The organism is Erwinia mallotivora (assembly GCF_000590885.1).
Lineage (GTDB): Bacteria > Pseudomonadota > Gammaproteobacteria > Enterobacterales > Enterobacteriaceae > Erwinia > Erwinia mallotivora.
In genome coordinates this window covers 1-41,989 of sequence record NZ_JFHN01000057.1, presented here as the reverse complement: position 1 = coordinate 41,989, position 41,989 = coordinate 1, and the positions used below count along the sequence as shown (strand labels likewise).

Here is a 41,989-nt window from a genome sequence, read left to right as displayed (position 1 = left end):
GGCAGCAGCCGCTGATTCGTCGCACGCGGATACTTAGCCTGATCCCCGGCTCTCTGGCGGCGGTGCTCTGGGGAAGCCTGATGATGATAGCGGGCGATCTGTTTTATCCTCATCTGTCTGACACGGTGGAGCGTATCCGACTCCCTGAGCTGGACTCAGCAACGGAGCTGGCAGCGCAATTCGTTCACCCCGATTTTCTGCAAGGCTGGAACAACCCCGCAGTCTATACGATTGCGCTAACGCTGGCGCTGGTCGCCAGCCTGGAGACGTTGCTCAGCCAGCAGGCTTTACAAAAAATCAGGCCGCAGTATCCCCAGCCCTCGCCCGATGCGGAACTTCGTGCGCAGGGGCTGGGCAATACGCTGAGCGGCCTGTTGGGCGGACTGCCGATCACCGCTGTTATTGTGCGCAGCTCGGTTAATGTCAGTGCCGGAGCAACCTCCAGATTGTCTGTAATCTGGCATGGCATCCTGCTGTTGCTGTGTGGTGTTTTTTTCGAAAGCCTGCTGAACACCATCCCGCTTGCCACCCTTGCCGCCGTGCTGATTTTTACCGGCGGGAAACTCGCCTCACCCGCACAATGGCTTGTCCAGTGGCGCAAGGGTTGGTCACAGTTTATTCCGTTTGCGACCACCGTTTGCGTCATTATCAGTGCGGGGATGCTGAGCGGCCTGGCCGCCGGGCTGGTGGCACAGCTGTTGTTAAGTAGCTGGGCCAGCCATCAGAGCGCCATTCAGCTGACGCGCTATCATGACTATTTTGTTGTGCGCTTCAACCAGAACCTGACCTTCCTGCACAATCCCCGGCTACAAAAATTGCTGCAAACCATACCTGATAACAGCGTGGTGATTGCAGAATATGACAATGCAGAATATGTCGATGCGGATATCCGCACCACGCTGGCTGATTTTCAGACGACGGCTGGTCAGCGTGGCATTCGGATTGACAGCTGGCCCCGGTAAGTCACCGGCACCGGAAGGCTTTGATTCGTTGCAGATGAGGGGAGAGATTTTTGAATTTATGGCTTTCAACCTCGTCCCAGATAACGGGATAGTAAGGTTGCAACGCTGCCAGGGTGCGCTGGTTATCCAGCGCCTCATCGTGGCGGGAGAGGATCACCAGGCAGCTGTCACGGTTTTTATCCCGGAAGTTACTGACGCACTTGGTGGTAATGTCAGCATACTCTTCCGGACGATCGATTTTTCCCGGCATGTTCTCTTCAGGCCAGAGATTGGGATTTAAAATGACCTGAGGGATACGGTTGAGAAAACCAATACGTTCAGCCCAGTATCCCCCCAGACCGACGCCACAAATCAGCGGGGTATCACCGTCCGCACTGCGCAGGAGTTTATCCGTCTCTTTTAACAGATGTTGCATATCGTGTTTCGGGTGCAGGGTGCTGTAACTAAGCAGCCGCACATCCGCATCGATAAACTGCAATTGCAGCACCTTTTCATGATTACCCGGACTGGTTGAATCAAAACCATGCAGATAGATGATCATTGCGTCCTCTCTGGCTGTCGCCGGTCAGTTACCCTGATGCTCCTGCCAGCGCGTCTGCAACGTCGTCAGCGCACGGTTAGCCTCCTGCCAGCGTGACGACGCCAGTAGCTGCTGGCGAGTGAATGAGCTGCGATGATACAGGCTGGTCACCCGCTCAGCATTGATCGGTGACAGATTATCCAGCACGCTAACCGCGCCCTGACGGTTATTGCATACCAGGATCATATCGCAACCCGCATCGAGCGAAGCCTGACCACGGTCGGCATAACTCCCCATGATGGCGGCCCCTTCCATTGACAAATCGTCTGAGAAAATCACCCCATCAAAACTCAGCTCGTCTCGCAGCACCTTTTTCAGCCAGTGGGAAGAACCACTGGCAGGTCTGGCATCCACCTGAGTATAGATAACATGCGCAGGCATCACGGCATCCAGCGCTTTTTCCGCGATCAGTTGCCTGAAAATCGCCATATCGTGCCGGCGAATTTCCGCCTCACTGCGATCGTCGCGCGGTGTCTCTTTATGCGAATCAGCGCTGACCGCACCATGTCCCGGAAAATGCTTGCCGGTGCTTTTCATTCCCGCCTGATGCATACCGTCGATAAAGTGGCGGGCAAGCCGTAAGGCCACCTCCGGGTCCTGATGAAAACTGCGCTCTCCAATCGCGGCACTGCCATGACCAATATCCAGCACGGGCGCAAAGCTGATATCGATGTCCATCGCCAGCATTTCTGCCGCCATCAGCCATCCGGCCTGTTGCGCCAGCCTTGCCGCCGTCGTTTCATCGTTCAGCGCAGCAAATGACTGCATCGCAGGCAGGCGGGTAAACCCCTCGCGGAAGCGTTGTACGCGCCCCCCTTCCTGATCCACAGCCACCACCAGCCGGTTGCGAGAAGCGTCGCGGATCTGCCTGACCAGCTCCGCAAGCTGCTGCGGATCATGATAATTGCGGCTGAACAGAATCAGTCCCCCCACCAGCGGGTGCTGTAAAATCTCACGCTCTTCTGCGTCCAGCTCGTAACCGAGCACATCCAACATTACCGGTCCCACAAACTACCTCTTATTGTGATAACACCCGCTGCCAGCTCTCTGCCGCCAGCTGATTAAACATCTCATCGCCGCTTTGCTGCCAGCGAAGTTCATACCAGCTGGCAACCAGTAAATTCAGCCAGGGCTGCCAGCGCCGCATCTGCCGCCGCAGAGCGTCAGGATCAAGGTTCTGCAATGCGGCGTAGTGCGCGATCAGCCGCTGCTGCTGTTCGGCTGATAGCGTATTACTCATCACCACTGACGCCAGCTCCAGCGCCACATCACCGTCGCAGGCATATTCCCAGTCAATCAGTTTAACCTCTGCACCACACTGCACCAGATTACCGGCATGAATATCCATATGCAGCAGCCCGTGGCGCAAAGGCGTTGGCTCCCCCTGCTTTTGCAGACGTCGCAGCGCTTTAAGCCAGCCACAATGTCGTCTCTGTGGCTGAATCATTTGCCAGTACTGCGCCAGCAAAGCGGGCAGATGCAGACGCCAGCCGCTGAGCGGCTGACGGTGCAGAGCGGCCATGCACGTTGCCACCGGTAGCAGCTGTTGCCGGAATCCCTCAGCTGACAGCACGTCGCCCGGCTGCCAGCCCAGCAGCAGCCAGCCTTTTGTCACGCCAAATACCGCAGGGGCAAGCTTACTGCCCGCAAGCTTACGCAAAATCTGATATTCCCGCCGACGATCCACGCCAGGGATCGGCTGCTCAGGGCGGCAACAGCGCGCCAGCAACGTGGTGTCGTCCAGCACAATTTTTATGCTGCGTCCACTCAGACCAGCAAGCGGAAAAAAAGAACCGGCGGTATTTGCCGCCGGGAACTGTTGTGCAATCAGCCGTTTAAGGGAGGGATCAATGCTGTACGACACCGTTACCCGACCAGATGAGCTCGCCGGTTTGTACCAGCATGAGTTGCATTTGTAAGGTCGGCGATTTTACATCTCCCTGTGCATTGCTGTAGAGCACATACTGCGCGCCGACATAACGGGCAAGCCCTATCGCTTTACTGCGCGATCCCAGGCTGTCACCGGCAGAAAGTCCCAGTGTCTGCTTCGCGGTCGCCAGCTGCTCTGGTTTCACGAGGGTGAACTGACTGTTATTTTGCAGGGCATTGTTGAGGGCCGCCGTGGCTTTGGCACTTTGCAGGCTGCCGTTGGTGTTGTTTTTTAATCCGTCAACCAACAGCACACTTCCCGGCGTAACGCCGTCCGCCTTCAGCATCTGAGCCACCAGGGGTGCCACGCTGGCATCCCAGTTAATGGACTGCATTTTCGGTGGCTGCGGCACCGTTTCACCCGGCTGTGGCTGTGCAGGCGGCACTGGCTGCGGCTGGGCTGGCTGGGCCGGTTGAACCGGTGTGGTTGTTGCAGGCTGTTGTTGCTGGCTGATACAGCCACTCAGTACCAGCGCCAGTAACATGACGCCAGAAAGCTTAACCTTCCTTTCCACGCAATAATCTCCTAAAGATACAGATGCAAGCGGACTTTACTGGCCGTCAGGTTACCCGTTTGCGATGATATTTCAACTTTACCCTGTGATGGAACGCTGACCGTGCGTGGCTGCTCGAACGGCAGGATCTCCAGCCCCTTGTCATCGTACCAGTAGAAGCGGTAGTGCACGGTAGCCGCATGATCCTGCTGATTTACCAGCAAAGCTGACGCCCGCTGCTGACCATCACGCTCTGAAAGCGTCGGCCCATCGGTGGTAATCCCGGCTGACAGTACCGGCGATTCCATCACCAATGACTGGGAGGTATTAATGGTTGTGCGATCGCTACTGCATCCAGCCAGCAGGGCCAACAGGGCAAGACCGGTTACTCTTCGCATCATCATCGTTGTCCGCATTTACCTTGCCTTCAGCGAGCCAGCATCGGCCCCAGAGGACGTCCACCCACCAGATGGAGGTGGATATGATAAACCTCCTGCCCGCCATGCTGGTTGCAGTTCATAATCAGGCGATAGCCGTCCTGCGCGATCCCTTCTTCTTTGGCAATTTTTGCCGCAACCACCATCATTCGACCCAGCGCCGCTTCATGACCGGGCACCGCATCGTTGATGGTAGGGATAAGAATGTTTGGCACGACCAGAATATGGGTAGGTGCCTGCGGAGAGATGTCCCGAAAAGCCGTCACCAGTTCATCCTGATAGACAATATCTGCGGGAATTTCACGACGGATAATCTTACTGAAAATCGTTTCCTCAGCCATGCAGCACACTCCTTGAGAGGCAAATTAAGTTATCGCAGTATGAGCGAGATATTTGTTTTCTTTCAACCTTCCGGTGATTTTTCTTTTTGCCGGCACGCTGTGGTGGATGTCAGATCGGACGTTTAATCATAAAACCTGTCACCGTCTTACTGCACCGCATGACGATAAAAAAATCCCGCCCCTGCAACCGGGACGGGATTAGCTACTGAAAAAGTGACTGCATTACGCCGTAACCGCGAACATTTACATCTTGCGGATGTAATCGTCCATATCGGTTTTCAGGTTGTCTGATTTGGTGCCAAAGATAGCCTGAACGCCAGACCCGGCTACTACCACGCCTGCCGCGCCAAGTTTCTTCAGCCCGGCCTGATCCACTTTAGATACATCCGCCACGCTGACACGCAGACGGGTGATACAGGCATCGAGGTTAGTGATGTTTTCTTTACCGCCAAAAGCGGCGACCAGGCTGGCTGCCATTTCGTTTGACGCCCCGGCTGAATGCTCCGCCGTGGCATCTTCACGGCCCGGGGTTTTCAGATTCAGTTTGGCAATCAACAAACGGAACAGGCTGTAGTAGATGAGGCCGTAAATAATTCCCACAATCGGGAACAGCCAGATTTTGCTGCTGTTACCGCTCAGCACCACAAAGTCGATCAGACCGTGGGAGAAGCTGGTGCCATCGCGCATACCCAGCAGGATACAGATGGGGAAAGCCAGACCGGCCAGCAGAATGTGAATGCCGTACAGAACGGGAGCCACAAACATAAAGGAGAATTCAATTGGCTCGGTGATGCCGGTAAGGAATGAAGTCAGCGCGGCTGAAATCATGATACCGCCCACTTTCGCCCGGTTTTCTGGTTTCGCAGAGTGCCAGATAGCAATGGCCGCCGCTGGCAATCCGTACATTTTAAACAGGAAGCCGCCGGAAAGTTTGCCTGCGGTAGGATCGCCCGCCATGTAACGTGGGATGTCACCGTGGAACACCTGACCGGCGGCATTGGTAAACTCGCCAATCTGCATCTGGAAAGGCACATTCCAGATATGATGCAGACCAAAAGGCACCAGCGAGCGTTCAACAATGCCGTACAGGCCGAAGGCGACCACAGGGTTCTGATAGGCAGCCCACTGTGAAAAGTCCTGAATAGCCGTGCCGATCGGAGGCCAGATGAAAGAGAGAACCACGCCAACAAAAATGGCGGTAAAACCAGAAATGATCGGCACGAAGCGTTTTCCGGCAAAGAAACCCAGATACTCCGGCAGTTTGATGCGATAGAAACGGTTGAACATCCAGGCCGCGATCGAACCCGCTATAATGCCGCCCAGAACCCCGGTATCAGCAAGGTGTTTCGTCTCAATTTCTCCGGCAGGCAGATGTAAAACCAGCGGGGCCACCACCGCCATGGTTTTCACCATAATGCCGTAAGCCACCACGGCGGCCAGCGCCGAAACGCCGTCATTGTTGGTAAAGCCCAGCGCCACGCCAATGGCGAAAATCAGCGGCATATTGGCAAAAACGGAACCCCCCGCTTCAGCCATAACGTGGGAAACCACGGCAGGCAGCCAGCTAAAATTTGCCGACCCCACGCCCAGTAAAATACCGGCAATCGGCAGGACCGAAACCGGTAGCATTAACGATTTGCCAACCTTTTGCAGGTTTGCAAAAGCATTTTTGAACATAATATGAAACTCCTGAGTAAAGGTGCTTTATTACGCGCTGTGCGCAGCATAATGGGGGGAGGTCCCATTATGGTGGAGCAGTTTTGTGCTCTCGGTATTTATTACGAACTGTAAAATAAATCACTCAACATTTGTTTGATGGCTATCACGTTTCATCCAATATTGCACCGGGCTGCTTTTTATTTAGTCTGAAAGCGCCAGATATCACGCAATAATAAGCGCATCCGCCCGCAATAAGGGCGATGCACTTTACGAAGAAAAGCGATTAATTACGAGCTAAGAAATAAACTTTTAATCACTCAGTCGTGCCATGGGCACATGAAACAGGCGGGAAAAATTTTCCGTTGTGGCGGTTGCCAGAGTTTCGGTACTTACCCCCTTCAGCCCGGCCACAAAATCGGCCACGTCGCGGGTAAAAGCAGGCTGATTTTCTTTACCACGGTGCGGGACCGGAGCCAGGTAAGGAGAATCGGTTTCCAGCAGGATGCGATCCAGAGGGACATATCGCGCGGCTTCCCGAATGGTTTCAGCATTACGGAAGGTCACGATACCGGAGAAGGAGATATAAAACCCCATATCCAGCAGTTTTTCGGCGGTTGCACGATCTTCGGTAAAACAGTGCAACACGCCGCCACACTCCTCCACCTGCTCTTCCCTGAGGATGGCCAGCGTATCTTCACGCGCATCACGCGTGTGAACAATCACCGGCTTGTTCAGCTTACGCCCGGTACGAATATGTTCACGAAAAGAAGCCTGCTGCTGCGCTTTAGTTTCCTGCTGATAGTAATAATCCAGCCCCGTTTCGCCCAGCGCCACCACGCGAGGGTGGTCAGCAAGTCGGCGCAATTCAGCAAAGTCCCAGGGTTGTTCCTGATTAAGTGGATGAACACCGCAGGAAAAAACCACTTCAGACCGCTCCCCAATCAGCTCGGTCATCGCCTGATAGCCCGGCAGCGTGGTGGCCACCGCCAGTAAAAATTTGACGTCACGCGCCGCCGCTTTTGCCAGCACGTCACTCACATCCTGATGCAGGCTGTCATAATTCAGACCATCAAGATGACAATGGGAATCTACTAAAAACATAATCATTCTCTAATCAGGTGAACCATCCCGCCGGGAAAGCAGCATCGCCTCCCAACTTAACAACTGGTCAGTCAGTATCAGTTCCCGGTTAATGGCCGGCACGCCGAGCCGTTCACGGCAGGCCATCCATAACCGGACGCTTTCATCCAGCACACTGGCGGGCAGTCGCACCGCCATCTCAGCAATCAGCGATTGCTGGTCCACACTGGTAATAAACCTGCCGCCCCCTTGCTGCCATTTCAGGGCATCGACCAGTATGGCGCAAAGCCAGCCGGTGCGTTGCAGCACATCGTCGTGGTTAAGTACGCTCAGTAATGTCAGCATATCGCCACGGAGTGCCACCGGCAGTGCATCGCACAGCGTCTGGCGGGCTGACCAGGTTTTCTCTTCCAGCAGTTGTTGCGCCGCTGCGGGCGCACCGCCACTCAGGCGCAGTGCACTGACCAGGTTCTGCTCAGTTTCCGCCGTCTGTTTTTGCAACCAGCCGAGACTCTGTTTCTCGTCAGGGACCGCCAGGTGAAAGCTGAAACAGCGGCTGCGAAGGGTCGCCGGAAGCTTTGCAGGACGCTGGCAACACAGTATAAACCAGCAGTTCTTTGGCGGTTCTTCCAGCGTTTTAAGCAGGGCATTGGCCGCCGCTTCTGTCAACTGTGAGGCATCGGTCAGCCAGACGATTTTAGCCCCACCCTGCTGCGCATGATGGTAGAGTTTTTCTGTCACGCTGCGAACAGCATCAATTCCCAGCGCGCTTTTCCCTTTTTCCGCACTGAGTTGATACCAGTCAGGATGGGTATGGGCCTGCATCAGCTGACAGGCATGGCACTGACCGCAGCTTTTCAGCCCGTCGCGCTGTTGGCACATCAGCCAGCGGCTGATCCCCCATACCAGCGAGGCATCTCCCATGCCGGGCAAACCATGAAGTAGCAAAGCATGATGAGCCCGCCCCTGCTGGTGCCAGGCGATAATCTGCCGATAGGGTTGATTCAGCCACGGATACCAGTTCACTGCTGTTCCCGGAGCCACTGCTGTACGGTCCGGATGACAGCCGCAGAAACCTGGTCGACGGGCCGGGTAGCGTCAATGGTCTTAATACGGGCATCGCTGGCCGCCAGTGCCAGATAGCGTTCACGGGTGCGGCTGAAGAAATTAAGCGATTCACGCTCAATACGATCCAGCTCACCGCGCGCTCTGGCGCGCTGCAATCCGATTTCCGGCGTCACATCCAGATAAAGCGTCATGTCAGGCGCAAAGTCCCCCAGCACGCTCTGTTTAAGTTGCTGCATCAGGCCGGTGTCCATGCCACGACCGCCGCCCTGATAAGCCTGAGAAGAGAGATCGTGCCGGTCACCGACTACCCAGCTTCCTCTTGCCAGAGCAGGTTTGATAACGTTCTCTACCAGTTGCACCCGCGCCGCATAGAGCATCAGCAGCTCCGCTTTGTCGGTGACCGGCTCATCCGCCATGCCCTGCTTGATCAGCTCACGCAGTTTTTCTGCCAGCGGCGTGCCGCCAGGCTCGCGGGTAAAGACGATATCGCTGATACCCTGCTGCTGAAGTGTGGTGACGACCACATCTCGCGCCGTGGTTTTACCTGCCCCTTCAAGGCCTTCAATAACAATAAATTTACCGTGCATTTTTTTCCTTCAGACCCCGACGCCAGGCCTGCACGGCCTGATTATGACTGGCAAGATTAGTGGTAAAGGTATGTCCGCCTTTGCCATCCGCCACAAAATAGAGAAAGTCAGTTTTTAGCGGATGCGCTGCTGCTTCCAGCGAGGCTTTACCGGGCATGGCAATCGGACCCGGTGGCATACCGGCAATCATATAGGTGTTGTATGCGCCGGGTGTTTCAAGATCTTTGCGGGTCAGCGTACCGGTGTAGCTGTCGCCCAGCCCGTAAATGACGGTGGGATCGGTTTGCAGGCGCATCCCCAGCCGCAGACGATTAATAAATACCGATGCAACTTTACTGCGTTCATCACTGAGCGCGGTTTCTTTTTCAACGATAGATGCCATCGTCACCAAATCGTTCTGATCTTTATAGGGTAAACCTTCCGCCCTTTCGGCCCACAGTTTCTCCACCAGTTTGATCATCCGCTGGTGCGCACGGTTGAGGATCACCACATCCGTGGTATTGGCGGTATAAGAATAGGTATCAGGCCAGAACCAGCCTTCAACGTCCTGTTCCTGTAAATCCAGCGCCTTTGCCACTGTCGTCAGTTTGTCATCGGCCAGCGTGTGTTTTATATAGGGTGCCGCACGCAGTTCCGCCAGCCATTCTTTCATCTTTGTGCCTTCCACAAAACGTAGCGGAAACTGCGCCTCTTTACCGCTGGCCAGCAGCTCCAGCATCTGGCGGACATTCATGCCGGGTGCAAAGCGATAGGTTCCCGCTTTGAATTTCGCCAGCGCTGGCTCCAGCTTCAGCAGCCAGCCAAACCAGAGCGACTGAGGCACGATTTTTTGCCGGTTAAGTTCTGCTTCCAGCACCACCCGTCCCGATCCGGCTGGCAGGGTAAAAATGGTTTCCTGATTAATCGACAAAGGTGACTGAGCAAACTTTTTAATCTGCCAGTAGCTGTAAGCGACTGCCAGCACCACGACAACGATTATCCCGGCGAAAATCTTTTTTTTGGCGATCATAAAAATCCTTGTGAGCTCCGGGCCTGGATCAGGTTGAAAAGTTGCCTGGCACAATACGTTTTCTGGTCAATCTGTGCGACCGGTAAAACCGGCATCAACGCATTGGTAATGAAAAGTTCATCAGCCTCTGCCAGCACCTCCGGCGGCCGTCTGACTTCATGCACGCTGATGCCCTGTTCGGACAGTAAGGAGATGACCTGCTGTCGCTGGATGCCCTTGACACCCGAATCAGTCAGGACAGGCGTGAAAACCTGCTCTCCCGTGCGCCAGAATAAATTCGCCGCACAGCATTCCACCAGCATACCGTCAGTGTCAAGCACCAGCGCCTCGTCAGCATCAGTCTGGTCAAGCTCTGCGCGGATCAATACCTGTTCCAGCCGGTTGAGATGCTTAATGCCCGCCAGCAACGGATTACGTCCGAGTCGGATGCTACTGAGCGTCAGCTTTACACCCGTTTGCCTCAGCCGATGATAATGAGCAGGATAATCAGAGAGCATCAGAATGCGGCCTGGGTGACCACATCCCAGCGCGCTGTAACCGCGACCTCCCTGTCCACGCGAAATAATCACTTTCAATACTGCGTCGCTGCGGGTGCTGGCGGCGACAAGCATTTCATGACGCAGCGCTACCCAGTCTGGTGAGCGGATTTGCAATCGTTCACAGCCCAGCGCCAGCCGCTGGAGATGTGCCTCCAACGCCATGATCTTCCCGCTGATAACCCGTGCCGTGGTAAAGCATCCGTCGCCAAACTGCACCGCACGATCGCCTGCCGCCACATACTCCTGTGGTTGACCATTTATCCACACCGCCATCTCTCCCAGATAAACTTTTTCTCACGCCTGAGATTACCTGCAATAGCGCCATGATTCATCCCGTTGGCCGTTGAGAAGTGTATGGAGATGAAACGGCAGCAGCGGAGGTTGTCTCACTCTCGCGCGGTGGCAGGGAAAGTGTGCCATCGCCTGACTGCGCAGCAGCATACCCGCGCTAAAAAAATGCCCGTCAGAGAGATGACGGGCATAGCAGACGAGGTGAACAGCAGTTGTCAGATTTTACGGAAAATCAATGAACCGTTAGTTCCACCGAAACCGAAGGAGTTACACAGCGTGTACTCCAGACCTGTAACCTGTCGCGCTGTGTGCGGTACAAAATCCAGATCACAACCTTCATCCGGGTTGTCCAGATTAATGGTTGGTGGAATAACCTGATCACGCAGGGAAAGAATCGAAAAAATTGATTCAACGGCACCAGCCGCCCCTAAAAGGTGACCGATCATCGATTTGGTCGAACTGACCATAATTCTGTCAGCACTGGCTCCAAAAACAGATTTTACCGCCTGAGCTTCTGCTTTATCTCCGGCAGGAGTCGAAGTACCGTGTGCGTTGACATAACCAATCTGCTCTGGCGACAGTTGCGCATCTTTCAGTGCGTTTTCCATTGCCAGCGCGGCACCCGCGCCGTTTTCCGGCGGTGATGTCATATGCCATGCATCGCTGCTCATGCCAAAACCCACCAGCTCAGCGTAGATTTTCGCACCGCGTTTTTTGGCGTGTTCATACTCTTCAAGAACGACAATCCCGGCACCGTCACCCAGCACAAAACCATCACGATCTTTGTCCCACGGACGGCTGGCCGCCTGCGGATCGTCATTGCGGGTTGACAGGGCACGCGCAGCACCGAAGCCACCTATGCCCAGCGGTGTACTGCCTTTCTCGGCCCCACCCGCCAGCATCACGTCGGCATCGTTGTAGGCAATCATGCGGGCCGCCTGGCCAATGTTATGCACACCTGTTGTACAGGCCGTTGATATCGCAATGCTTGGACCGCGCATACCGAACATGATGGTCAGATGGCCTGCAATCATATTCACAATGGTAGAGGGCACAAAGAACGGGCTCATCTTCCGTGGGCCGCCATTGAGTAATGCAGAGTGATTGTCTTCGATCAGACCAAGGCCACCGATACCCGATCCGATAGCGGCACCAATACGGGAAGCGTTCTCTTCAGTAACAACCAGACCGGAATCCTGCATGGCCTGAATGCCAGCCACAATTCCATATTGAATGAAGGCATCCATTTTGCGTTGATCTTTACGCGAAATGAACTCTTCACAATTAAAATCCTTCACTAAGCCAGCAAATCGCGTTGCGTAGGCACTAGTATCAAAATGGTCGATCAGGCTGATGCCACTCTGTCCGGCAACAAGAGCATTCCAGGTAGACTCTACGGTATTGCCGACAGGAGACAACATGCCAAGACCAGTCACAACTACACGACGCTTAGACACGTTCATCCTCCAGGGAGGGTAAAAGAGATTTAGTGCAGATAAAACTCAGGCGGTCAGAAGACCGCCTGGAGATGCTCACTTAAGCCTGGTGACCATTGATGTAATCAATAGCAGCCTGCACGGTAGTGATCTTCTCAGCTTCTTCATCCGGAATCTCGGTGTCAAACTCTTCTTCCAGAGCCATGACCAGCTCAACGGTATCAAGAGAATCAGCGCCCAGATCTTCAACAAAAGAGGCAGTGTTAACAACTTCTTCCTGCTTAACGCCAAGCTGCTCGCCAATGATTTTCTTAACGCGTTCTTCGATAGTGCTCATACTATTAAATTTCCTATCAAAACTCGCTTTCGCGATGGTTTTCGTAGTGTATAAAATGTTGAAAAAGATGCAACTAAATCCCGGCTGGTCCAACCACGATTTAACGCTATTTTGCGGGAATAACCGCAAATAACGCAAATAATTTTCGTGATTATCAGACCATATACATTCCGCCGTTGACGTGCAGCGTCTCACCAGTGATGTACGCCGCTTCGTCAGAGGCTAAAAATGCAACTGCACTGGCGATTTCCTGCGCGCCGCCAAGACGGCCTGCGGGTACTTCCGCCAGAATGCCCGCACGTTGATCTTCAGTTAACGCACGAGTCATATCTGTCTCAATGAAACCTGGTGCAACAACATTAACGGTGATACCGCGTGAGGCAATTTCACGCGCCAGCGATTTGCTGAAACCAATCAAACCCGCTTTTGCTGCCGCGTAATTCGCCTGCCCCGCATTACCCATCGTGCCTACAACAGAGCCGATAGTAATAATCCGACCGGCACGCTTTTTCATCATAGCGCGTAATACTGCCTTTGACAGACGAAATACAGAAGTAAGATTAGTGTCCAGAATATCCTGCCACTCATCGTCCTTCATACGCATCAGGAGATTATCACGCGTAATGCCCGCATTATTAACCAAAATGTCCACTTCACCAAACTCAGCGCGAATATTTTCCAACACGCTGTCGATGGATGCGCTGTCATTCACGTTCAGCAGCAGACCTTTGCCGTGCCCACCAAGATAATCACTTATCGCATCGGCACCGCTCTGGCTGGTGGCCGTTCCCACCACTTTCGCACCACGCGCCACCAGGGTCTCAGCAATAGCGCGGCCAATGCCACGGCTGGCGCCGGTTACCAGCGCAATTTTTCCTTCAAAACTCATCATTATCCTCGTCTGTCTGTCATAGCGCAGCATTCAGGCTGGCGGGATCGTTAATCGCAGCGGCAGTAAGAGTGTCAACAATGCGTTTAGTCAGGCCGGTCAGTACTTTACCAGGACCGACTTCTAACAGAGAAGTAACACCCTGATCTGCCATAAATTGCACACACTCCGTCCAGCGTACCGGGCTGTAAAGCTGGCGCACCAGCGCACTACGAATGGCGTCCGGAGACGTTTCACATTTTACATCAACGTTGTTGACCACCGGTATTGTCGGCGTGTTAAACGTCAACTGTTCCAGCGCGGCGGCCAGCTGGTCAGCGGCGGGCTTCATTAATGCACAGTGTGAAGGCACGCTGACCGGTAATGGCAAAGCACGTTTTGCTCCGGCTGCTTTACAGGCCGCCCCGGCCCGCTCAACCGCCTCTTTATTCCCGGCTATGACCACCTGACCTGGCGAATTGAAATTAACCGGAGACACCACCTGGCCCTGTGCAGACTCTGCACAGGCTTTAGCAATCGCCGCATCGTCAAGGCCAATAATAGCCTGCATCGCACCAGTACCTGCGGGAACGGCTTCCTGCATCAGCCTGCCGCGCAACTCAACCAGCCTGATAGCGTCACTGAAATTGATCACCCCGGCACAAACCAGCGCACTATACTCGCCGAGGCTGTGACCTGCCAGTATCGCCGGAGCTTTTCCGCCCTTTTGCTGCCAGACGCGGAAAATAGCAACAGATGCAGCCAGCAGCGCGGGCTGGGTTTGCCAGGTTTTGTTCAGTTCTTCTGCGGGCCCCTTTTGCACCAGTGCCCACAGGTCGTAACCCAGCGCCTGCGACGCTTCACTAAATGCCTGCTCAATCAGCGGATTATCTGCTGCAAGCTCAGCCAGCATACCGGTGGCCTGTGAGCCCTGCCCCGGAAAAACCATTGCAAATTGCGTCATTTTTCTATCCTGATAATCAAAAGCGAACCAGCGCAGAACCCCAGGTGAAACCGCCACCAAATGCTTCCAGCAGAATTAACTGCCCGGGTTGAATACGCCCGTCACGCACAGCTTCATCCAGCGCAGCGGGGACGGAAGCGGCAGACGTATTGCCATGCCTGTCCAGCGTCACCACCACTTTTTCCATACCCATACCCAGTTTACGAGCGGTGGCACTGATAATTCTCAGGTTTGCCTGATGAGGAACCAGCCAGTCAATTGCCTCTTTATCAAGCTGGTTTGCCTGCAAAGTTTCATCAACAATGTGTGCCAGTTCGGTAACCGCAACCTTAAAGACTTCGTTACCCGCCATGGTTAACCAGGCAGACTGTTCAGGATGCTGACGATCCTGATTTGGCAGCGTCAGTAACTGCCCGTAGCGACCATCGGCATGCAGATGTGTCGAAATGATGCCCGGCTCTTCACTGGCTCCAAGCACCACTGCACCTGCACCGTCGCCAAACAGAATCAGGGTGCCCCGATCCTCAGGATCAAGGGTGCGGGCCAGCACATCAGCACCAATCACCAGTGCGTGTTTAACCGCGCCATTTTTAATGTATTGATCGGCAACGCTCAGCGCATAGGTGAACCCGGCACAGGCTGCCGCCAGGTCGAAAGCTGCGGCATCATTAATGCCCAGCTGTTGCTGAATCATACAGGCTGAGCTGGGGAAGGCATGGCTGGACGACGTGGTTGCAACCACGATTAATCCAATATCATTGGGATCAATGCCTGCCATTTCCAGGGCGCGTTGCGCAGCATGAAAGCCCATTGACGCAACGGTTTCATCCGCACCAGCGATACGACGTTCACGGATCCCCGTGCGGGTGACAATCCACTCGTCCGACGTATCCACCATTTTTTCCAGATCGGCGTTAGTCCGCACCTGTTCAGGCAGATAGCTGCCCGTACCGATAATCTTCGTATACATGTCCGCTCAGTCACTCTTAGGTAATACAGCTTGAAGACGCGCAGCAATTCGCTCAGGAACCTGCCGCCGCACCGCCTGCTCTGCCTGTTCAATCGCCGCCAGAAACGCACGCTGGTGCGCACCACCGTGACTCTTAATCACTGTCCCGCGCAAGCCTAACAGACAGGCACCATTGTACTGGTCCGGGTTAAGATGACCAAAACGTCTGGCGAGACGTTTTTTTAACAAACGTCCAGCCAGCGTCAGCCACCAGGCTCTTTTTTTACCTTCTCCCTGTGATTTCAGCAGAGAAAGAAACATCCGGACCACGCCTTCCATAGTTTTCAGCGTAACGTTACCAACAAAACCATCGCAGACCAGCACATCCGTTTTTCCGGTCAGGAGATCGTTGCCTTCAAGGTAGCCAATGTAGTTGATTGCTGGTAAGTCACGAAGGACGGCGGCCGCCTCGCGGATACTTTCCAGCCCTTTGCTCTCTTCCTCACCGATGTTAAGCAGCGCCACTCGGGGGCAAGGGATGGCAAGGACCTCTTCTGCAACCACTGCGCCCATCACCGCGAACTGCACCAGCATGGCACTGTCTGACGATACATTCGCACCCAAATCCAGCACCAGGGTTTTCCCCTGTTGCTGGTTTGGCAACACCGTCATCAGTGCCGGCCGCCCGATACCCTCAAGCGGCCTGAGTAATAATTTCGCCAGCCCCATCAGCGCCCCGGTATTACCTGCGCTGATACAGGCTTCTGCTCGTCCCTCTTTAACCAGTTCAAGCGCTATGCGCATTGAAGAGCCTTTGCTATGGCGAATGGCCTGAGAGGCTCTGGCATCACTGGCAATAACCGATCCGGCAGGAATAATCTGCAACCGCGCCCTTAAGGCTGGATCCGCTGTGGCAAGTGATGTCGAGATGGCGTCGGGATCACCGACCAGAAGAAGATACAGTTGCGAATAAGAAGCCAGTGCCTGCATTGCCGCAGGCACTGTTACGCAGGGACCGAAGTCCCCGCCCATGGCATCTATCGCCAGGGTCAGTCGTGTCAAAGTATCGCCGGCTAAGCCAGAAATTATTTAACGATGACCTTGCGACCGCGGTAATAACCATCCGCAGTGATGTGGTGACGCAGATGGGTTTCGCCAGAAACTTTATCTACGGAAAGAGTGGTGGTAGTTAATGCATCATGAGAACGACGCATACCACGTTTGGAACGAGTTGGTTTATTCTGTTGTACGGCCATGGACCTTACTCCTGTTACTTACGCTTTAAACTGGCTAATACGGCAAATGGATTTGGTTTTTCTGCCTCTTCAGGCAATTTTCCAAAAACCATGTCCGCCTCGGACACTTCACAGTGTTCAGAATCATGAACCGGAACGACAGGCAGAGCGAGGATGAGTTCATCTTCAACAACTGCCAGCAGGTCGATTTCGCCAAATTCATTGACCTCGACCGGCTCGTACGCCTCCGGTAGTGCCTCGGCCTGCTCGTCAGTGACGACCGGGCTGAAACAATAGGTTACGTGAACATGATGTGGAAATGGCTGGCCGCAACGTTGACATGAGAGCGTTACAGAAACCTCAGCAGTACCTTTCAGCACGGCTAAACGCTGGCTATCAATCGCAAACGACATGGAGCAATCCACATCAGTGTCCACAATGACCACCGATTCAGCAAGACGCTCCACTTGGTCAGGTGTATAAACGCCTTGATAATCAAGGCGCTTCTGCGCGGTGCGGACTGGATCGAGTGTCAGAGGTAATTTTACTTTTTGCATAGGGCGCGAATATTAACTTTGTCACGAGGCAGAGTCAAAGAAAAAGGCTGTTTTACAGCATCTTTCACCGAATAATTCGCATCCGCTGCGGCGCACAGTTTAAAATGTCCGGCACATAATCGCTATCTGTTCCGGAAAAAAAGATGACACAACTGGTTCTGGCCTCCACGTCTCCCTACAGAAAATTGCTACTGGCAAAACTGGGCATTCCCTTTATTACCGCAGCGCCTGAGGTAGATGAAACTGCGCAACCGGATGAATCAGCCACGGATCTGGTCATGCGCCTGGCAGAAAAAAAAGCCAGAGCGCTGGCAGATGCTTATCCGCAACACTGCATTATCGGTTCGGACCAGGTTTGCGTCATCGACGGTAAAATAACCGGCAAACCCTGTACCGAAGAGCGAGCCTGCCAACAGTTACGCCTTGCCAGCGGTCGCAGCGTGACTTTTTATACCGGCCTTGCTCTGCTCGACAGCCGTCATAACCGTCTGAACATCGTTTGCGAACCTTTCAGCGTGAACTTTCGTCAATTGACTGATGCGGAAATTATTCATTATGTCCGCAAAGAACAGCCGTTGAATTGTGCCGGTAGCTTCAAAAGTGAAGGTCTGGGGATCACCCTGTTTGATCGACTGACCGGGCGCGATCCCAATACGCTGGTAGGCCTGCCATTAATTGCGCTGTGTGAAATGTTACGGGCAGCAGGAATTGATCCCCTGTCCGCAAAATAAAGGAAAGTGAAGCGTTATTTTCTTGTGCCGTTGTTGCTAATTATCTGTGCGTCGGCTCGTCTGGACAACGTTAGCGACTGAGCCGTAGTGCAATGCCTGAGTGGCAGGATGCTACCCTGGCAAACCCTCACGACAGTACCAGGATGACTATCACAGTGAAAACTGGCGCATCAGGTGAGGTTAAAACGGCTCAGCCATCCCTGTCTTTGCGCAACACGGTCAGACAGTGCTGCAACTCGTCATCAAGGGGCGCTTCCACCCGCATGACTTCACCGGTATTGGGATGAGTAAAACGCAGAGCCCGGGCATGCAGGAAAAGACGTTTCAGCCCGGTATTCGCCAGCTGGGCATCAAAACTTTTCTCACCGTAGCGATCGTCGAAGGCAATAGGATGTCCGGCATGAAGAGTATGCACACGGATTTGATGAGTCCGACCGGTCACCGGGCTGGCCTTCACCAGGGTGGCCTGGGCATAGCGTTCTTCAACACTGAAACGGGTTTCGGAAGGTTTACCCTCCTGACTGACCCTGACTACCCGCTCACCGCTTTGCAGGATATTTTTCAGTAACGGTGCCTGAACGGCTTTGATGTGAGAAGGCCACCGACCGCGCACCAGCGCCAGATAATCCTTCTGCATCCCTTTATCACGTAACTGCTCATGCAGTGAACGCAGGGCAGAACGTTTTTTAGCGACCAGGAGTATCCCTGATGTGTCACGGTCCAGACGATGTACCAGTTCAAGGAAGCGGGCATCCGGACGCAGCGCGCGCAATCCTTCAATAACGCCAAAACTCAACCCACTGCCCCCATGCACCGCGGTGCCCGAAGGTTTGTTCATTACCAGAATATGGTCATCTTCAAAGATGATGGCTTGTGCCAGCGCCGCCACTTTCGCAAGCTTCGGAGAAACCGACTCATCTTCGCGTTCGGCCACTCTCACCGGCGGGATACGCACCTCATCCCCCGCTTCCAGCTTATATTCTGGTTTAATTCGGCCTTTATTAACCCGCACTTCGCCCTTACGCAAAATGCGATAAATCATGCTTTTTGGCACACCTTTCAGATGCGTACGCAGAAAATTATCGATACGCTGCCCTGCCTCATCGGCAGAAATTGTCACCAGTTGTACTGCCGGAGTATTCGTTTTCATGGTCCGCGATTCTAAATAGAGCGCCTGAATAGCGCCACCTCTTTTTCTGTGCTTAACTGAAGCGTGGCACTTCTCTGCTGAAGTCTGATGCCCATTTTTCAGCCAATTCAGGTAATCAACTGACTGAATTGCGCCAAAAGCTGGAATAAACTTCGCGGAGCGAGAAAAGTCACCTTGCTATCACAAGCTTAGCAATGGAATAATGTTTCTGTTTCCCATGTTAAACCCTGGTGAACAAGAAAATTGCGTAATAAGAAATTTTGCCTGATAGCCCATACACGCAGCAATGGCATAAGACGTAATGTGTAATCAGGCATTTAGCGGGCTGCGGGTTGCAGCCTGGACGAAAGACGGGATTGGTTCACTCAGGTTTACACTGGCGGTACCCTCCTTTTAAAAGCACTGTTTTTCCGGTTGAAAAACAGGCTGCCGAGAATTTGCGCCCCTGTAGCTGCCGATACCCGTGAGGGTGACGGCTTTGCGATGAGACTCGGGGCCATCGGTCAACCACGTCCAGCGTTACTATTGCCCGTAGCTTTGTCACTAATGCAAGAATAATGAGTAAGTTACGATGAAAAGAATGTTGATAAACGCAACTCAGCAGGAGGAGTTGCGTGTTGCTCTGGTTGACGGACAACGTTTGTACGATCTGGATATCGAAAGCCCCGGACACGAACAGAAAAAAGCCAACATCTATAAAGGCAAGATCACCCGTATTGAACCCAGTCTTGAAGCAGCGTTTGTTGATTATGGTGCTGAAAGACACGGTTTTCTCCCTCTGAAAGAAATTTCCCGCGAATACTTTCCCGCTAACTATGCCTCCCACGGTCGTCCCAATATTAAGGATGCGCTGCGTGAAGGTCAGGAAGTGATTGTTCAGATCGATAAAGAAGAACGGGGCAATAAAGGCGCAGCCTTAACCACCTTTATCAGCCTTGCGGGCAGCTACCTGGTGCTGATGCCTAATAATCCGCGTGCGGGCGGCATTTCGCGGCGGATTGAAGGTGACGATCGCACCGAGCTGAAAGAAGCCCTGTCTTCACTTGAACTGCCTGAAGGCATGGGGCTTATCGTGCGGACGGCGGGCGTGGGCAAGTCAGCCGACGCGCTGCAATGGGATTTGTCCTTCCGCATCAAGCACTGGGAAGCAATTAAAAAAGCCGCTGAGAGCCGCCCTGCGCCCTTCCTGATCCATCAGGAAAGCAACGTCATTGTGCGCGCCTTCCGCGATTATCTGCGTCAGGACATCGGTGAGATCCTGATTGATAACCCGAAAGTGCTGGAGCTTGCCCGTCAGCATATTGCGGCGCTGGGCCGTCCGGACTTCAGCAGCAAAATTAAGCTTTATACCGGTGAAATTCCGCTGTTCAGCCATTACCAGATCGAATCGCAAATTGAGTCTGCCTTCCAGCGCGAAGTGCGCCTGCCATCCGGCGGATCGATTGTTATCGACAGCACCGAGGCACTGACCGCGATCGACATTAACTCCGCACGGGCAACGCGCGGTGGCGATATCGAAGAGACGGCGTTTAATACCAACCTTGAAGCCGCCGATGAAATAGCTCGTCAGCTACGCCTTCGCGACCTCGGCGGCCTGATCGTCATCGACTTTATCGATATGACGCCGGTGCGCCATCAGCGGGCGGTAGAAAACCGTCTGCGTGAGGCGGTTCGTCAGGACCGTGCGCGTATTCAAATCAGTCATATCTCCCGTTTCGGGCTGCTGGAGATGTCCCGCCAGCGCCTCAGTCCGTCACTGGGCGAATCGAGCCATCACGTCTGTCCCCGCTGTAGCGGCACGGGCACTATCCGTGATAACGAGTCTCTGTCGCTGTCGATTCTGCGCCTGATTGAAGAAGAAGCGCTGAAAGAGAACACCAAAGAGGTCCACGCGATTGTCCCGGTGCAGATTGCCTCTTACCTGCTCAACGAGAAGCGTGAAGCCGTCAGCGCCATTGAAAAACGTCAGGGTGGCGTGCGGGCCATCATCGTGCCAAACGATCAGATGGAAACACCGCACTACTCAGTGTTGCGCGTACGCAGCGGCGAAGAAACCCAGACGCTGAGCTACCACCTGCCGAAGTTGCACGAAGCGGAAATGGCCCTCCCTTCTGAGGAAGAACACGCCGAGCGCAAACGCCCTGAACAGCCTGCGCTGGCTGCCTTTGTTATGCCAGATGCACCCCCTGTTCCGCAGGAAACCACCACAGCCTCGCAACCGGTGCAAACAGAGACCACCGTTAAAAATACGGTGGCCGCGAAGCCCGGTCTGTTGAGCCGTGTACTGCAAGGCATGAAGAACTTCTTCAGTGGTGAAAAACAAGCTGACGCGCAGCCAGAAGCTGTTACCAGCGGGGAAGAGAAAGCTGCGGAAACCAGCGCACCGCGTCAGGAGCAACGCAGCAACCGCCGTCAGAATAACCGTAACTCACGTAACAGCGACCGTGGAGAACGCAACGCGGAACGCAACAGTAACGATCGCAGCTCGCGTAACGAACGTAACGGCAATCGTAACGAACGTATGGTACGTGACCGCGATACCGCAACGGAAGATAACCGTCGCAATAAACGCAATAACAGTGCGCAAAGTGACATTCGTGACGATCAACAACTGCCTGAAGACACTCGCGGGCAGCAGAGTGATGAGCAACAGACCACCCGTCGTGGCGATCGCAGACGCCGCAACGAGCGTCCGCTGCCGCAGGAAGAAAAAGTCACCGAGGTCAGCCGGACTGACGAAGCCGCTGAAGCCAGTGAAGAACAGGTTCAGGTGATGCCGCGTCGTAAACCACGCCAGCTGAACCAGAAAGTGCGTATCGAAACTGCCGAGCAAACCGCAGCACGGTCCTTTGCACCTGAAAATCCGGTCACCCAGCCCGCAGTCTCTGAAAACGCGGCTGAGGCGGAGGAAGGCGACAGCAACAGTATGCCGCGTCGTTCCCGTCGTTCACCGCGCCATCTGCGCGTCAGTGGACAGCGTCGTCGCCGTTACCGTGATGAGCGTTACCCAACGCAATCACCAATGCCATTGACCTTTGCTGCTGCGTCGCCAGAAATGGCTTCCGGTAAAGTGTGGATCTCGTATCCCGTCGCCCAGGTGGCAGATGAGAGTGAAATCGAGCAGTCGATTGTGCCGGATTATGGCCATCAGGAGACGGCCGACGCCGTGGCGGTTGCCGCAGCCGCAGAGACAACCCAGCAGTCTGATGAAGCTCAGCCGGTTCACCAGGCTGCTCCACTGCCGGAAAATCAGCCGGTAATAACCCCGGTTGACGACAGTGCGAGTGAAGCAATTTCAGTGCCGGTCAATGAGCAGCCTGCGGTTATTTCTGCTGCCGACGAGGCCGTTGCCACTGAGGTCATGGCCGACGCGCAGCCGGTAGCGGAGGCACCGACCGCCATTGCTTCCGCTGTTGCGGCAGAAGAGCCCGCACAGCAAATCGCCGTCGCCAGCCAGCTGGCTGCGGAAAATGTGCTGGAAGCCACGGAAGCAACCACTGCCAACGCTGACCCGGTACAGCCGACAGCACCTGTGCAGGCTGATGAACCCCATGCGCCGGTTCCGGCCCGTGATGAAGCGGTAGCTGAAGTTCAACACGCGCCAGTCGCCAGTGCACCGTCTGAGACGATTGCTGAACCAATGGCTCCTGCTTCATCAGCACAAGCTGAGGTTGAGCAGGCAGTGAATGAACAGAGCGATGCGGCACAACCGGCTGCTGAAGAGTCTGTTTCTGAGGCGGTGAAAGCACCGGCCGAGGTGAACGCAGCTGTTGAACTGGCTCCGCCAGCCCAGCCCGCAGCCCCGATTCAGGCCAGCGCTGCCGCTCCGGCGTTTAAATATCATGCCTCGGCACCGATGACCAAAGCACCGGCTCCCGCCTGGCAGCCGGAGCCGCCCCGCCACAGTGACTGGGTGCGGCCGGTGTTTAACTTTGCAGGCAAAGGCTCTGCCGGGGGGCACTCTGCGACCCATCAGGCGACTGCGCCAGCAACCCGCCCGGAGTAATTCGCAGTAAAACAAAAGCCCCGACATAAATGTCGGGGCTTTTTTAATGCCTGTGAAAACCCAGGGTAACGACCGGGGCTGAACGGCTGGCCCGTCAGATTTCAACCTGGGTATGACGTGAAATCAGAGAACGCAGCGGTACGCTGCTTTTTAAAATCGGTGACTTGATCACGATATAGCTGAAGTACTTGTCGATCCCCACACTGGAATCCAGCAGGCCTTCAATCACTTCCTGATAATGCTCAATACTGCGGGTGATAAAGCGCAGCAGATAGTCATAACCACCGGTGATCAGGTGGCACTCCATCAGTTCATCCACCTCACGGATAGCACTTTCGAAGCGCATAAAATCTTCCCGCCGGTGACCGGCAAGGGTGACCTCAGTGAAGACGGTAACCGAGTCGGTGATTCTGGTCAGATTAATATGCGCCTCATAGCCGGTAATAAAACCGGCGGCTTCAAGACGCTTTACCCGTTGCAGGCAGGGGCTGGGGGACAGTCCAACCGCATCAGCCAGATTAACATTACTGATGCGGCCATCTTTTTGCAGCTGAACCAGAATGTTGATATCGATGCGGTCCAGTTTCATTAAGCCGTTCATAGCGCCCCTCATTGTTATCAAAGTGTCACCGGATACCAGTGGTATAACACGCTTTTTGCCAGCGACGCCAGCGTTTTACCGGTCAGGGTTCTGGCAAAAAAATATCTTTAAACGCAGTAATATCAATGAGAAAGCAATTATCAGCCCAGCCGTCCGCTGGCATTCGCCAGCGCGATATCAAAAATATGCAACGCTTCTTCCAACTGTGAATCACTGGTCACCAGCGGCGTCAGGAATCGCACCGTATTGCGTTGCACGCCGCACTTAATCAGCAGCAACCCTTCCTGACAGGCACAGTCGAGAATTTTTTGCGTCAGCTCAGCATCCGGTTCACCGCTTTCAAAGTCGATAATCTCCACGGCCAGCATCAGCCCCACACCGCGCACTTCACCAATGCAGGCGTATTTTTCAGCCAGCTGAATCAGACGGGCATGAAGTTGTTCTCCCAGTTCGACAGCGCGTTGCAGCAGGTTACCGTATTCAAGCAGATCCAGTACCGCCAGCGATGCCGCACAGGCCAGCGCATTGCCGCCGTAAGTGCCGCCCAGCCCGCCTGGCGTCGGCGCATCCATAATGTCTGCTTTCCCCACCACACCGGAGATCGGCAGACCCCCTCCCAGGCTTTTTGCCACCGTCACCAGATCCGGCACGATGCCGGTATGCTGGAAAGCAAACATCTTGCCGGTACGGCCAAAGCCGGTCTGAACCTCATCGCAAATCAGCAGAATGCCGTGACGGCGGGTCACCTCACGCAGGGCCTGCATAAAGTTTGCCGACGCAGGCAGGAAACCGCCGTCGCCCTGTACCGGTTCGATAATGATTGCCGCCACGCGCTCCGGGGCAATCTGCACGGCGAACAGCGTGTCCAGCGCCTTCAGACAATCCGCTTCGCTAAGCTGACGGTATGGATTAGGAAACGGCACGCGATAAATATCGCCGGGAAAGGGACCAAAATTTTGTTTATAAGGCTGACTCATTCCGGTCAGGGTACAGCCCAGCAGGGTTCGACCATGAAATGCGCCATCAAAAGCAATAATGCCGGAACGACCGGTAAAAGAGCGGGCGATCTTCACCGCATTCTCCACCGCTTCTGCACCGCTGGTGAAAAATACGCTTTTAAATTTCTCGCCTGCCCCCACCAGCGCATTAAGCCGTTTTGCCAGCTCAATGTAGCCAGGATAGGCCGCTACCTGAAAGCAGGCGTGCGAAACCTGCTGCAACTGTTGACTGACTGCGGCCACCACCTGCGGGTGATTGTGCCCGACATTCAGCACGCCGATACCGGCGACAAAGTCGAGATAGCGATTGCCTTCCACATCCCACACTTCAGCGCCTTTGCCCCTGGCAATCACCACGGGATGGGCGGTTACCACCCCGCGCGGCACCTGCTCCTCGCGGGCATCCAGCCACAGCGCGTTATCAGAAAAGGTCTGCTGCTCAGCCAGTAAATTGTGCATCTCTGTTCCTCATCGGTATGACATTTATGGGTCAAGTATCGCAATAAGCCGGAATACCACGCTGCCGTAATGGCTCCGGCAGCAGCATTAACTGTTGAAATCGGATGGAATCCAGGGGTTAAATTTTCGCCGCGCTCAGGCGGCGCTGACAGGGCCGACGATAAGGCCCGGCCGACGATTCAGTAGCCGCGTGAACGATCCACCACGCCCTGCATCGCTTCGCCACGTTCGAAACGGCGAATATTGTCCAGCAGTGCGCGCACCGCAGTTTCAGGCCGGGTCTGGCTGGCAATGTGCGGCGTCAGCCAGATGGCCGGATGGAGCCAGAAGGGGTGCCCCTCCGGCAGGGGTTCCGGATCGGTAACATCGATCACCGCCGCACTGAGCTGCTGACTCTCCAGTGCCGCCAGCAGATCGGCCGAATTGAGGTGACCACCCCGACCGGCGTGGACCAGCGCGGCGCCCTGTGGTAGCTGGCTGAACAGGCTGGCGTTAAGGATATTTTCTGTGGCACGGGTCAGCGGCAGCAGACAGATCAGGATATCGCTCCGCGCCAGAAAAGAAGCCAACTGCTCCTCTCCGGCGAAGCTGCGCACGCCGGGCAGATGCTTAGGCGTACGGCTCCAGCCCGCGCAGTCATAGCCAAACTGCACCAGGGGTTGCAGCACGGCTTCACCCAGTTCACCCACGCCCATCACCCCAACCCGACACTGCGAGGCCGGTTTAGTGGGCTGCTCCAGCCAGCATTGCTGGCGCTGCTGTTGCAGATAGCGCGGCATTCCCCGGTGCAGCCCCAGCACGCTCCAGGTGATATATTCCACCATTCCCTGAGTCAGCCCCGGCTCGATCATTCTGACTACCGGGAGTTCAGGCGGCAGACGGTGGTAATCGAACTGATCGGCTCCGGCACCTACTGAGAAAAGCACCCGCAAATTGGGAAACTGTTGCATCAGATTGTCCGGCGGCTGCCAGGCCACCAGATATTCCACCAGCAGGGGATCGCCGATATCCGGCCACTGACGGAAAGCGATCTCCGGTGCCCATTCGGCCAGTAAGGCAGCCCAGCGTTGGCCGCGTTCGGCGCTGGATTTATACAGCAGCGTCATCAAGCCATCGCCTGCGTCATTAAGCCAAATGAGAGTGCGCCGTCAGGCTGCCAGGGTACGCCGCGGATCATGGTGGTGGGACGGTCCACTTCCGGGATTCCCACGCTGCTCAGCCAGTCGCCGATACCGCTGTGACTGTCGGTATCGATGCGCACAAACTGACCGTCATGCCCACTCAGCAGCTGACTGACCAGCACTTTCGCCTGCTGCGCATTCTGCGCAATCACCGGACCAATCGCCTGACCATGTCCGAAACGCCGCTGGCAGGCAAAACCAACGACCCGCCCGGCTTTTTCCAGCAGCAGAAAACGTTGCGCAGTGTCAAACAGGCTGGCAATCAGCGCAGGGCGATGCTGACCGTGTGCCTGTCGCTCAAGCGCAGTCAGCGTAGCGATATCGTCACAGCTCGCCGTGCGCAGCACTTCATCTTCAGCGGGAGCAATGGCCGCCACCGGCGGCAGTTCACGACACTGATGCTGTTCAACCCAGCCGGTGGCGACAAATCCCAGTTTTTCGTACAGCCCTTTGCCCATTTCCGTGGCATGGAGCCGCACGTTGCAGCCTTTCAGCGCCTCCAGCGCCGTCTGCATCAGCTGGCGGCCAATGCCTTTTCCCTGCATGTCATCCGCCACAATCACCAGTCCCAGCGAGGCATACGCCTCTCCCCAGCGCCACCAGAGGATGGTGCCCGCCACGCGGCCATCCACTTCGGCCACCCGCCCCTCGCCCAGCGACAGCGCCTGTTGCCAGTCTTCAGGACGGTGGGGCCACTGCAACCTGCGGGTCAGCTCTGCCGCCTGCGCCAGATGTTGCTCATTCATTTTCTGCATCGGGACCTTCATTTTTTCTCCTTACATCATACCCGGCAGATCAAGGCCAGAGCCGTCAACCAGCCGCGAATAGCGGTATGGCGCGGGATCAACAATCGGGGTCGCGCCGGTCACCAGGTCAGCCGCGAGACGCCCCGCAGCCGGACCAATACCGAAGCCGTGTCCACTGTAGCCTGCGGAGATAATCAGGCCGGGCAGCCGGGCAACGGGGGAAATCACCGGTATCGCATCCGGCGTACTGTCAATCACGCCGCCCCACGCCTGTTCAGCGCGAATGCCCCGCAGCGCCGGATACTCTTTACACATCGCCTCAATGGCTTCCTGCACCATCGCCATATCCGCGTCCGGGTCAAGAATGCGCACCTCTTCGAACGGCGAGCGGCGGTCAAACTGCCAGCGGCAGAAGGTTTCCGGCCCGCGCAGGAAGGGGGCGATGCCCGGCGACAGCGTCAGGTATTTACGGCGTGCTTTAAAGGTGGGCCAGAACTGGCGGGCATAGCGCAAACTTTGTGCGCCCGGCGTCAGGCGGCCTCGCCCGGAGATGGAAACCGTATAGCTGCCATCCATCTGCGGACGACAGGCAAAAGTTGGCGTATACAGCGGCATGGCAATCGCCTGTTCCACTGCGGTGGTGCGAAACGCAGTGCCGGTGACGTTGCCGAGCGGCAAATCCACACCGTGACGACGGCAGAACAGCGACGTCCAGGCCCCGGCAGCGCAGACAACCTGGCGGGTTTTGATCGTCCCGCGTTCGGTTATCACCCCGCTCACCCGACCGGCCGAGATATCCAGCCCGCGCACCGCACACTGTTGAAAGACCAGCGCACCCAGCCGCTGTGCCGCTATCGCCAGCCCGGGTGCCGCCAGCGACGGTTCCGCATGACCATCGCTCGGTGAAGAGACGCCCCCCAGCCATCTGCTGGTGCTGCCGGGCGTCATGGCTTTCGCCTGCTCAGCGGTAAGAATATCGCTGCGCACGCCGTAGCTTTTTGCCATCTTTCCCCAGTTATCCCAGGCATCGATTTCGCTCTGATTGCCGGTGGCATACACCAGCCCGCTGCGGCGAAATCCCAGCTCTTCACCTGTTTCCTGATTCAGCTCTCCCCAGCGTTGCAGGGCATGGATCACCAGCGGCAGCTCGCGCTCGTCACGGTTCTGTTGACGACACCAGCCCCAGTTACGGCTGGACTGTTCCGCGCCCACCAGCCCCTTTTCAATCAGCACCACGCTGACGCCCTGGCGGGCCAGCTCATAAGCCGTGGCGGCCCCGACAATCCCTGCACCAATCACCACCACATCCACTTCCGGCGGGAAATAGTGGCTGTCCTGAACGTATCGAATCAATGACGGCATCGTATTGTTAACTCCTGCCCCTGCCAGTCAGCAGAGAAAAAAACTGTGCATTACAGCGCAATATCGCTGGCTTCATGTTCATCCAGCCAGCCCTGGCGTAACTCTGGTACGGCCCGCTTCAGCCGTTCGTAATAAAGCTCACCAGAGGGTTTATCGTAATCGGCGCGCGCCACCTGTGTCACTCTGCGGCCATTCTTCACCACCAGAATTTCATCACATACCGAGCGCACCGCATGGAGGTCATGGCTGATAAAAATCACCGACAGCCCCAGCTCACGACGCAGTTCGGTGATCAAATCCAGTACCGCCGCTGCCACCACCGTATCCAGCGCGGAGGTCACCTCATCGCACAGGATTAAATCCGGTTCGGCCGCCAGCGCGCGCGCCAGATTAACACGCTGTTTCTGTCCACCCGACAGCGACCACGGACGCCGCCGCAGCACGCTGTGCGGCAGCCGCACCAGATCCAGTAACCCGGCCAGCCGTTTTTCCAGCGCCGCCCCCCGCAGCCCGTGAAACAGTTTCAGTGGCCGACTGAGGATAGCGGCAACGCTGTGCGCCGGATTGAGCGCGGTATCGGCCATCTGAAAAACGTACTGAATGCGGCGCAGCTCATCCGCTGAGCGCTGCTGCATATCCCCGGCAATATAGTGGCCGTTGAACAGAATATGGCCGGAAGACGGCACGTTCATGCCGGCGATAGCATGGGCCAGCGTGGTTTTCCCCGAGCCGGACTCGCCAATAATACCCAGCGCCTGGCCGCGAAACAGGCGGAAATTGATGTCGTGCAGGATGGGAATAGCGGGCTGCCCCTGACGGTTGACCGCGCCATAACCGGCAAAAACATCCCGCACCTCCAGCAACGGCTGTTCCCGGCTGTCCGGCATCTGCCAGGGCGTGGGTCGAACCTGTTGCTTTGCCGCTTCCAGCAGCAGATGACTGTACTGCGCCTGAGGCGCGCGCAGCAGCTGTTCAGTGGTGCCGTACTCGGCGATCGCCCCTTTCAGCAACACCAGAATGCGGTCGGCCATTTGCGCCACCACCGCCAGATCGTGGCTGACATAAATTGCGGTCATCCCGCGCTGGCGCACTACCCGGCGAAAGGTCTTCAGCACCTCCACCTGGGTGGTGACATCCAGCGCGGTGGTCGGTTCATCGAGGATCACCACGTCCGGATCGCTCATCAGCGCCATCGCGGTCATCAGCCGCTGCAACTGCCCGCCCGAAACCTGATGCGGAAAGCGTTGACCAATGTTCTCCGGGTCCGGCAGAGCCAGCTCGCGAAACAGCTGTACGGCTTTTTTCTCGGCCGCGGCCCGCGTCATCACGCCGTGGATGAGCACCGGTTCAGTCACCTGTTTCATCAGCCGGATTGCCGGATTAAACGAGGCGGCGGCACTCTGGGCGATATAGGCCACCTTGTTGCCACGAAACTGGCACAGCTGTTTTGCGCTGAGCGAGGTGACATCCGTGCCGGCCACGTGAATCTGTCCGGCGGCAATCCGGCAGCCGTGACGGGCATAACCCATCAGCGCCAGCGCGATGGTGGTCTTGCCCGAACCGGATTCGCCAATCAGCGCCAGCACTTCCCCTTTCTGCACGGTAAAACGGATATCGCTGACCAGCGGGATCTCACGGCCATCGTCGGCATGGGCAATCACCCGCAGATTCTCCACCGCCACTAACGGGCGGGCGCTGTGTGGCATCACGTTCATACTCCCTCCTTCACCGGGCTGAGCGGTCGCATGGATTGCAGGCTGTCGATAAACAGATTGGCCCCGATGGTCAGACTGGCAATCGCCAGCGCGGGCATCAGCACGGCGGGCGCGCCATCGAACAGCCCCTGTAGATTTTCCCGTACCAGCGTCCCCCAGTCGGCATAGGGCGGCTGTACGCCAAGGCCAAGGAAGCTCAGCCCGCTTAACAACAGGACGATATAGACAAAGCGCAGGCCAAAATCGGTCAGCATCGGGTGCAGCATATTGGGCAGAATGTCATGCAGGGCAATATAAAGACGGCTTTCTCCGCGCAGCCGCGAGGCGCGCACATAATCCATCGAGCGCAGGCTGGAGGCCATAGCCCAGGCGATACGATACGCTCCCGGCCAGTAGGTGAAGACCGCCGTTACCACCAGCATCGGCAGCGACGATCCGAATACCGCCACGATCATCAGCGCGAGGATTTTTCCCGGCAGCACCAGCATCGCGTCATTGATACGGCCCAGGATCTCCTCCAGCCATCGCCCGGTTACCGCAGCCAGCAGCGCCAGCACGATGCCGGTACAGCTTGCCAGCAGCGCCGCGCCCAGCGCCAGACCGATGGAGTAACGTGCGCCATACAGAATGCGGCTGAACATATCACGCCCCAGATAGTCAGTGCCGAACCAGAACTCGCGGCTGAAGCCGCTCAGTAACGGACCGCCGCCGATATCATCCAGGTTATGCGGCGCCAGCCACTGTCCCGTAACCGCCAGCACTATCCACAGCAGGGTAATAACAAGGCCCGCTCTGCCGCTGATGCTCAGTGACAGAAAAAAACGCCAGGGTAAGGTCATCAGATTCATCAGCCCCTCCACCGAGGATTAAATGCAATGGTGAGGATGTCTGCCGCCAGCAACAGCAGCAGATAGCACCCGGCAAACAGCATCACGCAGAGCTGCACCACCGGCAGGTCGCGGTTGCTGACCGCGTCCACCAGCTGGCTTGCCAGTCCGGGATAGCTGAAGATACTTTCGATAATAATCACCCCGCCAAACAGGTAAGCGAGGCTCAGTGAAATGGCATTGGCGATGGGTCCGACCGCATTAGGCAGCGCGTGGCGCAGCACCGCCCGCAGCGGTGGCACCCCCTTCAGCAGGGTCATTTCCAGATACGGGCTGTCCATCTGGTTAATCAGCGCCGATCGGGTCATGCGCGCCATCTGGGCCACCAGCACACAGCACAGGGTCAGCACCGGCAGCGCGTAGGTTTTCAGATAGCTGAGCACATCGGGGGCCGGGGTGCCCAGTGACATAGCCGGCACCCAGTGTAATTTGACCGCGAAGACAATCACCGCGATGGTCGCCACCAGAAATTCCGGTACTGCCACCACCGCCATGGTGGTCATCATCAGCGCCCGGTCAAACAGCGAACCGCGCTTCATTGCCGCACTCAGACCAATCACCAAAGCCAGCGGCACCGAAACCAGCGTGGTAATCGCCGCCAGTTCAAAGGTGGCAGGCATGCGCTGTGCCACCAGTTGCGCCACCGGCAAATGGCTGGCAAACGAGGTGCCAAAGTCGCCGCGCAGGATGCCAGCGAGCCAGCTGAGATAGCGCACGATCAGCGGTTGATCCAGCCCCAACTGCTGGCGCAGCGCGGCCACCGTTTCCGGCGTGGCGCTCTGCCCCAGCACCATCTGCGCCGCATCGCCCGGCAACATACTGGTGATAAAGAACACCACCGCCGAGACAATCAGCAGCGTCAGGATACCGGCCCCACAGCGCCGGAGAATCAGTAACAGCATGAACCGGTTCATCGTGCGTCTCCTTCTCAGGACGTAAGCCAGGCAAACTCATGGAAGCGGAAGCCCATCATCATCCCCGATGGCCAGGCTTCCACGCCTTTCACTTTGCTGCTGTAGCCGTCCAGTGAGCTGATAAAGGTGGGGATCAGCGTGCCACAGTGGTCGTAGATCAACTGTTGCATGTCACCGTACATCTGTTTACGTTTTGCCTGGTCGCGCTCGCCGCGCGCGGCGACCACCAGCTGGTCGAACTGCGCATTCTTCCAGCCTGACTCATTGTTGGGCGCATCGGAGAGATAAAACTGTGACAGCAGCAGATCGACCGTCGGACGCGGATTGATGGAACCATAGCCAATCGGATCTTTGGTCCAGTGGGTTGACCAGTAGCCATCATAAGGCACGCGGCGCACCTTGAAATTGATGCCCGCCGAGCGCCCCAGCTGCTGGATCAACTGGCCGCCTTCCACCGAACCCTCAATATTCTGGGTGGTGATAATTTCCGCCGTCGCGACGGTCATGCCGGCCTTTTTAAAGTGGTATTTCGCTTTTTCCACGTCGAGCGGCCGCTGCGGGATATCTTTGTTGTACATCGGATGCCACGGCGGCACCGGGATATCATTGGCAACCTCGCCAAAGCCCTGCATCACCGTTTTAACGATAATTTCACGCGGTTGCAGGTACTTCATGCCCAGCACAAAATCTTCGTTGCTGCCGGGTTTGATGTCGGTGCGCACAATCAGATTGCTGTACATACCGGATTTACTCTCCAGCACGCCAAACTGGCCGGACTGGCGCAGACGTTTAACGTCGCTGGCGCTGAGGGTGGCGACCATATGTAAATCGCCCGACATCAGGGCATTGACCCTCGCGGCCTGGTCGGTGACGCCAAGCAGCTCCACCTGATCAAGATGCGGCAGCCCCGGTTTCCAGTAATGCGGATTTTTGGTGCCGACGGTGCTGACGCCGGGGGTAAAGCTCTGGCAGACAAAGGGACCGGTGCCGATTGCCTTACTGAAATCTTTGGTGCCCTGCGCAACGATCAAAAACGGGCTGGTCGCCAGCACGGTGGGAATATCGAAGTTCGCCAGCGACAGCACCAGTTTCACTTCGGTCGGACTGACGGCGGTAATGCTGCTGAACTGTTTCGCCTGGGTGATGGCGGTGGACGCCACTGCCGGATCTTTATGGCGGCTGAGTGACCAGACCACATCGTCTGCGGTCAGCGGCTTACCGTTATGAAAGGTCACTCCCGGGCGCAGCTTGATCTGCCAGTTGATGCCGTCACTGCTGGAGATGGATTCCGCCAGCGCGGGTTGGACGTTCAGATCTTTATCCAGCTCGGTCAGGCCGCTGTAAAACATAAACTGGCGGCAGTAATCGGCGCTGTTGCTGCCTTTCGCCGGATCGAGAGTATCGGTTGCGGAGGCATTGGCTACCGCAGCCCGCATTTTACCGCCCTTTACCGGCGTCTCTGCCGCGAAGCCCAGCGACGGAAAGCCCACCAGGCCCGTGCTCATCACCGCGCCTGCCGACAGCAGTTTGATCATCCCGCGCCGGGAAAGGGAGACATCATTAATCGCCTGGCTTAAAGACGGGGTAACATGGCTGAATTCTTTACGAAATTTACTCATCTGCACACCCTCAAAATGGAACGTTAACGACTCAGGAGAGCCAGTCCCTGGCCTTGTAATACAGTCCCGCAACGGGCAAAAACCACGGTTTACCAAAATAACCGGGAACAGCAGGCCAGCTGTCGCGCTGCCACGGATTCTCGCGGCTTTTTTCTGCCACCAGATTGGCCATCACCTGCCCCATCCACACCGACATCTGGGTGCCGTGCCCGCTGTAACCCAGCGAGTAAAATACTCCGTCATGTTCACCGGCATGGGGCAGACGGTCGGCACTCATGTCCACCAGACCGCCCCAGCAGTAATCCATCCTGGTGCCGGCCAGCGTCGGGAAGATGCGCCGCAGGCTGGCTTGCAGAATTTTGCCGCTGCGGGCGTCAGAAGTGGGATTGCTGATGGCAAAGCGCGCGCGGCCGCCAAACACCAGCCGGTGGTCAGCGGTGGTGCGAAAATAGTTGCCGATATTCATTGAGGTAACGCAGGTGCGATTATTGGGCAGCAGCGCTTTCAGCTGTTGCGCGGGCAAAGGCTCAGTGACCACAATAAAGCTGCCCACCGGAATGATGCGCCGCTGAAACCACTCAAACGGGCCGATGTTCGAGCAACCGGTCGCCATCAGCACTTTTTCAGCGAGGATCTCCCCTTTAGCCGTGCCCACCCGATGCTGCCAGCCTTTCACCCGTTGCAGGCGGGTGACCGGCGTGTGCTCAAAAATCGCCGCGCCGCTACGGGCCGCCGCCCGGGCCAGGCCGATGCCGAATTTACCCATGTGCATCTGGCCGCCACGATGCTGGATCAGACCACCGTGAAAGGCATCGGAATCCACCTCCTGCCTGACCTCATCGGCACTCAGCAGGGTGACATCCTGATCGACATAACGGCGCAAAGCATCATGGGTCGCCTGTAATCCGGCAAAATGTGACGCTTTACTGGCCAGTTTGATTTTGCCGCAGCGCAGGAAATCGCAGTCGATCTGCTCCTCGCCGATCAGACGCTCTACATAGTCCACCGCGTCGGCAAAGGCGCGGTAGTAGCGGCTGGCCTGCTCAGCGCCTGCTGACGCCACCAGTGAGGCAAAGTTCTGCGACACGCCGGTATTGCAGTGACCGCCATTGCGGGCAGAAGCCTGACTCATCACGCCTTCCGCCTCCAGCACCACCACGCTCAGTCCGCTGCGGGCCAGCGACAGGGCGGCAGAGATGCCGGTAAACCCCGCGCCGATCACCACCACATCGGCGGTGGCGGGCAGTTCACCCTGCTGTGCACCGTCAAATTCAGGCGCGGTTGCCTGCCAGAAAGATTCCAGTTTCATCACCCTGCTCCTGTGCCGGATTACAGACCCACTACCGCCGGAAGACCGCCGATATCCTGCACTTCGCTGTAGCCGTAGTAAGGATTCCCCGGACCATGTCCCCGGTTAACAAACACTTTGTGGGTGATCCCCAGATCGTGCGCCGTCATCAGGTCATAGCGCATGCTGCTGGAGACGTGCAGGATCTCGTCGGGCGCGCAGTTAAGTTTGTTGAGCATCACCTCAAAGCCTTTCATCTGCGGCTTGTAGGCCCCCACCTCTTCTGCGGTGATGGTCATGTGGATCGGCGCACCCAGCCGGGGGATGTGATTTTTAATCAGCTCATCGGTGGAGTTGGTCAGCAGCACCAGCGGAAATTCCTTCGCCACTTTAGCCAGACCGGCCGGAACGTCCGGATGCGGTCCCCAGCTGGCGCAGGCGGTCATAATCGCGGCGCAATCCTCGTCGGTGCACTCCACCCGCCATTTGTTACAGGTGCGGTACAGCGCACCCGCCACCACCAGCGGATAAAGTTTGAATGCGCCCAGTACTTCATCCATACGAAAACGTGAGAAGTCCTCGGTAAAGGCAGGCATCTGTTGCGGCGAAATACGGTCTGCAAAGCGGCTGGCGGCCGCACCCGACATATCAAAGTTAATCAGCGTGCCGTAACAGTCGAAGGTAATAAATTTCGGTTTAAACACAGCCATGACGCATCCTCTTCAGTTTCAGGAGTGGGTGAAGTTTCAGAAGTCGATCAGTACGCTTTTGTAGCGGCGGCAGGCTTCGAAAGCCTGGCGGCCAAGATCTTTGCCAATGCCGGAGCCGTGAAAGCCGCCGGTGGGAATAATAAAATCGCCGGAGCGGCCATAGCGGTTGATCCACACCGTTCCGGCGGCAATGCCGCGCATGGCGCGCAAAGCCCGATCGAGACTTTGGGTATGCACCCCGGCGCATAATCCGTAGGTGGAATGCGCCGCCAGTGCCAGCGCCTCCTCTTCTTCATCGAAAATCTGCACGGTCAGCACCGGCCCAAAAATCTCCTCCTGCACCGCCGGGCTATCTGGCGATACATCGGCGATCAGCGTCGGCTGCCAGAACCAGCCCTCGCCGGTATCGGCAAAGGGTTCTCCCCCCACCAGCACGGTTGCGCCCTGCTGCCGCGTTGCCGCCACCAGCTGGCGGATTTTGTCCGCCTGACGGCTGTCGATCACCGGTGCATAGCGGCTGTGCTCATCCCAGGTGAGGCCGGGTCGAAAACCCTGACAAAGCCGGATAAGTTCGTTAATCAGCGCGTCTGCGATACCCCGCTGCACCAGCAGGCGGGTTCCGGCAACGCAGGCCTGGCCGCCGTTAGCGGTAAAGCCGCGCAGAATTCGTCCGGCGACCTCGCTGATATCGCCCGCATCGTCAAACACCAGTTGCGGGCTTTTACCACCCAGCTCCAGGGTAACCGGCTTCATACCGTGATGTGCCGCATCGCTCATGATGCGTGCGCCGGTTGCCGTCGAGCCGGTAAAGGAGACTTTGCGCACCAGCGGGTGCGCCACCAGTGCGCTCCCGGTCACTGCGCCGCTACCCTGAACAATATTCAGTACCCCGGCGGGCAGCCCGGCCTGCACCGCCAGTTCCGCAAGACGGACGGTGGAATAAGGCGTCAGCTCGGACGGTTTCAACACCACGGCATTGCCTGCAGCCAGCGCCGGGCCACATTTCCACGACGCCATCGACAGCGGAAAATTCCACGGTGTAATGGCACCTACCACGCCGTAAGGTTCCGGAACCAGCATCCCCAGGCTGGCATCCCGGGTGGGAAAAAGATCGCCGCTGTATTTGTCCGCGCACTCGGCGTAAAAGCGAATCGCCTGTGCCGTAAAAGGAATTTCATGATTGACCACGTCATAGATTGGCCGGGTGGAAGCCAGCGCTTCCAGCTGCGGCAGCTGGCTGTCGCTTTCGACAAGGTCGGCCCAGCGCTGAAGGATCGCGCCACGCTGGCGTGGAGGACAACTGGCCCAGCCACTCTCTTTTACCGCCCGGTCAGCAACAGACACGGCCTCGTCCACCTCACTGGCACCGGCTTCGGGAAGCTCACCCGCAACCCGGCCATCGGACGGCCGCCTGACGGCAAACCCCTGGCCGTGGGGGTTACGCAGCTGCCCGGCAATAAAGTGGCCCTCTGGCAGAATGACGCTATCGGGATCGAAACTTAACATGGCTTCCCCTTGTGTGGTCCGTGCCGAAAAAATAATGTTTTCTGTCAGTTAATCAGGCTGACGGTTAATCATTTTTTCCTGTTTCATCTGCGGCGTTTATTAATCAGATGCAGAAAGCATGCCAGAGAGTAAAAAAATTAAAATGCATAAAACCGGCGCGAAAAAAATTTTATGCCGTAATTTCACAACAAATTTAACGGATAAACCGTAAAGCTAAATTAATGATTTAAATGAAGTTATAAACGCACCAGCGCAGGGCGTCGGCGTATTAACCTGCACCATTGCAGAGAATGTCCGGGTATTTATTTCAGCCGTGGAATTAAATTAATCTTTTCTGAACAGGCGGTTTTAATTGTTTCCCGTTCGCGAAAAAAATAAACCCCATCACGGGGCGATGAAGTTTTAATGCCGTTATTAAGCTGAGCCCGTGAATAATTGATAACGCCGGGTGAATGCAGCACGCTACGTTGCAAGTGAAAAGAAAGCGTTAATTATCTTTGGCACGACGGGGAGAAAAACACTAAAGCAGAAAGCCTGGCGAGAAAGGAGGATGTGCAACCAGAAATAAACGTCTGACGGAGAGGGGGTAAAACAGGCGGTAAAAAAAACGCCGGTTAGCACGGAGAAAACCGGCGTTATCTGACCATAGCCTTAACTGAGACTGCCTGAATGAAAGGCTTTAATTTCGAGGTATTCATCAATACCGTGGTGTGACCCTTCCCGTCCCACGCCGGACATTTTTATGCCGCCAAAGGGTGCCACCTCCAGCGAGATGGCCCCGGTATTATGACCCACCATACCAAACTCCAGCGCCTCAGCCACCCGCCATGCCCGACGTCCATCTTCGGTAAAGAAGTAGGCACCCAGACCGTATACCGTGTCGTTAGCCAGGGCGATGGCTTCCTCTTCGCTGTCAAAAATGAACAGCGGGGCCACCGGGCCAAAGGTTTCTTCACCGGCGATACGCATGGCGGACGTCACCCCGCCTAACACCGTCGGTCGCACAAAGGTGCCTTCGCCCTGGTGAACGCCACCGGCCAGCAGTTCTGCCCCCTGACTCAGGGCATCATCAATATGGGCATTCACTTTCCTGACCGCCGCCTCATTGATTAGCGGTCCCAGGGTGTTGCCTGCGACAAATCCATCGCCCACTTTCAGCTTCGCCACCTCTGCCAGCAGCTTTTCGACGAAGCGGGGATAGATATTGCGCTGCACCAGAATGCGGTTGGCGCAGACACAGGTCTGCCCGGCATTGCGGAATTTACTGACCATCACCCCGCTGATGGCAATCTCAAGGTCCGCATCATCAAAGACGATCAACGGCGCATTGCCGCCCAGTTCCAGGCTGAGACGTTTGATGCTTTCAGCACTCTGCTGCATCAGCAGTTGCCCGACCCGCGTGGAGCCGGTAAAGGAGATTTTTCGCACCGTGCGGCTGGCGGTCAGCGTTTCGCCAATCGCCTGCGGCAGACCGGTCAGCACCTGGATGACACCGGCGGGAAAGCCCGCCCTTTCTGCCAGCACCATCAGGGCCAGCGCGCTGAGCGGCGTCAGTTCGGAAGGTTTGACGATAATCGGGCAGCCCGCCGCCAGCGCAGGGGCCACTTTACGGGTGATCATCGCAATCGGGAAATTCCACGGGGTAATGGCGGCCGCCACGCCAACCGGCTGTTTCAGCACCAGAATACGCCGGTCGCGGGTGGGCGCAGGAATGATTTCGCCGTAGATACGCCGGGCCTCTTCGGCAAACCATTTTACAAAACTGGCACCGTAGAGCACTTCGCCTCTGGCCTCGGCCAGCGGCTTGCCCTGCTCGGCGGTCATGATGGTGGCCAGATCGTCAGCGTTATCCAGGATCAGCTGATGCCACTTCTCCAGCAGCCTGGCACGTTCCGCTTCCGGGGTTTTTCCCCAGGCCGGACGCACCGCGTCAGCACAGGCGATGGCTGCAAGGGTTTCTTCCTCGCCCAGCGCCGGAATAGTCGCCAGCGTTTCGCCCGTGGAGGGATTGGTTACCGGCAGCGTTTCGCCGCGGGTAGCGGCCTGCCAGCGTCCGCCAAAGCAGGCCTGCTGACGCAGTAACTGCGGATCGTTTAAAGGTTGGGTGAACATAACATCTCCTTGCGGTGGTGATGTTCACTGTAACCTGAGCGTCACGGTGGATGCTGCGTTATGGCGGAACACAGCAACATGCCCTTGCGGCTTTTTGCCGCTAAGCAAAATTTTATGCTGTGGCGAACCCGGCGGAAAAGAGCCGTACTGCCGTGGCTAAATCTGGAAGTCGATCACCGGTCGTTCTGCCTCTGTTTCGAGCGACAGCGCCTGACGCTTGATCTCCTCCAGCGACAGATTGGCATTACATAACTCCAGAAACTGCCAGACATAGTTGCGCTGCAACTGCCCGCGTTTCAGTCCCAGCCACACGGTGTTGGATTCAAACAGATGTCTGGCTTCCAGCCGGGTCAGCTCATCGTGTTCATTCAGCTGGCAGGCCTGATCGGCGAGGATCCCCACCCCCAGATCCAGTGCCACGTAGGTTTTTACCACGTCGCTGTCCTGTGCACTCAGCACCACATCCGGCGTCAGGCCTGCCGCATGGAAAGCGCGGTCCACCCGCGAACGTCCGGTGATCCCCTGGCGGTAGGTGATGAGCGGATAGCGGCTGAGCGCCGCCAGGGTAACCGGTTGTTCTGCCTCCAGCGGGTGGCCCTTCGGCACCAGCAGAGCATGATGCCAGCTGAACCAGGGAAACGCCGCCAGTGAGGGCACATTTACCACCTGTTCACTGGCAATGCCGATATCCGCTTCCCCTGCCAGCAGCATGGAAACGATCTCCTGCGGGGAGCCCTGATTCAGCTCCAGCCGCACATTGGGGTAAAGGGCACGAAAGGCCTTAATCACTTTTGGCAGGCTGTATCGGGCCTGAGTGTGGGTGGTGGCGATAGTCAGCACGCCGCTGGATTCATTGGTAAAGACATCTGCCAGGCGGCGTACCTTACCCGCCTCATCGAGGATACGTTCGGCGATGGTCAGCAGGGCTTTACCTGGCTCGGTCATGCCCAGCAGTCTTTTGCCCCGACGAATGAAAATTTCCACGCCCAGCTCATCTTCCAGATCGCGGATATGGCGGCTGACGCCTGACTGAGAGGTAAACAGGGTGTTAGCCACATCGGTGAGGTTAAAATCACAGCGTGCGGCTTCACGAATGATTTTAAGTTGTTGAAAATTCACGCTTACCCCTCTCTCTGTTAAATGTCTGTTCTCATCATGTTAAGGATGGGAAACCATAGCAACAAATAATAAAAAGAGGTTTTATATGCTTTTTAGTGATATGAAAACCGGCGCGCCCTGCGCGCCCGCCAGCAGAGGTTAACTGACCAGCATCAGCTCACGATCTTCAACAGCCGGTCGGTTCAGCAACGACAGCAGAATATTTTTGACCGCCTGCGCCGAGGGTGACAACGGCAGACGAGCAGAAACGTTCAGTGACAGCGGCAGATTTAAAGTCGGACTGTTGATACGCGCCATCCAGGCATGCGTGGAATTGACCAGCGCACGGGCGGCAGATTCCGGCAGTACCGTTACCCCCATGCCACTGCCGACGGCCGCGGTCAGCGTGGCGATGGATTCAATTTCGCCAATGATGCGCGCGCTCAGACGGCGCAGTGAGAACGCTTCGTCGACCCGTTTGCGCACCGCGCTGTAATCACGCGGCAGGAACAGATTCATCTGCGCCACCTCCGCCAGATCGATACTCTGTCCGGGGCAGTCACTGGCACCAACCAGATAAAGCTCCTCTTTCATCAGCGGCAGACTGGTGATACCGGCAGTCGGCGCGCGATCGTATAACACCGCCATATCAAGCTGGCCATTCATCACTTTTTCGTTTAATGAAGCGCCGCTGTTTTCATGCAGATAGACGAGGATATCAGGAAACTGCTCACGCACGGTTTGCAGTAACGGCATGGTCAGGGAAGATGCCGCCGTGCCCGGAGCCAGTCCGATGGAAACCTGACCGTTGAGTGACTGACCCGCATGGGCTACAGCTGCATGTGCCTGTTCACACTGACGTAAAATGGTGCGGGCATGTGAATAGAGGATTTTGCCCGCTTCGGTCGGCGTGACGCCGCGCTTGGTGCGGATCAGCAACTGCTGGTCCAGCTCATTTTCAAGCGTCGCCACCTGTTGACTGAGTGCAGGTTGCGCAATGTGCAGCACTTCTGCTGCCTGCGTCAGGCTGCCGATATCGACGATTTTCACGAAATATTTGAGCCGTCTTAAATTCATTTTGCCTCCGTCACGGATCCCTGAATGCCATTGTCACTGGCGGTAAAAATTAAGTTTTGATTCTGGTGCCGGATGAGAATTGCAAAGCCTGTGCCAGATTTTTCTGAATAAGTTCTGATAAGGCCGTACTTATGGCTAACAGGCCGTTAAATAAGAGAATCTGATTACCTGATGCAGATTAATCATAATTATTCATCTCTTTGCGTAATGGTTACAATCCGGCTACGCACCAGACTGGTGCAAAAAATGTTGTCAGGATGTGCATGTAACCGTTACCAGCGGGTATACGGACTGCATGAAGAGGTTAAAAGTTGTTACAGCGGTGGAAAAATGGCAATACCACTGCGGGATGAAGCCGCTCCCCAGCGAGAACCTTCGAGTGATATTAGCTGGAGAGTGGCAGAAAAATCTGGCTGGTCTGGAGGCGCAGGTAAAGCGAAACACACCTGCCAGGCGGATTTGAGTTCAGGTTCAGGTTCAGGTTCAGGTTCAGGTTCAGGTTCAGGT

Annotated in this window: 39 protein-coding genes and 1 pseudogene; 3 read left to right on the top strand and 37 right to left on the bottom strand. The window is 56.2% G+C overall.

All coding sequences use genetic code 11. From position 1 onward, the window contains the following. The coding region (locus BG55_RS15420; RefSeq protein WP_034939321.1) for a SulP family inorganic anion transporter at positions 1–962 on the top strand (962 nt) is incomplete at its 5' end. Between the two features lies 1 nt (position 963). Here the strand turns inward: BG55_RS15420 and ycfP are convergent. The 20 genes from ycfP to yceD all read right to left on the bottom strand — a co-directional run bounded on the left by ycfP (position 964) and on the right by yceD (position 17,322). Further along, a complete protein-coding gene (gene ycfP / locus BG55_RS15415; RefSeq protein ID WP_034939320.1) occupies positions 964–1,503 on the bottom strand; it encodes an alpha/beta hydrolase YcfP in 540 nt (179 codons plus the stop codon). 24 nt (positions 1,504–1,527) lie between these two features. Beyond that, positions 1,528–2,550, bottom strand: coding sequence for a beta-N-acetylhexosaminidase (gene nagZ, locus BG55_RS15410; protein WP_034939317.1), 1,023 nt, complete (start codon positions 2,548–2,550; stop codon positions 1,528–1,530). A gap of 10 nt (positions 2,551–2,560) precedes the next feature. Beyond that, the gene (gene thiK / locus BG55_RS15405; RefSeq protein WP_034939315.1) at positions 2,561–3,406 is read right to left on the bottom strand and encodes a thiamine kinase; all 846 of its coding nucleotides are present in this window, start codon (positions 3,404–3,406) and stop codon (positions 2,561–2,563) included. Then, positions 3,390–3,956 (bottom strand): penicillin-binding protein activator LpoB, encoded by a 567-nt coding sequence (gene lpoB, locus BG55_RS15400; RefSeq protein WP_034939312.1) that lies wholly within the window; start codon positions 3,954–3,956, stop codon positions 3,390–3,392. The genes thiK and lpoB overlap by 17 nt, the downstream gene beginning before the upstream one ends. 41 nt (positions 3,957–3,997) lie before the next feature. After that, positions 3,998–4,366, bottom strand: coding sequence for a YcfL family putative periplasmic lipoprotein (locus BG55_RS15395; RefSeq protein WP_034939335.1), 369 nt, complete (start codon positions 4,364–4,366; stop codon positions 3,998–4,000). 26 nt (positions 4,367–4,392) lie between these two features. After that, positions 4,393–4,743, bottom strand: a complete 351-nt coding sequence (gene hinT, locus BG55_RS15390) for a purine nucleoside phosphoramidase (protein ID WP_034939309.1) — start codon at positions 4,741–4,743, stop codon at positions 4,393–4,395. 243 nt (positions 4,744–4,986) lie between these two features. Beyond that, positions 4,987–6,420 (bottom strand): PTS glucose transporter subunit IIBC, encoded by a 1,434-nt coding sequence (ptsG, locus tag BG55_RS15385; protein ID WP_034939305.1) that lies wholly within the window; start codon positions 6,418–6,420, stop codon positions 4,987–4,989. 291 nt (positions 6,421–6,711) lie between these two features. After that, entirely contained in the window at positions 6,712–7,503 is a 792-nt protein-coding gene (locus tag BG55_RS15380; protein ID WP_034939332.1) for a metal-dependent hydrolase, read from the bottom strand. 9 nt (positions 7,504–7,512) lie between these two features. Beyond that, entirely contained in the window at positions 7,513–8,508 is a 996-nt protein-coding gene (gene holB / locus BG55_RS15375) for a DNA polymerase III subunit delta' (protein WP_034939304.1), read from the bottom strand. Next, entirely contained in the window at positions 8,505–9,137 is a 633-nt protein-coding gene (gene tmk / locus BG55_RS15370) for a dTMP kinase (protein WP_034939301.1), read from the bottom strand. Before tmk ends, holB begins: the two co-directional genes overlap by 4 nt. After that, the gene (yceG, locus tag BG55_RS15365) at positions 9,127–10,146 is read right to left on the bottom strand and encodes a cell division protein YceG (RefSeq protein WP_034939298.1); all 1,020 of its coding nucleotides are present in this window, start codon (positions 10,144–10,146) and stop codon (positions 9,127–9,129) included. The genes tmk and yceG overlap by 11 nt, the downstream gene beginning before the upstream one ends. Continuing rightward, the gene (gene pabC, locus BG55_RS15360) at positions 10,143–10,958 is read right to left on the bottom strand and encodes an aminodeoxychorismate lyase (protein WP_034939296.1); all 816 of its coding nucleotides are present in this window, start codon (positions 10,956–10,958) and stop codon (positions 10,143–10,145) included. The genes yceG and pabC overlap by 4 nt, the downstream gene beginning before the upstream one ends. A 233-nt stretch (positions 10,959–11,191) precedes the next feature. Further along, positions 11,192–12,433, bottom strand: a complete 1,242-nt coding sequence (gene fabF, locus BG55_RS15355) for a beta-ketoacyl-ACP synthase II (protein WP_034939330.1) — start codon at positions 12,431–12,433, stop codon at positions 11,192–11,194. Positions 12,434–12,512: 79 nt separating this feature from the next. After that, the gene (gene acpP / locus BG55_RS15350; protein WP_004157115.1) at positions 12,513–12,749 is read right to left on the bottom strand and encodes an acyl carrier protein; all 237 of its coding nucleotides are present in this window, start codon (positions 12,747–12,749) and stop codon (positions 12,513–12,515) included. Positions 12,750–12,903: 154 nt separating this feature from the next. Continuing rightward, positions 12,904–13,638 (bottom strand): 3-oxoacyl-ACP reductase FabG, encoded by a 735-nt coding sequence (gene fabG, locus BG55_RS15345; protein WP_034939327.1) that lies wholly within the window; start codon positions 13,636–13,638, stop codon positions 12,904–12,906. Positions 13,639–13,657: 19 nt separating this feature from the next. Further along, the gene (gene fabD, locus BG55_RS15340; RefSeq protein WP_034939293.1) at positions 13,658–14,581 is read right to left on the bottom strand and encodes an ACP S-malonyltransferase; all 924 of its coding nucleotides are present in this window, start codon (positions 14,579–14,581) and stop codon (positions 13,658–13,660) included. A gap of 16 nt (positions 14,582–14,597) precedes the next feature. Further along, positions 14,598–15,551: a beta-ketoacyl-ACP synthase III gene (locus BG55_RS15335; protein WP_034939291.1), complete on the bottom strand. Its 954-nt coding sequence runs from the start codon at positions 15,549–15,551 to the stop codon at positions 14,598–14,600. A gap of 6 nt (positions 15,552–15,557) precedes the next feature. Beyond that, positions 15,558–16,592: a phosphate acyltransferase PlsX gene (gene plsX, locus BG55_RS15330; protein WP_034939288.1), complete on the bottom strand. Its 1,035-nt coding sequence runs from the start codon at positions 16,590–16,592 to the stop codon at positions 15,558–15,560. Between the two features lie 23 nt (positions 16,593–16,615). Further along, positions 16,616–16,786 (bottom strand): 50S ribosomal protein L32, encoded by a 171-nt coding sequence (rpmF, locus tag BG55_RS15325; protein ID WP_034939285.1) that lies wholly within the window; start codon positions 16,784–16,786, stop codon positions 16,616–16,618. A gap of 14 nt (positions 16,787–16,800) precedes the next feature. After that, positions 16,801–17,322 carry a 23S rRNA accumulation protein YceD gene (gene yceD / locus BG55_RS15320; RefSeq protein ID WP_034939283.1) on the bottom strand — a complete coding sequence of 174 codons (522 nt, stop codon included), beginning with the start codon at positions 17,320–17,322 and terminating at the stop codon, positions 16,801–16,803. A 143-nt stretch (positions 17,323–17,465) separates the two neighbouring features. Here yceD and BG55_RS15315 point away from each other — a divergent pair, with 143 nt between their 5' ends. After that, complete coding sequence (locus BG55_RS15315) at positions 17,466–18,053, top strand: Maf family protein (RefSeq protein WP_034939280.1); 588 nt, start codon at positions 17,466–17,468, stop codon at positions 18,051–18,053. Positions 18,054–18,243: 190 nt separating this feature from the next. Here BG55_RS15315 and rluC read toward each other — a convergent pair whose 3' ends face one another. Then, positions 18,244–19,203: a 23S rRNA pseudouridine(955/2504/2580) synthase RluC gene (gene rluC / locus BG55_RS15310; RefSeq protein ID WP_034939278.1), complete on the bottom strand. Its 960-nt coding sequence runs from the start codon at positions 19,201–19,203 to the stop codon at positions 18,244–18,246. A gap of 571 nt (positions 19,204–19,774) precedes the next feature. Here rluC and rne point away from each other — a divergent pair. Then, positions 19,775–23,209, top strand: coding sequence for a ribonuclease E (gene rne / locus BG55_RS15305; protein ID WP_034939275.1), 3,435 nt, complete (start codon positions 19,775–19,777; stop codon positions 23,207–23,209). A 94-nt stretch (positions 23,210–23,303) separates the two neighbouring features. Here the strand turns inward: rne and BG55_RS15300 are convergent, their stop codons facing one another. The 16 genes and pseudogenes from BG55_RS15300 to BG55_RS23305 form a co-directional block, all read right to left on the bottom strand. Then, on the bottom strand, positions 23,304–23,810 hold the full coding sequence (locus tag BG55_RS15300) for an Lrp/AsnC family transcriptional regulator (protein WP_034939272.1): 507 nt from the start codon (positions 23,808–23,810) through the stop codon (positions 23,304–23,306). Between the two features lie 140 nt (positions 23,811–23,950). Then, positions 23,951–25,267, bottom strand: a complete 1,317-nt coding sequence (gene gabT, locus BG55_RS15295; RefSeq protein ID WP_034939270.1) for a 4-aminobutyrate--2-oxoglutarate transaminase — start codon at positions 25,265–25,267, stop codon at positions 23,951–23,953. Positions 25,268–25,446: 179 nt separating this feature from the next. Next, the gene (locus tag BG55_RS15290) at positions 25,447–26,373 is read right to left on the bottom strand and encodes a 2-hydroxyacid dehydrogenase (protein ID WP_034939267.1); all 927 of its coding nucleotides are present in this window, start codon (positions 26,371–26,373) and stop codon (positions 25,447–25,449) included. Then, positions 26,373–27,215 (bottom strand): GNAT family N-acetyltransferase, encoded by an 843-nt coding sequence (locus BG55_RS15285; RefSeq protein ID WP_052018892.1) that lies wholly within the window; start codon positions 27,213–27,215, stop codon positions 26,373–26,375. Before BG55_RS15285 ends, BG55_RS15290 begins: the two co-directional genes overlap by 1 nt. A gap of 9 nt (positions 27,216–27,224) precedes the next feature. Next, positions 27,225–28,556, bottom strand: a complete 1,332-nt coding sequence (locus tag BG55_RS15280) for an NAD(P)/FAD-dependent oxidoreductase (protein WP_034939264.1) — start codon at positions 28,554–28,556, stop codon at positions 27,225–27,227. A gap of 50 nt (positions 28,557–28,606) precedes the next feature. Beyond that, positions 28,607–30,271 carry an ABC transporter ATP-binding protein gene (locus BG55_RS15275; RefSeq protein WP_034939262.1) on the bottom strand — a complete coding sequence of 555 codons (1,665 nt, stop codon included), beginning with the start codon at positions 30,269–30,271 and terminating at the stop codon, positions 28,607–28,609. Beyond that, entirely contained in the window at positions 30,268–31,119 is an 852-nt protein-coding gene (locus tag BG55_RS15270; protein ID WP_034939259.1) for an ABC transporter permease, read from the bottom strand. Before BG55_RS15270 ends, BG55_RS15275 begins: the two co-directional genes overlap by 4 nt. Continuing rightward, complete coding sequence (locus tag BG55_RS15265; protein ID WP_034939256.1) at positions 31,119–32,072, bottom strand: ABC transporter permease; 954 nt, start codon at positions 32,070–32,072, stop codon at positions 31,119–31,121. Before BG55_RS15265 ends, BG55_RS15270 begins: the two co-directional genes overlap by 1 nt. A 14-nt stretch (positions 32,073–32,086) precedes the next feature. Continuing rightward, the gene (locus BG55_RS15260) at positions 32,087–33,691 is read right to left on the bottom strand and encodes an ABC transporter substrate-binding protein (RefSeq protein WP_034939254.1); all 1,605 of its coding nucleotides are present in this window, start codon (positions 33,689–33,691) and stop codon (positions 32,087–32,089) included. Between the two features lie 31 nt (positions 33,692–33,722). Continuing rightward, positions 33,723–35,000 (bottom strand): NAD(P)/FAD-dependent oxidoreductase, encoded by a 1,278-nt coding sequence (locus BG55_RS15255; protein ID WP_034939251.1) that lies wholly within the window; start codon positions 34,998–35,000, stop codon positions 33,723–33,725. A gap of 20 nt (positions 35,001–35,020) precedes the next feature. Beyond that, positions 35,021–35,689 carry a haloacid dehalogenase type II gene (locus tag BG55_RS15250; RefSeq protein ID WP_034939249.1) on the bottom strand — a complete coding sequence of 223 codons (669 nt, stop codon included), beginning with the start codon at positions 35,687–35,689 and terminating at the stop codon, positions 35,021–35,023. Positions 35,690–35,725: 36 nt separating this feature from the next. After that, a complete protein-coding gene (locus BG55_RS15245) occupies positions 35,726–37,195 on the bottom strand; it encodes an aldehyde dehydrogenase family protein (protein ID WP_034939246.1) in 1,470 nt (489 codons plus the stop codon). Positions 37,196–37,846: 651 nt separating this feature from the next. Continuing rightward, entirely contained in the window at positions 37,847–39,307 is a 1,461-nt protein-coding gene (locus BG55_RS15240) for an NAD-dependent succinate-semialdehyde dehydrogenase (RefSeq protein WP_034939243.1), read from the bottom strand. A 156-nt stretch (positions 39,308–39,463) separates the two neighbouring features. Further along, the gene (gene cbl, locus BG55_RS15235; protein ID WP_034939239.1) at positions 39,464–40,426 is read right to left on the bottom strand and encodes an HTH-type transcriptional regulator Cbl; all 963 of its coding nucleotides are present in this window, start codon (positions 40,424–40,426) and stop codon (positions 39,464–39,466) included. Positions 40,427–40,564: 138 nt separating this feature from the next. After that, positions 40,565–41,482 (bottom strand): nitrogen assimilation transcriptional regulator NAC, encoded by a 918-nt coding sequence (gene nac, locus BG55_RS15230; protein WP_034939236.1) that lies wholly within the window; start codon positions 41,480–41,482, stop codon positions 40,565–40,567. A 314-nt stretch (positions 41,483–41,796) separates the two neighbouring features. After that, a pseudogene (locus BG55_RS23305) lies at positions 41,797–41,989 on the bottom strand (hypothetical protein); the annotation flags it as partial.

Excerpts from the sequence above, each read along its gene's own strand:
- ycfP (WP_034939320.1), bottom strand. The coding sequence starts at position 1,503 with ATGATCATCTATCTGCATGGTTTTGATTCAACCAGTCCGGGTAATCAT.
- lpoB (WP_034939312.1), bottom strand. The coding sequence starts at position 3,956 with ATGTTACTGGCGCTGGTACTGAGTGGCTGTATCAGCCAGCAACAACAG.
- BG55_RS15395 (WP_034939335.1), bottom strand. The coding sequence starts at position 4,366 with ATGATGCGAAGAGTAACCGGTCTTGCCCTGTTGGCCCTGCTGGCTGGA.
- hinT (WP_034939309.1), bottom strand. The coding sequence starts at position 4,743 with ATGGCTGAGGAAACGATTTTCAGTAAGATTATCCGTCGTGAAATTCCC.
- ptsG (WP_034939305.1), bottom strand. The coding sequence starts at position 6,420 with ATGTTCAAAAATGCTTTTGCAAACCTGCAAAAGGTTGGCAAATCGTTA.
- BG55_RS15380 (WP_034939332.1), bottom strand. The coding sequence starts at position 7,503 with ATGTTTTTAGTAGATTCCCATTGTCATCTTGATGGTCTGAATTATGAC.
- tmk (WP_034939301.1), bottom strand. The coding sequence starts at position 9,137 with ATGCACGGTAAATTTATTGTTATTGAAGGCCTTGAAGGGGCAGGTAAA.
- yceG (WP_034939298.1), bottom strand. The coding sequence starts at position 10,146 with ATGATCGCCAAAAAAAAGATTTTCGCCGGGATAATCGTTGTCGTGGTG.
- pabC (WP_034939296.1), bottom strand. The coding sequence starts at position 10,958 with ATGGCGGTGTGGATAAATGGTCAACCACAGGAGTATGTGGCGGCAGGC.
- acpP (WP_004157115.1), bottom strand. The coding sequence starts at position 12,749 with ATGAGCACTATCGAAGAACGCGTTAAGAAAATCATTGGCGAGCAGCTT.
- fabG (WP_034939327.1), bottom strand. The coding sequence starts at position 13,638 with ATGAGTTTTGAAGGAAAAATTGCGCTGGTAACCGGCGCCAGCCGTGGC.
- fabD (WP_034939293.1), bottom strand. The coding sequence starts at position 14,581 with ATGACGCAATTTGCAATGGTTTTTCCGGGGCAGGGCTCACAGGCCACC.
- BG55_RS15335 (WP_034939291.1), bottom strand. The coding sequence starts at position 15,551 with ATGTATACGAAGATTATCGGTACGGGCAGCTATCTGCCTGAACAGGTG.
- rpmF (WP_034939285.1), bottom strand. The coding sequence starts at position 16,786 with ATGGCCGTACAACAGAATAAACCAACTCGTTCCAAACGTGGTATGCGT.
- yceD (WP_034939283.1), bottom strand. The coding sequence starts at position 17,322 with ATGCAAAAAGTAAAATTACCTCTGACACTCGATCCAGTCCGCACCGCG.
- BG55_RS15315 (WP_034939280.1), top strand. The coding sequence starts at position 17,466 with ATGACACAACTGGTTCTGGCCTCCACGTCTCCCTACAGAAAATTGCTA.
- rluC (WP_034939278.1), bottom strand. The coding sequence starts at position 19,203 with ATGAAAACGAATACTCCGGCAGTACAACTGGTGACAATTTCTGCCGAT.
- rne (WP_034939275.1), top strand. The coding sequence starts at position 19,775 with ATGAAAAGAATGTTGATAAACGCAACTCAGCAGGAGGAGTTGCGTGTT.
- BG55_RS15300 (WP_034939272.1), bottom strand. The coding sequence starts at position 23,810 with ATGAACGGCTTAATGAAACTGGACCGCATCGATATCAACATTCTGGTT.
- gabT (WP_034939270.1), bottom strand. The coding sequence starts at position 25,267 with ATGCACAATTTACTGGCTGAGCAGCAGACCTTTTCTGATAACGCGCTG.
- BG55_RS15290 (WP_034939267.1), bottom strand. The coding sequence starts at position 26,373 with ATGACGCTGCTGTATAAATCCAGCGCCGAACGCGGCCAACGCTGGGCT.
- BG55_RS15285 (WP_052018892.1), bottom strand. The coding sequence starts at position 27,215 with ATGAAGGTCCCGATGCAGAAAATGAATGAGCAACATCTGGCGCAGGCG.
- BG55_RS15280 (WP_034939264.1), bottom strand. The coding sequence starts at position 28,556 with ATGCCGTCATTGATTCGATACGTTCAGGACAGCCACTATTTCCCGCCG.
- BG55_RS15275 (WP_034939262.1), bottom strand. The coding sequence starts at position 30,271 with ATGAACGTGATGCCACACAGCGCCCGCCCGTTAGTGGCGGTGGAGAAT.
- BG55_RS15270 (WP_034939259.1), bottom strand. The coding sequence starts at position 31,119 with ATGAATCTGATGACCTTACCCTGGCGTTTTTTTCTGTCACTGAGCATC.
- BG55_RS15265 (WP_034939256.1), bottom strand. The coding sequence starts at position 32,072 with ATGAACCGGTTCATGCTGTTACTGATTCTCCGGCGCTGTGGGGCCGGT.
- BG55_RS15260 (WP_034939254.1), bottom strand. The coding sequence starts at position 33,691 with ATGAGTAAATTTCGTAAAGAATTCAGCCATGTTACCCCGTCTTTAAGC.
- BG55_RS15255 (WP_034939251.1), bottom strand. The coding sequence starts at position 35,000 with ATGAAACTGGAATCTTTCTGGCAGGCAACCGCGCCTGAATTTGACGGT.
- BG55_RS15250 (WP_034939249.1), bottom strand. The coding sequence starts at position 35,689 with ATGGCTGTGTTTAAACCGAAATTTATTACCTTCGACTGTTACGGCACG.
- BG55_RS15245 (WP_034939246.1), bottom strand. The coding sequence starts at position 37,195 with ATGTTAAGTTTCGATCCCGATAGCGTCATTCTGCCAGAGGGCCACTTT.
- BG55_RS15240 (WP_034939243.1), bottom strand. The coding sequence starts at position 39,307 with ATGTTCACCCAACCTTTAAACGATCCGCAGTTACTGCGTCAGCAGGCC.
- nac (WP_034939236.1), bottom strand. The coding sequence starts at position 41,482 with ATGAATTTAAGACGGCTCAAATATTTCGTGAAAATCGTCGATATCGGC.